This window comes from Pseudanabaena sp. PCC 9330, assembly GCF_055795045.1.
This window is the reverse complement of sequence record NZ_JAYFES010000092.1, coordinates 1-57671: the sequence shown is the minus strand read 5'-3', so window position 1 is coordinate 57671 and position 57671 is coordinate 1. Positions and strand designations below refer to the sequence as shown.

The window sequence follows — 57671 nt, the reverse complement described above, 5'->3', positions numbered from 1 at the left end:
AAGGCGAGAGCATCTACGTGTACCGGGCCGACGATGAGACCGCCGAGGCCGACTTTGTGGTCAGCCAGATTCGCAATTTAGAGACCCAGCACCCAGAGCTAAACTGGGGCGCGTTTGCCATTCTCTACCGCACCAACGCCCAGTCTCGCGCCTTTGAGGAAGTGCTGACTCGCTACAGCATTCCCTACCAGGTGGTGGGGGGGCTGCGGTTTTACGATCGCCGCGAGATCAAAGATGTGCTGGCGTACCTGCGGGCGATCGCCAACCCCTTTGACACCGTCAGCCTCAAGCGGGTGATCAACGTGCCCAAGCGGGGCGTGGGCAAGGGCACCATCGATAAGCTAGAGCAGGCCACCCAAACCCTGGGCGGCATTCCCCTGTGGGAGATTCTCGCTGACGACACCTCGGTGAAAACCCTGGCGGGCCGCTCTGCCAAGGGCGTGCTGGAGTTTGCCGAGATCATCAAAAAGCACCGCCAGGGTATCGACGATCAAAAGGGTTCTGAAATCATTCAGGGCGTGCTGGAGGACAGCGGCTACCTGGCGGCGTTGAAGACTGAGGGTACTGACGAGGCCGATGAGCGCTTTGGCAACGTGCAGGAACTCTACAACGCTGTGCTGCAATTTGAGGAAGAAAACGTCGATGATCCGTCGCTGCTGGCCTTTTTGTCTAACGCCTCCCTCGCCTCTGACCGGGACGACAACAAAGAGGGCAAAAACGCCGTCTCGCTGATGACTCTGCACTCTTCCAAGGGCTTAGAGTTTCCGGTGGTGTTTTTGGTGGGTCTAGAGGAAGGGTTATTCCCTAACTTTCGATCGATGGAAGACCCCGCCGCCCTAGAAGAAGAGCGCCGCCTCTGCTACGTGGGCATCACCCGAGCGCGGGAGCGATTGTTTATTTCCCACGCTCGGGAGCGCCGCCTCTACGGCAATCGTGAACCGGCTAGCCCCTCGCTGTTTTTGGCCGAGCTGCCCACCGACTTGGTCACCGGCAACAGCGGCACCAGTCTGCCCCAAAAGTGGAGCACCCCCATGCGCGAGGCTCGCAACAAGCGCGAGACCGCCGCCAGACCCGGCAGCGGTGCCCACGAAACCGACTGGACTGTGGGCGATGTGGTGGTACACAAGGCCTACGGCGCAGGAGAAGTGACCCACATTTTTGGGGCGGGCAACAAAATCTGTCTGGCCATTCACTTTCAGGGCCAGGGGCGCAAAATTATTGACCCCAAAATTACGGCATTGCAGCGGGCCGAGTGAGGTCACCCTAGCTCTGGTCTCGACTGGGTTGCTACTGCCGCAAAGAAATTATCCTGTTAGCGATCGCGTTAGCCCGTGCCCTTCAACCCAATTGACTGACATGACCACCCCCCCATCAGTTGATGCCATTAACCCCTTACAGCCCACCGATCCCTACAGTCGAGAGCATCAGATCTTTCCGGTGCTGCTGGCCGATCAAGTAGAGCGAGCTGCGGCCCTAGGTACGGTAGAAACGTTGCCCCAGAGCACGGTGCTCTTTGAGCGCGGACAGCGCACCGTCGACTTTTTTATTGTGCTAGAAGGGTCGATTGAAATCTATGAAACCCAACCCAACCGTAAAAACATCATTACCACTCACCGCAAGCACGAGTTTACCGGTGAGATCGATCTGTTCAACAATCGCCAAATTTTAGTCAGTGGCCAAATGGGGGAAGACGGCCAGGTCATTCGCATTGGCCGCGCTGCCTTTCGCAAGCTGATTACCGCTGAGCCCGATATCGGCGAAATCATTATGCGGGCGTTTATGCTGCGCCGGGGGGCCTTGATTGTTCATGGTCAGGGCGGGGTGACCCTGGTGAAGGGGCAGCAGAGTGCTGACAGTGTGCGAATTGAGCGTTTTTTGCGGCGCAACGGCTACCCGATTGAGCTGCGAGACTACATTACCCAAGACTGTACGGAGGTGCTGAGCCGCTACAACCTGACCGAGGCCCAGCTGCCAGCCGTGATCATTCGCCTGGGCGATGTAGTGCTGAGCAACCCTAGCAATTATGAGCTGGCCTCGGCCCTGGGGCTGGTCGAAGAGATTGACTATGTTGAGCCCTACGATGTCGCCATTGTCGGGGGTGGCCCCTCGGGGCTATCGGCGGCAGTCTATGCGGCGTCTGAAGGGCTAAAAACGCTCTTGCTAGAGAGTGAAGCGCCGGGCGGGCAGGCCAGCACCAGCTCTAAGATTGAAAACTATTTAGGCTTCCCCACAGGGATTTCGGGACAGGCTTTGGCGGGGCGGGCCCAAGCCCAGGCGATGAAGTTTGGGGCTACCATTGCGCTGCCCCGCCAGGTGATGACCCTAGACTGTAGTCAGCACCCGTTTCAGCTCAGTCTGTGTGATAAAGACGACGCTACTAAAACGGTCAAAGCCCGCTCAGTTGTGATCGCTAGCGGCGCGACCTACCGCACCCTGCCGGTAGAAAACAGCCGCGCCTTTGACAATGCCGGGGTCTATTATGCGGCCACGGCGATGGAAGGTGGCCTCTGCAAAAATGAGGCGGCGATCGTCGTGGGTGGCGGCAACTCTGCCGGGCAGGCCGCCGTGTTTTTGGCATCCCAGGCTAGCCATGTGCATCTGCTAATTCGACGCGACAGTCTCAAAGACACCATGTCTGACTATTTGATCGGGCGTATTCTTTCCTCCGATCGCATCACTCTGCACACCTACACCGCCATTGTGGCGCTTGAGGGCGATCGCCATCTAGCGCAGATCACCTGGCAACACCTAAAAACGGGAGAACTCGAAACCCACCCCATTCGTCACGTGTTTTTGATGATTGGCGCACAACCTAACACCGACTGGCTCAACGGCTGCTTGGCCACCGACGACAAAGGCTTTATCAAAACTGGTTTAGGTGTAGTTGACGAAGCCAGCGGCCAACGGCAGCCGATGATGTTAGAAACCAGCGTGCCCGGTGTGTTTGCGGTGGGTGACGTGCGATCGGGGTCGATCAAGCGGGTTGCCTCTGCCGTGGGCGAAGGGTCGATGTCGGTTAGCCATGTCCATGCTTTTTTAGCAAGCCTGGCAGCCCCCACGGCTTAATGGGCGGCCAGGCTAGGAAGGCCCTAGTGGTCTGTCAACTCTAAAATTGTCGGTTGGGTGGTGCGCTAGCAGAACCCAACCGACCAGTGCCCCTATGGGCCTAGAAGCCGTTATTCTGAGAGGCAGGCGTTGCAGCGGGAGTTACACCATGGGCCTGTTTGAAGACCTGAGCAAATTTCTTGAAACCCGGCTCGACGAATTTCTCAAAGCCAATCCTCACCTGGAGTTGATGGGACTAGAGGATCAGCTACGGGGCCAAGAGCAAGATGCCATTCGCCTACTGGGCGACCTCAAGCGTCGTGAGCAGCAGCTGCAAGACAGCATTCTCGCCACGGCCCAAGACATTCAGCGCTGGCACGAGCGGGTGAAAAATGCCCAGGCGGCCAATCGCGTTGACCTGGCCAAAGCCGCCGAAGAGCGCGAGGCCGCCCTACTGCGCCAGGGCAACCAGTACTGGGGCCAAATGCAGGGGGTCAAAGAGCAGATCGATCAAACCCGCACCCTGCAACGCGAGATTCACGATCGCCGCCGCGAGCTCAAGGCCAAAATTGCTGAGTCCCAGGCCCAGCGCACTGCTCAGCGCACCAGCTGGGATGCAGGCTGGGCCAAGACCCCCTTTGACAGCTTCGGCAAAGACCCTACGGATCCACTTGAACAGTCATTTCAGCGGTGGGAGATGGAGCAAGAGCTAGAAGATCTGAAGCGAGGGATGGGGCGTTAGATATGAAATTTGTGCTCTACAGCAAGCCCGGTTGCCACCTGTGCGAAGGGCTCGAAGAAAAACTCGTCGCCGCCAACCATCTGGCCTTTGAGCTAGAGGTGCGCGACATCACCACCCGCGACGACTGGTTTCAGCGCTACCAGTACGAGATTCCGGTGCTGTGCCAGGTCATCTACGGAGAATCTGGTGCCCAAGAAATCCCTTTGCCGCGCCTGTCGCCCCGCACCCCCCAGGCTAGGGTGGAGCAATTGATACAGACTTATATGGGCCAGAGTAAGGCAGAATAGGTCAACTTCAATGATGTGAGGAGTTGCTGACATGAAGCTGCGCCAACTGCTTGAGGATCTGCCCCCAGGGCTAATTGAGCCTGGGTTTACCCTGGCTGATGGAAGAGATGCCGATATTAAAGGCTTGTGTACCAACTCCCACGCTTGCCAGCCGGGGGATGTGTTTTTGGGTATGCCGGGCACGCGGGTCGACGGTGGCGAGTTTTGGCCCAGCGCGGTGGAGTTGGGGGCAGCGGCGGCGCTGATTTCTGCCTCGGCCCTGGGGGCTAGGCCCGTCGAGGGCGATGCCTGGGTAGTGCCCATGACCGATATGTCGGTGGCCTGCGCCGAAGTGGCGGCGCGGTTTTACAACTATCCGGCTCGACAGATGGGCCTAGTGGGGGTGACCGGCACCAACGGCAAAACCACGACCACCCACCTAGTCGAGCATTTGCTCAATGCGTCGGCGCAGCCCACAGCCCTGCTGGGAACGCTCTACACCCGCTGGCCGGGGCATCAGCAAACCGCCCTCTACACGACGCCCTTTGCCGTTGAGCTACAGGCAGAGCTAGCCAAGGCTAGGGATGCGGGCTGTCGCTACGCCGTGCTCGAAGTCAGCTCCCACGCCCTGGCCCAAAAACGGGTATGGGGCTGCCCCTTTGAGGTGGCGGTATTTACCAACCTCACCCAAGACCACCTCGACTATCACCAAGGCATGGAAGACTACTTCCAGGCTAAGGCGCTGCTGTTTAGCGAGGCCTACCTGGCGGGTCGGGCGGTGGTGAATGTAGACACGCCCTACGGCGATCGCCTGATCGCCCAACTTCCCCCCGACCGGGTATGGGCCTACAGCACCCAAAACCCTGAGGCTGACCTGTACACGGGCGACCTGATGTACCAGGCCAACGGTGTGACCGGTATGCTCAAGACCCCAGCAGGTACAGTGCCCTTTAGCTCGCCGCTGGTAGGGCAGTTTAATCTAGAGAATTTGCTGGCGGCGGTGGGGGCGGCGCTGCACCTGGGCGTTTCCCTCGACACTATTGCGGCGGCGCTGCCGGGCTTTGGCGGGGTGCCGGGGCGCATGGAGCAGGTGAAAATCTCTGAGAGCCAAGACATCAGCGTGATTGTCGACTACGCCCACACCCCCGACAGCCTGAAGAATTCTCTAATGGCGGCGCGGCCCTTTGTGCCGGGGCGGCTGATCTGCGTGTTTGGCTGTGGCGGCGATCGCGATCGCACCAAGCGCCCCCAGATGGGCCGCATCGCCTACGAACTGGCCGATGTGGTGGTGGTCACCTCCGACAACCCCCGCACCGAAGACCCCGAGCAGATTTTGCAGGATGTGGTGGCGGGCATACCGGCTACGCTAAGGGCCGATCAGGTGGTGGGCGATCGCGCCACCGCAATTCAGTCGGCCATTGCCATTGCCCAGCCTGGGGACGGTATCTTGATTGCGGGCAAGGGCCACGAAGACTACCAAATTCTCGGTACCGAGAAAATTCACTTCGACGATCGCGAACAGGCCCGCATTTTTCTGGCAAAACGGTATTCTGTATAACACTCGGCCCCTAGCCATGGCGGTGTTATGTGAAAACACGCAACATTGATGCCGCCATTCTGGGTGGTTAAAGATACGCTATGGGTACTGTGCCGTTCGCCTGTGCGGCTGGCCCTGGCCCGCTGGCGCACCCTCCCGATGGAGCACCATGAAGTCTGACCAAGAGCAAGAGGTGTCGCTGCACCGACTTCTACAGCTCAGCGCCACGACCCCAGACTATGTCCAGGTCAAGCCCAAGGGCTTTAGGTCGATTCTGCAATCGACAGTGGAGTTTCTCGAAGCCTACAACATTCAAGCCCATCTGCTGGTTAAGCTGCCCGCCGGTGATGCCTGGAATGTCGATGTATCGCGCTACAGCCAGGGGTTGACGCCGCCCCATCGGATCTTGCGGTTTCTGCGGGGCAACGCTGGTTTACCCCTGCCGGCTGCCGATGAGGCTGAGGTGGTGCTGCCCCTGGGCGGGGGCACCTGGCGGGGCGATTATTTTTTGGTGATCTTGGCCGAGGGGTTTGCAGCTATGGTGGTGGCCCACCGGTTGCAACCCCTTTCGGCGACGTCCAGCGATGGCCATCGGTTAATCCAGGAGCGCGATCGCACCCCTGACGACGACGACGATGACCTGGCCACGCCTCTGGGAGCGTTGCTGGGAGATGGGGTGGGGGCGCGATCGTCCTACCTGTCGGTGTGCTGCTCAGTTAACCCCAATCTCGTGGCCACCCTGGTGCGGGCGGTGTGCCACCCCATTGAGCGAGGAACGGCGGCGGGCCAGCTCGATCCGGCTCTGGCCGAGCTGACGCATCAGTGGTCAGAGCCCAGCAACGGAGAGACATCTACCAACCTGGCTCTAATCGATCGCTGGCTCAACTGGCAGCTGCGCCGCCAAGAGCACCTGCGCCAGTCAGCCTCATCCTACCGCCGCCAAGCCCTGGGCATGACCAACCTGTCCTCTCAAAACGAGGCGCTGCTCAACACCCTGCGGCTCAAAGATGACTTTCTCAATACCGTCGGCCAAGAGCTGCGCACCCCCCTGACGACGATCAAAACTGCCCTCACCCTGCTCGACTCATCGCACCTAAAGCCGCCCCAGCGCCAGCGCTATATGGAGATGATCAGCCACGAGTGCGATCGCCAGAGCGCCCTGATCAGCGGTGTGCTCAACTTGCTCCAGGTCGAGACCAGCATCGACCAAACCCAGCCTGTCCCCCTCAGCCTAGAAGAAACTGTGCCCCCGGTGGTGAGCACCTACCAGCCTCTGGCCGAAGAAAAAGGGGTCATGCTGGCCTACACTGTTCCTTCGCAGCTGCCCAGGGTGAGCTGCCCCGACAGCTGGCTGCGGCAGATTATCATTCATTTGCTCAACAACAGCTTGAAATATACCCTCAGCGGCGGGCAGGTGTGGGTGACGGCCCGCAGCACCAAAGACCACGTCGAGATCGAGGTGCGTGACACCGGTATCGGCATTGCTGCCAGCGACCTGCCCCATATTTTTGACCACTTCTACCGGGGGCGCAACCTACCCCCCGATGAAACCGAGGGTGCTGGGCTAGGGCTGTCGATCGTGCAGCAGCTGCTGGTGTACTGCGGCGGCTCGATCACCGCTCACAGCCAGCCCAATGAGGGCACCCGGATGCTGGTAAAGCTGCCCCTTTACCGCGAACAGCTGTGACCCCTGAGAGTATTCCACATCACTAAACCTCTAACTTGAGAGGCGAACTTGACCTATTGGGCCAGTCGCGGTGCACCTCTGGTCTAAACCTGATTTTTCTATCGATGCGGTCGATAGATCAGGTTACCTAGGTCGATAGCCCTCACCGCCGCCGACCGCTAAAATCTCTCTCAATTGATGAATTGATCTACACGGCAGCCCTTGACTTGACCCCACCTACCTCTGTCACCTCAAACCAGCCCAGCGAGGCCAACCTCGGCTCGATCTACGCGCTGTTGGCCTATGGCACCTGGGGCCTGCTGCCCCTGTACTGGAAACTATTTGGCTCGACCCCTGCGGTAGAGGTGCTCAGCCATCGGATGATTTGGTCATTGGCGTTTTTGCTGGGTATTTTGCTGGCGCAGCGGCGGCTAGGCGATCTGCAAAGGATGCTGCAATGGGCCAAGACCACTCCTGGTCAGGCGTCGCCCCGCCAGGTGCTGGTGCTGCTGCTTACCGCCAGCCTGCTGAGCTTAAACTGGGGACTCTATATCTACGGGGTCAACAGCGATCGCGTAGTAGAAGCCAGCCTGGGCTACTACATCAACCCCCTGGTCACCGTGCTGCTGGGGTTTGTGTTTCTCAAAGAGCGGCTGCACCGGGGGCAGCAGGTGGCGGTGGCCCTGGCGGTGGTAGGGGTGGGCTACTTTATCTGGCAGCTGGGCACTGTCCCTTGGATCGCCCTGACTCTGGCCATTTCCTTTGCGTTCTATGGGCTCTTGCGCAAAGTGGTAGCGGTGGCTCCCCTGGTGGGGTTGGCCGTAGAGACTCTGCTGATCACGCCGCTGGCACTGTTGTTTGTCGGCTGGCTAGCCGTGCGAGGAGAAGGCCACTTTGGCACGGACTGGCCCACTACGCTGCTGTTTATTGGCGCGGGCGTGACCACCTCCATGCCGCTGCTGTGGTTTAACAACGCGGCCAAGCGGCTCAAGCTAGCTACCCTGGGCTTTTTTCAGTACCTGGCACCGTCGCTGTCACTGCTGCTGGGGGTATTTGTCTACGGCGAGCCCTTTACTGCCGTTCATTTGGTCACCTTTGGCTGCATCTGGGCCGCGCTGCTGCTCTATTCGGTGACGGCACTACGGGCTAAAGGGTTGTAGTTTCGAGGGGCAAAAACACCGTCAACACCTCCCCCGCCTGGGGCCGCTGGCGCACAATCAGCTTGCCGCCCAGGGCCTGAAATAGGTTTTTGGTGGCGTTGAGGTTGAGGCTGAGCCCCCCGGTTTCGGGCTGAAACATGAGCAGCTGCCCCAGTGCCTTAAATGGCGACACCAAGGGGTCGGCTGCCGACCCCGCGTGGGTATCGCTACCCTCCGGCGGCTGCGACTGAAACTGAAGCTTGAGCTGGTGCCCAGCCAGGGTCACCGCCAGTTCGATCTGACTGTAGGGAGGCAGGCTGTGGGTAAAGCGATCGATCAGCCCGGTGAGTACCTGGGTGAGCATAGCCGGGTCGGTGTTGACCATGGGCAGGCAGGGGGGCACATTCACCGTCAGGCTGAGATTGCGGCGACTGGCCTGCTGCTGCCAGCGAGGAATGGCGTCGTCAAATAGCTGGGTGAGAGAAATGGCTGACATGGCCGATCGCGGTCGGGTCGTGCGATCGGTCTCTAGCTCCACCGCCTTAAAGATCAGGCTAAAGCGATCGATCTGCTGGGTGCACTCGCGATCGATCAGCCGCAGCCGCTTGGCCACTTCATCGCCGATGTCTTTGCGCTTGAGCAGCGATCGGGTCAATGTGCGAATGGTGGTCAGGGGCGTGCGAATTTCGTGGGCCATGGCCTTCAACAGCTCGGTGTCGGCGCTGTCTGGAGTAGGTGGCAGGGGGTCTACCGGGGGGTGGGCGGCCTCCAGGTCTGGGTTGAGATCGGGTGAAAAGGCTCTCAGGCTAGAGCAAGCGGGTAGAGCCATGGGAGAGCCCGTCTCCTGATTGCCGAGGTCAACGGCGGCGTAGGCCAAATGCTCGGGTCGCTGCCGCAGCTGAGCCAGGATCAGGTGGCTATAGCGGGTGACCAACCGATAGTCAGGAGCCACTGGCGGAAACTGGTCGATCAGGCGATCGAGCGACTGCACTAGGGGGGGACGGTTGGAGGCGATGCGATCGCGCAGCTGCCCCCAGCCCTGCTCCACCACCGCCGGATCAAAGGAAAACTGAAACTGGGGCAAGCCCCCCTGGTCATGCCCCAAGACCAGCAGCAGACTAAACTGCCGCGTCAGCAGTAGGCAAAACCGCTCTCCCACCAGAGGGTCATTGGTCGCCAGGGGCACAACCTGCAAGTCACAGGCGGGGGCAGCGACCGACCCCTTGCCCTGGCTCGGCAGCAGGGGCCGAGTCACCGACAAAATCTGCTCTAGCGGCTCAGGCACCAGCAGCCAGTGAGAAAGGCGCTGATCGCGCAGGCGATCGGGCAGCACCGGAAACGGCCCCGACAGCGCTCCCCCCATCAGCGGCAGCAGGCCATGGGCGGCGCTGTCTACCGGGTCTGCGGGCAGCTCTAGCAGCAGCTTAATCAATGCTGTCAGCCCCTCTAGCCATTCTTGCTCGGCCCGCAGGTAGGCGCTAGAGCTAGCGCCGGGCCACCCTAGTGCCGACCCAGCACCAACCTGGCCAAAGCCATGCTGGGGGCTGGCATGCTGCTCGCTAAGCAGAGGGCTGAGGGGTAAAAACGGTTGCACCAAAGGAATCACCTGTCTCGGCAATAGTCTAGCTGGGCCACAGCTAGCAGGTTGCCTGCATTCGACAACCCAACGTCTATTACGAGACTACGCCCTCTGCCCCAAATGGGGTATGGGTAGAACCGAACGTCAACCCGGCGATCGCCGTGCTTAGAGAAACCCAGATTAGGTTTTGCCTCGCAGTCTTGCGGATAGGGCGAGTTGGCTACCTTGAGCGCCTAGCCAAACCAGCTAGATGGCACAGCCTCAGCCTCAGCCTCAACCCGGCCGGTGCGAGGGCTAGAGCGCCAGATCTCGGGTCGCCCCAGCAGAGCGTCAATGCCCTGGTGAATGAGGCGGTTGATCTGATCATGCTGATCAGAGGAGTAGCATTGGCGGCTCGATTCAAGGCTACTGTCAGTGCTACTGTCCATAGCGACGTAGACTACCGGCAGGCGGGCCAGTACGTAGGCGGTTAGTTTTTGCCGCAGTTCTGGAACGGCAAAAACCTGACGATATTCGTAGAGAGGGTAGGCGGCTAAAATATCGTCGATCTTATCCGTTACGATTGGCAAAGTTAGGTTGACAATGGTTTGCGTCATTGAAGTTTCTCTCCTGAGAGGGTTGGGTGGTGCAGACAGGGCTCGGGCTGACTGTTGGAGCCAGGGATCAGGCTAAAAAGCGAAAAACATCTTTGCTATAGAACCCAGAAGCGATATATCAAACTCTTAAAGGCGCTCCATTAGCTGAGCAATGGCCGGAGAAATGCCGTGATGGCCGGGGCATTTAACAAAGCTTCAACCGTTAGTGTCATGTCCCTCCCAATAACCTTTAGCTGTTCCCTAAATAAACGCGACAATGACGATGTCGCCATCTATGTTTTAGGAAAAAAACATTTTTCCTTCTTGAAAGATTGTGAAAACTACGCAAAGTGCAGTGTTTCTCAATCCTTGTTATTCTTGGCAGCAGTGGCGTTCTCTTGACCATTACATTGCGTAATTTATTGGGAGAATCTCAGCACTAGCGCCAGTTTTGTGTATCGACGGATAGCTGACCTTGCCCCAGACTGTGCTACTGATATGCGGCGGTATGCACCCGCCCAGCTCTACGGGGCAGATTGTGGCGACCCTGGCTGGCGATCGCGTTCTCAGCCAGCTAACTCGAGTGGTAGTGGCTCCTCAGCAGGGTTTGGCCGTGCTCTCTGCCTCTGCCCTGCGCCAGACCCTAGAGTCTGTGGTCAATGCTGGGGACATGGCCGGTAATGTTTCTAGGGCTGTCTCTGGAACATCGACCCAAGGGCTGATGATCTGGGCCTTTAGCGCTGGCGGTGTGGGCGCGGTAGCCCTGGCCAACTACTGGCAGCGATGGCGTGGCCCAGTGCAGGCAATTTTTTTGGTCGATGGCTGGGGAGTGCCTTGCCCGCCGACGGTGCCCACCTATCGGTTGAGCCACGATCGCTTTACCCACGACACCTCTGCTCTACTCGGGGCAGGGGAGGTCAGTTTTTATGCCGAACCAGCAGTGCCCCACCGGGATCTCTGGCAGCACCCCCAAGCCGTCACCGGGTGGTCTGTGGGGCCGGGGCAAGCAGCGGAAAAGCTCACCGCTGCCGATTTTTTGTGCAGGCGATCGCGCTCTATGCTCACCAACACTGACACCACCACCATGGGCTGAATATCAACGCCCCATAACCAGCGGCCCGAAGCTCGGTGTGGTCGGCATCAAGCCCCCGCCACTGCTGCTAAGATAGGGGGAAATGTTGCCCACTTAACAGCACTCAGTTACACCATTCCTGTAGAGCCACGGCGGTGCCTTAACTCACCGTCTGCCAGGCTTAGGGGAGAGAGTGATTTTAACAAGTGGCCTATCTCAATGGCTTTTAACGCAATGCACCCTAGCCCAACCCAAGCACCCGCCGCCATGACAACTCCCGTTGCTGCTCCAAACAGCGTTCTTGTGCGCCGCGCCTCCGGTGCCTTTGCTCTCATTGACAGCCTCAGACGTCACGGGGTTGAGCATATTTTTGGCTATCCGGGCGGCGCTATTTTGCCCATCTATGACGAGCTCTATCGGGCTGAGGCGGCGGGGGGCATTAGCCACATTTTGGTGCGCCACGAGCAGGGCGGTGCCCATGCCGCCGACGGCTACGCCCGCGCTACGGGCAAGGTGGGGGTCTGCTTTGGCACCTCTGGCCCCGGAGCTACCAACCTGGTCACCGGTATCGCCACCGCCCAGATGGACTCGGTGCCCATGGTGGTGATCACCGGCCAGGTGCCCAGCCATGCGATCGGCAGCGACGCCTTTCAAGAGACCGATATTTTTGGCATTACCCTACCCCTGGTCAAGCATTCCTACGTGGCCCGCACCCCAGACCAGATTCCCCGCATGGTGGCAGAGGCCTTCTACATTGCCCAGACCGGTCGCCCTGGCCCGGTGCTGATCGACATTCCCAAAGATGTTGGGCTGATGGAGTTTGACTATGTGCCCGTCGAGCCGGGCCAGGTCAACCTGCCCGGCTATAAGCCCACCACTAAGGGCAACCCCCGTCAGATCAACCACGCCCTGCGGCTGCTGCGCCAGAGCGAGCGGCCTCTGCTGTACGTGGGGGGCGGGGCAATCACTGCCGGTGCCCACGCCGAGATTTTGCGTCTGGCAGAGTACTTTCAAATCCCGGTGACCACAACGCTGATGGGCAAGGGCTCCTTTGACGAGCATCATCCCCTGGGGTTGGGGATGCTGGGCATGCACGGCACCGCCTACGCCAACTTTGCCGTCAGCGAGTGTGACCTGCTGATCGCCGTGGGCGCTCGCTTTGACGATCGCGTCACCGGTAAGCTAGACGAGTTTGCTTCCCGGGCCCAGGTGATTCACATCGATATCGACCCGGCAGAGGTCGGCAAAAATCGATCGCCCCAGGTGCCCATTGTCGGCGATGTGAAGCTAGTGTTGACCACCCTGCTAGCCCGCATTGACGAAGAAAAGCAACTGCCGCCCCCCAACCAGACCCAGGCCTGGCGCGATCGCATCGATCGCTGGCGGCGTGACTACCCCCTGGTGGTGCCCACCTACCCCGACGTGCTGTCGCCCCAGGAGGTGATTTTTGAGCTGGCCAAGCAGGCACCCCACGCCTACTACACCACCGACGTGGGCCAGCATCAGATGTGGTCGGCCCAGTTTCTTAAAAATGGGCCGCGTCAGTGGGTGTCGAGCGCTGGCCTAGGCACCATGGGCTTTGGTATGCCTGCCGCTATGGGGGTCCAGGTAGCCCTCCCCAACGAAACCGTCATCTGCATCAGCGGCGACGCCAGCTTCCAGATGAACCTGCAAGAGCTGGGCACCCTAGCTCAGTACGGCATTCCGGTCAAAACGGTGATCGTCAACAACGGCTGGCAAGGTATGGTGCGCCAGTGGCAGCAGGCCTTTCACGGTGAGCGCTACTCCTCTTCTAATATGGAGGTGGGTATGCCCGACTTTGAGCTGCTGGCCCGCGCCTACGGCATTAAGGGCATGGTGGTGAGCGATCGCAACGACCTCAGCCCCGCCGTAGCCGCCATGCTCGCCCACGACGGCCCCGTATTGATGGATGTGCGGGTGCGCCGCGACGAAAACTGCTACCCGATGGTGGCTCCGGGCAAGGGTAACCACCAGATGCTGGGGCTGCCCGAGGTGCACGGCACCGGCAGCGATAGCGGATTGGCTACCTGTGTTAGCTGTGGCCATCACAACACTGCCGCCAGCAATTTCTGCTCAGAGTGCGGCACCAAACTGTGATCAACTGAAGCAGATGGGGAGCTGAGTTTCCTGGTCTGCTTCAGCAGGCTTTTGGTCTGTGCCAGAAGGCTTACTCTCTGGTGGTCTTTTTTAGCAGTTTCTATTTTTGATCCCTGAGCCGCCTTTTCTGTGGGCTAATGGCTCAAATTTTTCAGAATGCAGTATCCTAACCTCAGTTTCCTTACTGGTGTGGGTCGTCTATGTCCGCTGCGCTGAAATCCTACGTGCCCCGTCCTTTACCGTCTCAACAGCGTACAGCGACAGCCCGTGCTACCCTTCGCTCAAGCGCTGCGGCGCTACCCGTAGATGAGCAGCCTAGGGTTTCGCCACTGGTAGCGTTGCCTGTGCCATCGCGGCTAGAGTCTCCTAGCCCCGGTGTGCGGGTGCTATCTCACCTCAACCTAGCGGCTTCTGCCCTATCGCTGTCTCTCGTGACCCTCACCCTGATCAGCTACGGCACCTCGGTTTACATCAACCGTCAGCTCAATCAGGCCAATCAGCACCTCAACCGGCTGCAGCGCAGCGAGCAGCAGCTGACCACCGCCAACGAGGTGCTCAAAAACCATCTAGCTCAACAGGTAGGGATTGCCACTTTGGGGTTTCAGCCGCCGCAGCCGGGTGGCGTTATCTTTTTGAAGCCGGCCCATCGCACTGCCCCCGCGACGGCAGATCGCCCGTCAGAGACCGTTCTGCCTCAAGGGATAGCTGACCGATTGACTCTGCCTAGGGTAGATGTACCGCTAGGGTACTAGGCCTCGATCGATCAATGTCTAGTCGATGTTCTAAACGCCAGGGTTGCCGCTTGACCCACAGGACTACTTTTGGCCCTGAGATCTAAGCCTGATCTATGACTCGCTCCACCGTTTAACTGCTCTACTCACCATGGCTAGCTCTGCTTACAATGCTCGCCGCCGCCGCCGCAGTCGCAGTCGCAGTCGCGCCCCGGTGGCTGTGGCCTATACCCCTACCAGCAGCCAAGTGCGCATTCTGCTGGTGTGGGCGCTGTTGGTGCTGTCTCTGGTGGCGGTGGCCGGTCGTTTAGCCTGGCTACAGCTAGCCCAGGGAGAGACCCTGCACCAGCGGGCAGAGCAGCAGCGACTGTCGGTGCCGGTGCAGCGGCAGGTGCGACGGTCGATTGTCGATCGCCAGGGTAATGTGATCGCAGTTGACCAGGTTGTCTATACTCTCTACGCTCACCCCAGGCTGTTTAGTCGCCCCATGCAGGAGGTAGCTGCCGCCCTCGCTCCTCTCTTAGAGACGACCCCAGAGGGGTTGATCGGTCAGCTAGGACGCCAGCCCACCGGCATTCGGGTGGTCGATGGCCTGTCTGAAGCCACCGTCGACCGCATTCGTGCCCTCCGACTCGATGGCCTAGAGCTTTACCCCCAGCAGCAACGCTTTTACCCTCAGCAGCAACTGTTTGCCCCCATTATTGGCTTCGTCAACTTAGACGGTGCCCCCCAGGCCGGGCTGGAAATGGTTTACCAAGACCAGTTGACCTTGACTCGGCCCCCAGAACCAGAGCTAAACCTAGAGCCTGCCGTTGATCCATCGGCGGTCTATGGCCCGCCCCTAGAGCCTTTAGCCGCTCCGGTCTATGGCCCAGAACCTGCCTTTGATGCGGTTTTAGAATCTGAGCCAACCGCCGCTGAGGCTGAGACGCCCCTTTGGCAGCAAGACAATCTCACCCTACAGCTGACCCTCGACAGTCGCCTGCAGCGCACCGCTCAGCAAGAACTTCAGGCAGTACTCGAAACCCACCGGGCCAAGGGGGGCACGGTCATGGTGATGGATGCCCACAGTGGTGAAATGCTGGCCCTGGCCAGCCTGCCCACCTATGACTCTAACCAGTACTTCAATGCTGACCCTGACCACTTACGCACCTGGGCCATTAGCGATCTCTACGAGCCGGGGTCGACCTTTAAGTCGATCAACATTGCGATCGCCCTAGAGGCCGGTATTATTGGCCCCGACGAAATTGTCGACGACAGTGGGCAAATGCAGTTTGGCGAATGGAAGATTCGCAACCACGACTACGCCACTGCTGGCGGGCGGGGGCCGATCTCGGTCACTGACGTGCTGAAGTACTCGAGCAACGTGGGCATGGTGCGGATCATGCAAAAAATGCCTGCCGCCGACTACTTTAACTGGCTCCAGCGCCTCAGCCTTGATCGCCCCACCGGGATCGATCTCCCCGCCGAGGCCGCTGGACAAATGAAAGACCGCGATCAATTTGTGCGTAGTCGAGTCGAGTTGGCTACCACCTCTTTTGGTCAGGGATTTTCAATGACGCCAATCAAGATGCTGCAACTCCAGGCCACCCTGGCCAACGGCGGCAAATTGGTTACCCCTCACGTGGTCAGTGGCATGACTGCCGAAGATGGCCGCACCGTCTGGACACCCGACTTCCCTGACCCTGAGGTAGTTTTCTCACCCCAGACAACCCAGCAGGTGCTCACCATGATGGAGGCAGTCGTGGCCTCGGGCAGTGGCGAACCGGCCCAGCTGCCCGGCTACCGCATCGGCGGTAAGACTGGCACCGCTCAAAAGGCCGCTGCAGGCATCTATGGCCGGGGCCGAATCACCAGCTTTGTGGGCATCTTACCCATTGATGCTCCCCGCTACGTGGTGCTAGCGGTGATCGACGAGCCCCAGGGCGACAACGCCTACGGGTCAACCGTTGCCGCTCCCCTGGTAAAAAGAATTATCGAAGCTCTGGTGGTGCTAGAAGGGCTGCCGCCATCACAAACGCCCTAATACTCTAGAGATGCTGGCGATCGCTGTTCATACCACCTGAGGGCAAGATCAGGCGGGGGCCATCGCCGGGTGGGCACTGCCCACCACTGGGGCAACTTTTTCTCAACTTTTTTCTCAGCAGTCGCCTTAGAAGGGTGGCTCTGCAACGCTGCCGCCCAGATTTTCAACAATGGTGCGGGTGTTGGTCGTCATCAGTTTGAGATAGCTGTCGCCATTGCTGCCGGGAGCGCCCAGAGAGTCAGAATAGAGTGCTTGCTCGGCTAGGGCCACCCCTGCCTCAGCGGCAACGGTGCCAATGAGCTGCGGGTTGATAGTGGTCTCAGCAAAGATGGTGGGCACCCCCAGGGTGCGAATGGACTGCACCAGCTGTTGCACTGTGCGGGCGCTGGGCTGCTCTTCGGTGCTGAGGCCAATCAGGGTGCCCACCACGCTGAGCCCGTAGGCGGTGGCATAGTACTGAAAGGCATCGTGGGTCGTGACCAGCTGCCGCTGATCGGGGGGAATGGTAGCGGTTTGGGTCTCGACCCAGCCGTGGAGTTGGTTGAGATCGGCGATGTAGGCCTCGGCATTGGCAGTAAATAGGGCCGCCTGGTCGGGGGCCAGATCGATCAGCTGATCGCGGATGGCTTCGACCATGGGTACTGCATTGCTGACATTGCCCCAGACGTGGGGGTCAGGCACGGTGCGGCCACTGTAGTCGAGATCGAGGGGCGGCACCACCTCCCCCACCGCCACTCTCTGGGCGCTGACCCCGGCAGCATTGATCAGGCGAATCAGGTTGGGCTCTAGGTTATAGCCGTTGTAGAGAATCAGATCGGCCTGCTCTAGGGCAATGCTGTCAGCGGGCACGGGCTCGTAAACGTGGGGGTCGGCACCGGGCTGCAAAATGCTGGTCAGCTCAATCTGGTCGCCACCCACCTGGGCGGCCCAGTCGGCGATGAGCGTACTCGTAGCGACTACGGTGAGGCGATCGTCGTTAGCGGCGGGGGCCGATGTATCTCTTTGGGCTGAGTCGCAGCTGGCCAATCCCAACCCTACGACCAATACTGCCATGGGTAGACTGCCATACCGTATCAATAGATTCACCTGAGGCATAGGCCGCATTTCATATTCCTTTCATTTTCAAGATACAATATATTTCATATTCCTTTCATTTTTGAGTCTTTAGCTCCTCCTGAAGAGAGGCTTGGGGTGAGGGAAGGGCCAGAGGTTTGCTGAACCCCAAAAGTCCAGAAGAATACGCTTTGTTGGAGACTTTATCGATGGCTACCACACCTAAAATTACCGTGGATCACCTCAGCGTGAACTACCGCGACGTGCAGGCCCTGAGGAACATCAACCTCACTCTGCGGCCCGGCAAAGTGGTGGGCATTTTTGGCCCCAATGGCGCGGGCAAGAGTACCCTGATCAAGGCCATGCTGGGGTTGATGCCCGTGGTCACAGGCCGCGTCACCTATGGCGACGACACCCTGGCCCACCGGCTCGATCGCGTGGCCTACCTACCCCAGCGATCGCAGATCGACTGGACCTTCCCTGCCACCGTTTGGGATGTAGTGATGATGGGCCGGGTGAAGCAAACCGGCTGGTTGAGCCGCTTTTCGGCTGCCAGTCGGCAGATTGCCGAGCAATCCCTAGATCGGGTGGGCATGGCTGAATTTCGCGATCGCCCCATTGGTTCCCTCTCGGGCGGGCAGCAGCAGCGGGTGTTTTTGGCTCGCGCCCTGGCCCAAGAGGCAGACATCTTTTGTTTTGACGAGCCCTTTGTGGGGGTTGACCAAAAGACTGAAACGATTATCTTTGACATTTTTCGTGAGCTGGCTGATGCGGGTAAAATCGTGCTGGTGGTCAACCATGATCTAGGCGAGTCGATCGCCAACTTTGATCAGATCATTCTTCTCAACAAAGAGCTGATCGCCGCCGGGCCGCGAGACTGGGTGCTCACTCGCGAGAATATGACCCGCGCCTATGGCGGTCACGTAGGCTTCTTTGGCCATGTTGCTTAATCTGGTGCTCCCCTTGGCGGTCATAGACTGGCTGGTAGAGCCTTTGCAGTTTGCTTTTATGCAGCGATCGCTGGCGGTGGCGATCTTAGTGGGCGTTATTTGCTCGGTGGTGGGCAGCTACCTGATGGTGCAACGGCTGGCGCTGTTGGGCGATGCCATCAGCCACTCGGTGCTGCCGGGTCTGGCGATCGCCTTTTGGCTGGGCCTCAACATTTTTGTCGGTGCCTTTGTCACTGGGGTGATCAGCACGGTGCTGATCGGTTGGATTCACACGCGATCGCCGATCAAAGAAGACGCCGCCATGGGGATTGTCTTTTCGGCCTTCTTTGCCCTGGGCATCACCCTGATCACCACGATTCAAAAAGACAACAAAATTGACCTCAACCACTTTTTGTTTGGCAACATTCTCGGTGTCACCGCCGGGGATGTGCGCGACACGGCCATCATCGCGGCTCTGGTACTGGCGGCGGTGGTGCTGCTCTACAAAGAGCTGCTGTTCTACAGTTTTGACCCCCTGGGGGCCCAGGCCAGCGGTCTACCGACCACCTGGCTCAACGCCGGACTGATGGTGATGATCGCCCTCACCGTAGTGGCCAGCATGAAGGTGGTCGGTGTGATTTTGGTGCTGTCACTGCTGATTGCGCCGGGGGCGACGGCCTACCTGCTGGTGCCCCGCCTGCACCAGGTCATGATGCTGGGGGCCGCCGTTGGCGTTTTTGCTAGCGTCAGCGGCATGTACCTCAGCTACTACGTCAACCTGCCTTCAGGCCCAGCGATCGTACTGGTGGTATCGGCGATCTTTACCCTGGCGTTTTTGGCTAGCCCCCGCCACGGTCTGCTGACTCGGCCAGGCCTATGGCGGCGGCGGCGTTCCTGAACTTGAGGTTGAGGGCGGCTAGTCTATGGTCAGCACAAATCGCCCGCGCTGATCTCTCTGGTAGCTGTTGACAATCACCCGGTAGAGGCCATCGCGGGGCAGGGTAGCCACAATCTCAGAGTCGGTGATGCCCGGTCTGACGTCGTCGTTAATCGCTAGGCGGTTGCCTGCCTCGTCGGTCAAAATCAAGAAGGTGTCAAAATCTGGGCTAGCCAGCTGAATCACCACCCGCTGATTGGCTCGGCCCCGAAAGGTGAAGGGTTGAAAGTAAGACCCATCCTGCAACACCTGATCGCCCTGGCCCAGAACACCGCTCTGGCGCAAAATGCCACCACCGCTGGGCTGCGGCTGCGGCGGTTGAGCACTGCCGCTGCTCAGGCGTAGCTGGTAGCTGCCCAACTCACCCTGGGATAGGCTATTGGCCAAAATTAGATACGACCCGGTGTAGGGCAGCCGCACCGAGATGCTCGCGCTCTGCCTACCGCTGCGATCGCCCTCTTGAATGGAAAAGTCATCGCGATCGGGAGCCATCAAAATCAGGTAGGGAGCTACATCCTGACTGGTCATGGCAATGGTGACGGTCTGCCCAGCCTGGCCCTCAAACACGTAGGGATTGTAGAAACTGCCGTCGGGCAGAACGTTGCTGGTGTTGTCGAGCCGCCCCTGCACCACGCTGTCTAGGGTAATGGGGGCGGGCTCGCGTCGGCTGCGATCGTCGGGGGCAGTGGCAGTGGCGGTGCCCGATCGCACCGAAGCCAAAAAGGTTTGCACCACATCGGTGGGGATGGCAAACCCAATGCCCACGCTGCCACCGCTGCTGCTGGTGGTAAAGATAGACGTATTCACCCCGATCAATTGCCCGCTGCTGTTGAGCAATGGCCCCCCAGAGTTGCCGGGGTTGATGGCGGCGTCGGTTTGAATCAGGTTGCGATCGCGATCGATGCGGCTGACGATGCCCACCGTAAAGGTGCCCTGGAGGCCAAAGGGGCTGCCAATGGCAAAAGCACTCTGGCCCACCCGCACCGCATCTGCTGGAGCAATAGGGACCGTGGGCAGACCGGTGGGGTTGCCCCGCAGCCGCACCGCCGCCAGATCTAGCCGGTTTTGGCCATAGCCCACCACATCGCCCTCAAAGCTGCGGCCATCGGCCAGGCGCACCGTCACCACCCGCGCCCGCCCCACCACGTGGGCATTGGTCAGAATCAGGCCGCTGGCATCGACAATGCTGCCGCTGCCGCTGCCGTTACCCGCTGTAATAGCCACTACCGCTGGGCTCACCTGCTCGTACACCCGCACGGTGGTGGCCTCATCTGCCACCTGGGCTTGGGCCACAGGCAGCAACCTCAAGGGTATGGCCCCCTGGGGAGCTATCCCCACCCCCGCCAGCAGCGCCCCTGCTAGCAGCGACCCTGTCAGCCACTGCCTCACTAGTCCCCGCTCCTGTGCCGCCTGCGCTCCGGATCTATTCATCGATCTTTCCACTGTCCCTTTCAAACGCACTATTTCTAAACCGCACTACAGCAGGGTCTACCCAGGATGCCCAGCCTGCTCTACTGCCAACCAAAGCCGCTTAAGTCATAGTTCTGGCAGGCCTTCCTTTAATCAGGATATATCTGTAAACTGCGCGGCTATCTGAATAGATAGCCACTTTTGTCGCAGGCACTCTTGTGGCGATGGCCATAGCGCTGAGCAGTGCTTCCCCTTGCTCCGGTGGGTGAAGCTAGCCCAGGCCATCAAGAGACCTCAGGTTGACGATTACCCGACTGCACCCGCCAGAGGCTGGCGTAGAGTCCGTCTAGCTCCAGCAGTTCTTCATGGCGACCCCGCTCGACGATTTCGCCCTGGGCCATGACATAGATGCAGTGGCAGTGGCGAATGGTAGAAAGGCGGTGGGCGATCGCCAGCGTTGTCCGGCCCTGGGTGATCACCGCTAGCGATCGCTGGATGGCAGCCTCGGTCTCGTTATCCACCGCTGACGTCGCCTCATCGAGCACCAAGATGGGTGGGTTTTTGAGAATGGCACGGGCGATCGCCAGCCGCTGCCGCTGCCCCCCCGAGAGCTTTTGCCCCCGCTCGCCCACAATGGTGTCGTAGCCCTGGGGCAGCTGGTCAATAAACTCGTGGGCCTCCGCCAGCTTAGCGGCGTGGAAGATTTCGTCGAAGGTGGCGTCAAAGCTGCCGTAGGCGATATTTTCAGCCACGGTGCCCGAAAACAAAAACACATCTTGACTGACCAGGCCAATGCAGCGCCGCAGATCCTGAGGCAGCAGGTCTTGAATCTCCTGCCCATCAATGAAAATGTTCCCCTGCTGGGGTTGATAGAAGCGCAGCAGCAGCTTCACCAGGGTGCTCTTGCCCGACCCGGTCGCCCCCACCACGCCAATGCTCTGCCCAGCAGGAATGTGCAGCGAGAGATTTTTCAACACCGGCTGACGGTTGGCATAGGCAAAGCTGACGTTCTCATAGCGTACGTCGCCCTGCACCTGCGCTACCGGTAGCGGTTTGCGCCCTGGCACCAGCTCAATCGGCTCATCCAAGATCCCCATGACGCGGCGCACCGACGCCATCGCCCGCTGATACTCATCCATGATTTCGCTCAGCTGGGTAAAGGGCCACAGCAGCCGCTGCACGATAAACACCATAAAGCCGTAGGTGCCCGCCGTCAGGGTGCCGTTGGCCACCGCCAGACCACCCAAAAACAACATGGCGGTAAAGCCCACCAAAATCACAATCCGAATCAGCGGAATAAAGGCGGCACTGAGGGCGATCGCCCGACGGTTGCTCTGACGGTAGGCATCGCTGTCTTGGGTGACGCGATCGCGCTCATAGCCCTCCGCCGTAAAGCTCTTGATCGTGGCAATACCCGACAGATTATTGGCCAAGCGCCCGCTGATCAGCCCCGCCTTGTCGCGCACCTCGGCGTAGCGGGGGGCCAGTCGTCGCTGAAAGGCGATCGACCCCCACAGCACAAAGGGAATCGGCAGCATCGCAAACCACGACACCTCTGGGGCCAAGATTAAGAACGTGGCCCCCACCCAAATCACCGTGGTAAAAAACCGCAGCAGGTTGTGCACCCCCGTGTTCAAAAACCGCTCTAGCTGGTTAATGTCGTCGTTGAGAATGGCCAGCAGGCTGCCTGTACTGCGGTCTTCAAAGTAGCTGAGATCTTGAGCTTGCAGGTGGCTATAGGTGTCAATACGCAGGTCGTGCTGGAGGTTTTGAGCCAGATTGCGCCACAGCCAAGCGTAGATGTACTGGGTCAGCGACTCCAGGCTCCAGATCAAAAACGTCAGCGCCGACAGCACCCCCAACTGCCCGGTAATGCTGGTAATGCCCACCCGCGCAATCAGCGAGTTTTCGTTGTTGGTCACCACGTCGATGGCGATGCCGATCAGGTAGGGCGGAGCCAGGTCAAAGATGGTGTTGAGAATGGAGTTAATCGCCGCCCCCCAAATTTGCGGGCGATAGTTGCGCCCGTAGTGCAGTAACCGCTGGAGAGGATGCCGCGCCGATTGAAAACTGGCCATAGATGCCCTAACTACAAAAGCTAAAGTGTAGCCAACCCCCTATTGGTTTTGGGCTTTGCTTGCTTCAGCAGATTGCTCAGCAAGCAGATACCAGCGTTTATCTAGTAGATACATGACCCCAACAGTGGCAAAAGCCACAGCCTGAGGTGGGAGCACGTCTACTGGGCTAGGGCTAAAAAAACAGGGTCCTGGAGGAACCCTGGGATTTGGTTACACCAATCGACACTTACGCGCCGCTGGCTGAGGGCCGCTGCCGCTGCTGCTGAATCAGCAGATAGCCCGCCCCCAGCCAAAAGATCAGCAGCCCGCCAGTAATCGCCAGCACTGGCAGCAGCCCCAGGGTGTTGATCAACGCTGGAGCCGCTGCCGTAAACAGGCCGCCGCCGACGATGGGCTCAAAGAATAGCTGCTTGTAGGCAAAGCCCTCAAACGCGCCAGTGCTGTTGTCAGGGTCGACCATGCGCAGCAGCAAAATGCCCGTGGCGGTAACGCCCATCGACTGACCCATGTCGCCAATGCCCTTCTCAAACCAGTAGCTGGGGAAGATGCGCGGTGCCCACCAGAGAAAGATCAGCACATTCCACAGAATGCCGGCGATGCTGAGAGTGAGAAAGACGCCCAGATTGCCGCCAAGCACCTGCAGAGAGATAGTGGCGATCGCCGCCGTGACCACCACATCCAGCGCTACCCCGGCGATGTTTTGCACCATCGAGCGAATCACCAGCGCACCCAGGCCCAGCCGATTGAGAATCGACTGGGTGATAATGCCGCCAATCAGCGCCAGGGGAAACAGCGGCACAAACCGAAACACCGCAAAACCGCCATCAGCAGCCCATGTGTTGACCTCGATCCACTTCAGCGCTTCGAGAATGATCCAGCCGATGGCGATCGACATACCGACAATGGCAAAGTTGATCGACAGGGGGTCAATCAGCAGGTTGCGCAGCAGCCGCGCCCGCTGCTGGCGAATCTCAGGCGTTTCGGCCATCACGTTCAGGTCAGGAATCTCTTCTGGCTCTATCACTCGACGGCTGACAATATCGACATGGCCCTTGCGGCGGCCCCAGTCACACAGCGCCGTCCCGAGAATAATGCCCGACACAATGCCCACCGTCGCTAGGCCCACCGCCAGGTCGGCCCCCTCGGCAAAGCCCAGCTCGTTAAAGGTTTCGGCCATGCCCCCGGCGGTGCCGTGGCCCCCCTCAAAGCCAATTTCAATCAGCGTAGCGGCCATGGGGTTAACGCCAAACACCGGCCCTAAAAAGAGTAGCGTGGCCAAAATGCCCACCACGTACTGTCCCCAGGCCAGGGTTTGGCCAAACACCACCTGGGGCGCGGCCTTGCGCCAAATTTCGCGCGGTGCTGGAATGGTCTCACCTAAAAACAGGGCCGCAAACACAATGTTGATAAACACCCCCGGTGACTGAGCCCACACCGCCCGAATGTCTTCGGCAAACAGGCCCCCCGCCAGCAGCGAGTCTGGCCCGGCAATGGCAGTGGCGATCGCCCCCAAGACCTCTGGCCCCAGCAGCAGCGCCAGCGCCCCCGCCACGATCGATGACGGCAGGTACAGCCGCTGAATCCACGGCAACTGATGCTTGACGTAGCGCCCTAGCAGCAGCAGCAGCGCCAGGATTACAAAGGCAAATAAAACAGTGCGTAGGTTAAACACGGAGCCTCCAAGGGTAGATGCTTGGGCGGTTGCCGATGTTTGATCGGCGATTATGGAGTAGTGATTTCAGGTTAGGGTAACCCTTAACGCTGGTCGCACAAATCCTCAAGCAATAATTTGTAGCTAGAGTAGACGACTCAGGCCACTGCTATAGAGCCATCGATTCTGGAGAATTACAGTAACTCTGGACACATGCACTAAATTATCTATAGGGAGAAAATTCTGGAATACCTATTTCTAGATCTGGCGGCTGGGGATTTAAAGCCCTGGCATAGCTGGGGTTTCTCTATCGTCCCCTTCCTTCGAGGTATCACCATGGCCGACAAAAACCAGATCAAGCAGCACATTGCCCTGACCAGCAAAATCAACTTTGAGGGTGTCACCCCCGCCAAGAGCGAAGACCCCCGCAAGGCCAAGATCATGCAGCATCTGAAAAAGAGCCTCGGGTAGAAAGCTTTAGGTTTCAAGGTCGTACCTTGAAACCTAAAACCCCTACAGATAGCTGGCCGGGTTCACCGGGTTGCCGTTTTGCCGCACCTCAAAATGCAGGTGGGGGCCGGTAGAGAGACCGGTAGAGCCGACAGCGGCAATGGTCTGGCCCTGCCGGACTGCCTGCCCTTCGCTGACCAGTAGCCGACTAGCGTGGGCGTACAGGGTGCTGATGCCGCCGCCGTGGTCGATGATCACTGTTTGACCGTAGCCGCCGTACCAGCCTGAGAAAATCACCTGCCCCGAGTCGGCGGCGTAGATGGGAGTACCCTGGCTGGCGGCAAAATCGATACCGGCATGAAACCGGCTGTAGCCCAAAATCGGGTGCCGTCGGTTACCAAAGCCGCTAGAAATGCCGCCGTTGGCCGGAAACACAAACCGTCCTGTGCCGCGCACCACTCCCGTGCTGGCGGCAATTTTTTGGCGAATCAGCCCGCCGAGCTGCTCCGACTCGCGGGCTAGCTGGGCCTCGGCGGCTTCTAGCGCCCCGCGCCGATCTTTTAGGCGAGTGATGAGCTGCTTTTCTTCGCTGGCTTCGGCTTCGTACTGCTGCTTTTGGGAGAGCAATTGCTGGCGCAGCAGGGCCACCTGATTGCGCTTCTCCTCCACCGCAGCCTTTTGCTTTTGGATTGCTTCGGCGCGGGCTTTGAGGTCTGCTAAAACGGCGCGATCGGCAGCGTAGACTCGTTTGAGCTGGTACTGGCGATCGAGAAACTCGTTGAAATTTTGGCTTTGCAGCAGCACCGCCCAGCCCTCGCTGCCCTGCTGCCGCTGCAAATATTGCAGGCGGGCAACGGTGCCGGTTCTGACGTCTTCATAGTCGGCTTCGGCCTTTTGCAGCTGGGTCTCAAAGTCTTTTAGCTCTTGCTCGGCCTGGCTGAGGCGATACTCGGTTTCAGAAATTTGGTTGGCAGTGTAGACGATGTTGTTTTCGAGGCTGCGCAGGGTCGATTCGGAGGTGGCCTGGCGGTTTTGCAGTTCGTCTTGCTGCTGCTGTAGCTGGTTGCGCTGCTGTTCGAGGGTTTTTTGCTTGTTTTGTAGGTCTTGAATCGACTGGGCCACAAGCTGGGGCTGGGCCGCGGGGGTAGCTGAAGAGAAGCCCAACCAGAGAACCAGGGCGATCGCCCCCACAATTGCCAAACTCCGCGCGGCGATCGCCCACCGACTGCCCCAGAGACGCAGCGATAGATTGAGAACAGCAGAGCGAGGTTGGGTAATCACAGGCCAGTCCTAAGATAAGGCGTTTGCGAGACAGCGATCGAGGGGCTCTCCCTAGCTCAAATTCTCCAATCTCTTCTCTCTACAGAGAAGACAAACCGGTTGCAGAACCCCGCTCACCTCGGGAGCGGGGTGAGGGCTGTTAGACGCGGCTCCACGACAAGCTCTTCTCAGAGTGTCCCCCGCAGGGCCAGGGCCACCGCCACTACCCCAAAGGCAAAGATAGCCGACCCGGCCAGCCGATTTAACCACTTCAGCCGAGGTGGTGTCAGCCTTTGGCTAAAAAGCGTTACACCCCAGCTCAGGCAGAGCCACCACAGCGCTGAGCCTAAGAATACACCCACAATCAGCGCCAGGGCAGCGGCCCATGACTGGCTGCTGCCCACCAGGCCCAGCCCAGCAAAAATCGCAATGAACGACAGAATAGTCGCCGGGTTAGTCAGCGTCAAGACCAGAGTTGATGCGTAGGCTCCCCACAGACTGCGGCCCGACGCCTGAGCCGCCTCCCGAGCCGGGTCAGCCCGCAGGGTTGAAAATCCTAAATAACAGAGAAACAGCCCGCCCACAAGCTGCAAGATCTGGGCATAGTTCACCAGCACATCGGCTACAGCGGTCAGCCCCAAGGCCGCAATGCTGCCGTAAATACCGTCGGCGGTGGCGGCCCCCAGCCCTGTGACCAGCCCCATGCGTTGGCCTTGGGTGAGCGATCGCCGAATACAGAGCAGCCCAATCGGGCCGACCGGAACCGCGATCGCCAGCCCCAGCCCCATACCCTTCAGCAGTACCCACCCGACCATTGGCCGCCTCCTTTACTAGGGTTTCATAACATATAGCCATCGCCAGAATCGTTAGGACATAACCACTACCCCCGAAGCGATGGCTATACGCCATTGCACCGCCCCAGTTCTCAGCCGAAGCTGAGGCGTATGTCCTAAGCGCAATGGCCATCGCTATAGCTCTGGGTTGCGAGTTGTGCGCGTGGTTAGTGTCGACCTCCTTTCGGTCGAGAAAATATGGCACCTTAGGAATGGCGCTTTTCACTGCTCTGTTGGGAGATAACCATGGTTTCTACGATTCGCGGCTACTTGCAGCCCATAGCCGACTTTTTTGCCGGGTTTGGCACCCCCGAACCGATCGTCCACTGGGGCCACCCGGCAATGATGGGCATTGTCATTTTTGTCATGGGCAGCTTCACGGCCTACATGGGCTGGAAGGGCCGTGTAGGCGACGACGACCCCCAGAAAAAAGCCGAAAACCGCCACACCCACAAGCGTCTTGCCCTGTGGATGTTTACCTTCATTAGCCTGGGCTATACCGGCGGAGTGCTGTCGCTGGTCATGCAGGAGAAAGAAATCTTTCAAAGCCCCCACTTTTGGACTGGGGGGCTGGTGATTGGCCTGCTGGCTATCAACGGGGCGATCTCATTCACCAAGTTTGGCGGCGGCAAAGACTCCCTGCGCACCGCCCATGCCTACCTGGGCAGCTTTGCCCTGGCGGTGATGTTTATCCACGCCTTTTTGGGTCTGCGGCTGGGGCTGTCGATTTAAGGCGATTGCTTGACAAGAACATCCCTGCATCGGGCAAACAGCCGTTTGCCCGTACGTATAGAACGGTTTGTTAATCGGGGATTTTTTTTGGTAGACACGACCTCTGTGGTTTAAACCGATGCGATCGCAGCCCACCCTACCCATGCCCCCCGTCGCCCACCGCTGGCGGGGGTTGGTTTTGACAGGGTTGACCCTGCTCGCCGCTCTCTGGCTCGGCTGGGGAGCGCCAGTGGCTCTGGCCCAGGTACCCGCCAACCTCGAAGACTCGCGGCCCCTGACCCAGGTGCCGGTCACGCTGGGCGATGAGACCTTGTTCACCCTTCAGGCCAAGCAGATTGCGAGTTCGGTGGCGGTGCGCGCCCAGCGCATGTCAGAGCGGATTGAGGCGATCGCCCGCGATCAGAGCATTTCTGTCGAGGCGATTGTCGTGGCAGAGACCGAGTTTGGCCCCACTCTGTTTGTCGAAGACATTCTGATCATGACCGTCACGGCGGCGGATGTAGTCGGCACTGGCCTCACCCCCCCAACCCTAGCCGCCCGCAATCTAGCGATCATCCAAGACCAAATTACCGCCTACCGGGCCGATCGCAGCGCCGAATACCTGGCCCAGGCCGGAGGACTTGCCCTGATCAGCACCCTAGGGCTGGTGCTGGCAATTTTGGTGCTGGCCAATGTCATGCCCCAGTTTTACCGCTGGCTCGACCGCCAGCAAGACCGCTGGATTCCTAACGTGCGGCTGCAAAATTTTGAGCTGCTGACCGCCGCCCAGCTCACCACCCTGGTGCAGATTCTGACCAAGATTCTGCATTTTGTCCTGGTCACAATGCTGGTGCTGTTTTATCTGTCCTACGTGCTGAGTCTGTTTCCCCAGACGAGGAGCCTGGGGCAGAGCGTCTGGGGAAATGTTCTGGGCGCATTTCAGCTGGTGTGGAATGCCTTCATTGGCTACCTGCCCAACCTGGTCAGCATCGTCATCATTGTGGTGGTCACCTCTAGCCTGCTGCGCTTCGCCCGCTGGATCTTTGCCAATATTCGCCGGGGGCGGCTGAGCATTGGCGGCTTTTACCCCGAGTGGGCCATGCCCACCTATCGGCTGGTGCAGTTTATGCTGGTGGCGATCGCCTTTGCCCTGATCTTTCCCTACCTGCCGGGGGCCGAGTCGCCCGCCTTTCAGGGGGTGTCGATTTTCTTTGGCCTGCTGGTGTCGCTGGGGGCCGGGGGGGTAGTGCTGAGCATTGTGGCCGGGTTTATTTTGGTCTATACACGGGCCTTTCGAGAGGGCGATCGCATCAGTTTTGGCGACATCGCCGGGTTCGTCACCGAAAAATCGCTCTTTGTCACCCGCATTCGCACCCTGGAGAATGTGCTGGTCAGCGTGCCCAACGCCGCCCTGCTGACCGGCAACATCGTCAACTACACCGCCCTGGTGCGCGAGCAAAAAACCCCCATCGTGATCAAAACCACCCTCACCCTGGGCTACGACGTTCCCTGGAAGCTGGTCTACGAAACCCTGATCGCCGCCGCCGAAGCTACCGCCGATATTTTGCCAGAGCCACGCCCCCACGTGTGGCAGACGTCGCTAGACGATTTCTACGTCAGCTATCAGCTGCGGGCCTACACCACCCACCCCGAACAGCTAGAGGTCATCTACTCAAATCTGCACCAAAACCTGCAAGACCATTGCAACCAGGCAGGCATCGAGATCATGTCGCCCCACTATGGGGCCATGCGCGACGGCAACCAGAGCACCATCCCCGCCGATTATCTACCGGCCCACTACCAAGCGCCACCGTGGAACATGCCCCCGGCCCCACCACTCGACACCAAGACACCCTCCTCTCCAAAAGATGATGTAGCTCAATGACATAGCTAACTTGATTGAGCAACTGCTGGTCTTTGAGGTGCTTTAGATCTTGCTTAAAGCTGCCTCTAAACCTGACCTTTATGCTTCGCCTTTGAGGAGAGCTTGAATCTCAGCTTCATCAACAAAATCGGTTGCTTCGCCTTCAAGAATGGCATTCGCCATGCCCACTTCTTCTAATGCATCGAGTATGAGTTTGTAGAACACCTCGCGCTTTTGTTGTAGCAGCTCGACCAAAACTTCGGTAAGCAGGGCTTTGGTTTTGTCGTCATCAAGGGTGAGTTGCAGGGCAGATGATTGAGAATAAATTGTGTTGAAAGCACTGCCAAACTGCTCTCCGCTTGGCGGGTGAATTATTTCGCCGGGTACACCGGTTCTTTGTCGATTACCACCGGCTCCTGGTAGAGCAGAGTGGTAAAGGTCACCGTTGAGCCCAGCCCTTCGCCCATGCTGATAAACTGCACCACGCCGCCCATAGCCTCCACCAATCGCTGGGAAATGGCCAGACCCAGACCGGTGCCACCGTACTGCCGGGTGCGATCGCCGTCTACCTGACTAAAGCTCTGAAACAGCCGATCCTGCTTTTCTAGCGACACGCCGATACCCGTGTCAGCCACGCTAATTTTCACCAGGCCGGGCCAGAGTTTGCCCTGGTGTTCAACCTTTTGGGGCTTGACCTCGGCGCTGATGGTGACCCCGCCCTCGTGGGTGAACTTGATGGCGTTGCCCACCAGGTTGATCAGCACCTGGAGCAAGCGTTGGTAGTTGCCGTTGACGGTAATGTCGTCGCGGGTCGCGGGCAGCAAAAGCTCCAGGTATAGGTTCTTTTGGTTAGAGAGCGGGCGCATAAAGTTTTCGAGGTCGGCCAGCAGCTCTTTGACGCTGATAGGCCCCATCTCGATCTGCATTTTGCCCGCTTCGATCTTGGCGATGTCGAGCACATCGTTGATCAGTTGCAGCAGGTGAATGGCTGATTTGTGGGCCTCTTCGATAAACTCCTCTTGCTCAGCTGGGTCGTCGGCCATGCCGTCGAGCACCAGCTTGAGAAAGCCAATCATGCCGTTGAGGGGGGTGCGCAGCTCGTGGGAGGTATTGGCCAAAAATTCGCTTTTCAGGCGCGAGGCTTCTTCGGCCTGCTGGCGGGCTTCCTCGGCTTGGCGGCGGGCTTCTTGAAACTCGCGCTGCTTTTCCATCAGGCTGGCGTTAGCCTGCTGGAGCTTGATCGCCAGGGCGTGGCTTTCGCTAAACAGGGTGGCGTGGGCGATCGCAGTGCCCACCTGATCGGCCAAGTCGGTGAGCAGATTGATCTCGACCTCAGACCACACCCGGGTAGGGCGATCGCAGAGCACAATAAATCCGTTGATGGTGTTTTGGTAGCGGGTAGCTACCGCTACCACCAGCGGGTCAACCGGTTGCCGAGGCCGCACCACCACCGCCCCCGCGGCCTGGGCAGCAGCGCTGAGGCTGGGGGTTTCGGCCAGTAGCCAGGTCTGCCCCTGCCACAGAGGCAGGGTGTCGGCCCGCAAAAACTCGGCGGCCACGGTAGCGGCTTCGGGGGGCATGCTGGGGGCCGCGTCGCAGCTGCACACCAAACAGCGATCGACTCCAAATAGGTCACCCAACCCCTCCACCGTCTGCTGCCGAATAATCTCTAGATCTAGGGTCCACCGCACATTGCGGGTGATCTGGTTGAGTCGGGGCGAGTAGGTTTGCAGCTGGTCACAGGCGGTGGCCCGCTGGCTCAGGGGAGCCACCGCAGCCCGCAGCAAAGAGCTTTCGGCCAGACCATGCAGGTTGGCCAGGTAGCCCGTGGCGGCGATGCGAAACAGAGATCCATGAGGCCCAAGCAACGGCTGAAGCACCCACTGCACATCAATGCTGTGAGACCCCAGGGGAAAGCGGCCAACTAGCTGTACAGGGGCCAAGCTGCTGGTCAGGGTCTTGAGCGCCTTAGCCAGGGCGTTGGCGTCAGCAAAGGCCACAATCTCGCCCAGCGATCGCCCAATCCAGCTGTTCGCCAAAACCCCCGGCAGCACCCTAGCCCCGGCGGTCTGCACCGACTCCACCATGCCGTCAGGGCTGAGCACCATGATCCAAGCCGAGGCCGATGCATCGGGGGCAGCCCGGCCAGAGTTAGTCAGACTAGATAATGAACGTCGCGATCGCATGGGCAGGGAGGGCTGGAGTGTTCCCATGGTATCCAACCGACCTCGGCAATGGCTCTAGTACAGAGAGAATTGGTTGGCTATGGCGGGGGCTAGTCGTTCCACTCGCCCTTGGGGGGCACCGTGGGGTTGCGGGGCAAATGGCGCACTAGGTCGTCTTCATAGCGGCGATCGCCCCGCAGCCACTGGCGCAGCGCCACATCGATCACCTTGCTGGGGTCGGCACTCAGGTGAGTCACCTGGTCGAGCAGGTCTTTATCAATTTGCACAGAGAGATCGACTTTGTCAGCCGACCGTTCGCCGGCAGGGGGGGCAGAGTTTTGCATAGTGGTTGGCCTAACTGCCAGGTGGGTGATGGTGTACGTACCTCTAGTCTACGTCCTGGGGTGGGCTGGCTTGGTGTGGTCACCCCTACCCCCTAGAGACTAAATCCGAAGATGTTGACATAACAAGTTTATCGCCCCCAGTTCTCTAAAGGCGATTTCTCAGCCCCATTCATTCAGCTCTGACCCTCATCCGCTACATGTCGACCCATCCACTCATTCACCCCCTATCCCCCCGAGCAATCGCCCATAGGAGGGATTACAATATTAAAGTCTGTAAACCCTTGCCGCTGGTTCGCCTGATATGACAGAGGTTCCCGTCTCTCAGATTCGCAATTTTTCGATTATTGCCCACATTGACCACGGCAAATCGACCTTGGCCGATCGCCTGTTGCAGCGCACGGGCACGGTGAGCGATCGCGAGATGAAGGCGCAGTTCCTCGACAGCATGGACCTAGAGCGGGAGCGGGGCATCACCATCAAGCTCCAGGCCGCCCGCATGAACTACAAGGCCAAAGACGGCAAAGACTACGTGCTAAACCTGATCGACACCCCTGGCCACGTCGATTTTTCCTACGAAGTGTCGCGGTCTTTAATTGCCTGCGAAGGGGCACTGCTGGTGGTCGATGCCTCCCAGGGGGTCGAGGCCCAAACCCTAGCCAACGTCTACCTAGCCCTTGAGAACGACCTCGAAATTATCCCCGTTCTCAACAAAATTGACCTGCCCGGTGCCGACCCCGAGCGCATTCGGCAAGAGATCGAAGACATTATTGGGTTAGATTGCAGCGGTGCCATTCTTGCCTCGGCCAAAGAAGGCGTGGGCATCGATGAAATTTTAGAGTCTATCGTCTACCTGGTGCCGCCCCCCGCCGATACCGTCGATCGACCTCTACGGGCGCTGATCTTTGACAGCTACTACGACCCCTACCGAGGCGTAATCGTCTACTTTCGGGTGATGGATGGCACTATTAGCCGCAAGGACAAAGTGCGGCTGATGGCCTCGGGCAAAGAGTATGAAGTGGACGAGCTGGGCATATTGGCCCCTACCCAAATTCAAGTCGATGAGCTGCACGCCGGAGAGGTAGGCTATTTTGCTGCCTCGATCAAAGCGGTAGAAGATGCCCGCGTGGGCGACACCATCACCCTGGTGCAAAACCCCGCCCAAGAGGCCCTGCCCGGCTACGCCGAGGCCAAACCCATGGTCTTCTGCGGCCTTTTCCCCACCGCCTCTGACCAGTTTGAAGAACTGCGCGAAGCCCTAGAAAAACTGCGCCTCAGCGACGCTGCTCTGCAATACGAGCCGGAGACCTCCAGCGCCATGGGCTTTGGCTTTCGCTGCGGCTTTTTAGGTCTGCTGCACATGGAAATTGTGCAGGAGCGCCTAGAGCGCGAGTACAACCTTGACCTGATTACCACTGCCCCTTCGGTCATCTACCGAGTTACCACCATTCAGGGAGCAGTGCTCGAAATCGACAACCCCAGCACCCTACCCGACCCCCAGGCCCGCGAAAAAATCGAAGAGCCCTACGTACAGCTCGACATGATCACCCCCGAAGAGTATGTCGGCACACTGATGGAGCTTTGCCAGGGTCGCCGGGGAGAATTTAAGGACATGAAATATCTGGCTCAGGGCCGCACCACTCTGATCTATGAGCTGCCCCTAGCCGAGGTGGTCACAGACTTTTTTGACCAGATGAAGTCGCGCAGCAAGGGCTACGCCAGTATGGAGTATCACCTGATTGGCTACCGTGAAAATCATCTGTCGCGCCTCGACATTTTGATCAATGGCGACCCAGTCGACTCGCTGGCCTCCATCGTCCACCGCGACAAGGCCTACTATGTGGGCAAGGCTCTGGTCGAAAAGCTCAAGGAACTGATTCCTCGCCATCAGTTTAAGATTCCCATTCAGGCCGCGATCGGCAGCCGGGTGGTGGCCAGCGAGAGCATTCCGGCCCTGCGGAAGGATGTGCTAGCCAAGTGCTATGGCGGCGATATCTCTCGCAAGAAAAAGCTGCTGCAAAAGCAGGCTAAGGGTAAAAAACGCCTGAAGGCGATCGGTACAGTAGATGTGCCCCAGGAAGCCTTTATGGCAGTGCTGAAGCTGTCGTAGCGATCGCCGATCGCTACCCAGAGTCAATCGTTGATGGTTTCGCGATCGCCCATTTTGACCTCAGATCTACCGCCGAGCCTTCGGCGGTGATGACAAACACGGCCTTTGACAATCTTTCTTATTTTTTGCCGTCGTTGCTGGGTGTTCTCGGAGACCGGTAGGCCCATTAGCACCGCAATGTCCTACGCTACATTTTTCTAGGACTCGTTGGCCCTCACCAACAAACAACACGACCCTAGGTACAGACCCCACTGGGGTCAGGCGTTGAGATCTATCCACCACCCTTACTGCTCGCTCATGCTCAATTGGCTAATGATGCTGGTGACACTTCGCTGGTGGCCTCGCGTTGTGCAGCGGCTTGTGCAAATAGACAGATGACCAAGTTTTGGTCACGCATGCTCTAGTCAGGGGCTATACATCGCGTTCTCTATCCCCTCTAGGGTCCTCACCTCCTCAAGATCGGTCTCGTCGTATAGCGATGAGGCTAACTCCTGAGCTCTGGCGGGCCTGCCTAGATCAAGCCATAGGCCTAGCTGGTGGGTTATGAGGTGCCCCAGGCTTAAGTCATGAAGCTTTCATGAAGCTAGTTCTACCTGGGTTAATTGGCGGTTAACTAAGAGTTAATCTAACAGGTATAGCGCTTAACCTTCCATTAACTATGGGGTTAGCTCTACAGATTGTTGATCCGCTTTATGCATTTGCCCTTTGAGTTCGATGTTGGTGTGGAGATGTCAATTTAATAGAAAGTCTTGATGAGAAAGGGCGCTTAGAATCTTATTCGTCGAGTATGCAGACTGTGCTCAATAAAGATCCTGCTCCTAAGCCCTAAGTTATCGCAAGTTAATGTTTTATCGCCCTGGTTTAGGGTCGGCAAAACAACTAGTTTTTCTTAATAAAAAAGCATAGAGCCCCATGGCAATTGCTTGACTAATTCGAGAGTCAGGCAACACTTTTTGTCGTATTTTCAAAAGGTATTTTCCCATGCAGCGAGTGAGTCAGCAAAGTGATGTCTCTGTAACTAATGAGCAGTTGCAAAATGCTCTCGTTCAGCCAGTTTCTAAGGTTTTGGGAAATGACGCTGTCGAGAGTATTTCTTTGCTCTGCGCTAAAAAACCTGTTGCAGATGATTTGACAAAGTTAGTTGTCAAAAATCATAGAGGCGAGCCAACTGCCGTCATTTTGTGTTCTCCTCCTGACTTTCCAGATCTTACAACTCGCTACATGCGAAAGTCATTTGCTTCTCAAGATGCGCTGGCCCCAGAGCTAGCACATGTGGTATTGACTCCGCTGTCAGAAGGGTATGTGAATGGATTGAGTTATACCCTTTTGCCCTATCACCAGCCTCTCAGCGATCGAAAGCTGCAATGGTACTTTCAACGGCTTCGTCTGTCGTCTAATTTATTTAAGCTGTTGCACCGAATGACAGAGCTAAGTTGTGTGCCAGCGACTTCGACGCAGATAGAGCTAAATTTCTTAAAGCCGTTAACCTATCTTGTAGAACTAAACTCCTTGCCTGGCAATATTCATGCTGTCGCAAATCAAGCTCTCTTGCGGTTGAAGAATGGGGCATGGCAACCTTGTCATGTCTTGATGCATGGCGATTTATGGAAGGGGAATATTCTTCTCAATCAACATGTTGCTAATGGTGAGAAGGAATGGTGGAACCAGTTTGTGATCATTGACTGGTCTGGTTCAGTTTTGCAAGGCTATGGGATATATGACTTAATTCGACTTTCTCAGTCGATGAAGTTAACGCCGAGCAAGCTACGGACTCAACTCATTGCTCATTGTCACATCTTGGGTTGTGAATTGGTAGACACTAAAGCTCATTTGATTGCCGCTCTTGGCCATTTGGCAATGAACCTCGAAAACTTTCCCTTTGAGCGGTTTGTTGCCATGTCCGAGGACTGTTTGATGACGCTTGAACAAGCATGTCAATCAGGTAAAAACGATGAGGTGGAGAGCATATCGTCGAAAAAACTACTGCACTTAGGGGTTGCCAACTCTACTGCATCGTATCTCAAGTAACGACACAGCTTTAGATACGATGCGGTAGGTACCTGAACATCAATGGGGTTTACTATATAGCGGTTCCCAATCGCATGAAGTAGAGCAAGAGCCTTGCTGGATGAAGCTTGCAGGCTTCTGTGTATACCTCATGCCAACGAGAACCGCTATAAAGCAAGCCATAGAGGGGTGGAAAAACACTTTTTTGTGAAGCCAGCGCCCATTGCCTATCACTTCTGGCGATCGCTATAGGCTCCTCCACTCGCCCCTTATCAACTGCATGAGGAGGGCAATATTTAATGTGTCGACCTGCGGGATTGTGGGTGCAACGGTAGGATGGGCTTGAAAAAAGGGGGTGTTGAGCAGTCCTCTGTAGTGCGTGACCGTAGCAACAGTCTTGAAAGGGCACATGGATGTCGTTGGTCGAGCTCAACAACCCGTTGAGTTATTCTTTGCGTAGGTGTTTGGGTTGCCAGCCTTCATGATTTTTTTGGGGCGCGCGGGAGACCACCAGGCAGTTGTCGGGAGCGTCTTTGCGCACCACAGACCCAGCGGCGATGGTGACGTCACTGCCGATGGTGACGGGGGCAACGAGAACGCTGTTGCTGCCAGTTTTGGTGCGATCGCCAATCACGGTCTGATGTTTCTGAAACCCATCATAGTTGGCGGTAATCGTCCCCGCGCCCACGTTGACCTTCGTACCCAGGGTGGCATCGCCTAAGTATGACAAGTGGGCCACGTTAGTGCCTGCCCCTAGGGTGGCTTTTTTGATTTCGACAAAGTTGCCAATGCGGCAGTTGTCGCCCACCACGGCTTCACCCCGCAGGTGGGCATAGGGGCCAACCCGCGCGCCGCTGCCAACAGAGCTGTCGGTGACTACTGAAAAAGCCACGGTGGCATTGGTACCAATCTGGCTGTTCTCAATCAGGCTGCCGGGGCCAATACGGCTACCGGTGCCAATAGTGGTTTTGCCCCGCAGATGGGTCTGGGGCTCGATCACCACGTCGGGGTCTATGTGGACGGTGGTGTCGATGGTGGTGCTGTCGGGGTCGATCAGGGTGACGCCTGCTGCCATCCAGTGGTCTTTGATGCGGTCTTGCAAAAGGCTATAGGCCTCGGCCAGCTGTTTGCGGCTGTTGATGCCAAAGATTTCTTTGCTGTCGGCGACATCTACTGCCATGGCTGGGCTGAGGTCTTTGACCACGTCAGTGAGGTAGTACTCCTGCTGGTCGTTGTCGGCGCTGAGGTGGGGGAGCACCGTCATCAATTTAGACCAGTTGAAGCAGTAGACCCCGGCATTGATACGAGGGTTTTGGCGCTGAGCGGGGCTGCAATCGCGGTGCTCGACGATTTCGGTAATTAGACTCTGCTCGGTGCAAAAGACACGCCCGTAGCCAGTGGGGTCGGTAAACTGGGCCGTGAGTAGGGTGGCGGCGTTGCCGTTGGCCTGATGGGTATTCACCAAATTTTGAATGGTTTCGGCTCGCAGTAGGGGCACATCGCCGTTGAGCACTAGCAGGTCGCCGTCAAAGCCCTCCAGGTGGGGAATCACCTGCTGTACGGCATGGCCGGTGCCCAGCTGCTCGGTCTGCTCCACAAAGGTGAGGTTGGGGATGTGGGCCAGGGCCGTTTTGACTTGGTCTTGGCCAAAGCCCACCACGATCAGGGTATGGCTGGCTTTGAGGTCGGCGATGCTGTCGAGCACTCGTTCTACCATCGACTTGCCCCCCACCAAATGCAGCACCTTGGGCAGGCTCGATTTCATGCGGGTGCCGCGCCCGGCGGCAAGAATGGCGACAGCAACCATTGGTGGGAAGTCCTCATTTAATGACCCGAGGGGAGTATATCGCGGTTCGGGACGGGGTGGATGGGTGGTGGGGAGGGATAGGCCAGTGATGGCCTGAATGTAGTTAAGTTTGCCTTGGGGCGATCGCCTCAGATTATGGGGTTAACCCACACTACGGTGTGTGGCTAGGAGTAGCCGAGGATGTTGGGGTGATGGGGTTAAGGCTACGAAAGTAGCTGTTGCCAACGATCGCCAAAAAGCTCAGGTATGCAACTAGCTGTACTAGATAAAAATGATCGCGGTAGCCGAGCAAGAGCTTGAGCACTACGCCAGGGAACTGGCGATCGCTCAGCACGCCACTGGCATCCCACAGCTGGGGACCAAGAATGCAGGAGGTTTGGGCAAAACAGAGGTCGGCGGCGGGGTTGATTTGGCTGAGGTTGGCCAAAAAGACGTCGAGATTCTTAAACACTGAGATCACTAGACTGCCAACGATCAGCAGCAGCAGCACCCCCATAACCTGAAAGAAGAGCTTAAGGTTGATGCGAATGCCCCAGCCAAACAGGGCTAGGCCAATGAGCACTGCGCCCAGCAGCCCGGCGATCGCCCCTAACCCAGCTACCAAGCTGGTCTCCACATTGGTAAACACAAAAAGTACGGTCTCAAAGCCTTCGCGCAGTACGGCGATACACACCAGACTAAAGATGCTCCAGCCAGCGGTTTGGTGGTCGTCGAGGGCCGATCGCACCGTGCCTTCGATCTCGCCTTTGAGGCTGCGGGCCTGGCGGGTCATCCACAGCAGCATCCAGCTCAGCATAACGATGGCGATCGCGCCAAACAGCACATTCAGCAGCGGCTTCACCACCAGTTGCAGCCCCGGCAACCCCTGCTGGAGCTGTTGCAGGCCCATACCCAGGGCCAAACCCAGCAGCACGCTGCCCGCTAGCCCAGCGGCTACCCCGCCGTAGACCCAGGGGTTGAGGGCCTGGCGGTTGGCCTTGGCCAGGCAGGCGAGTACAATGCCGACCACCAGGGCCGCCTCGACCCCTTCGCGCAGGGTGATAAAAAATGTGGGCAGAGCAGCGGTAATGTCCATGCGGGGCGTATATGGAGAGAGGGGCAGAGGGCTACTGGTATTGTGTCAAACAACCTGGCCCTTTGCAGCGCGAGAGGCCAGACCCAGTAAACTTTTGAGCTGTCCCATCTCAGAGCGGCTGAACCTCAAAATCACCGACGACCCTACCCTAGTGCTCTGCCGCTATGATTCTTGGCTTGCGGGCAGCTAGGGCCGAAGCCAGAACCTCTAAGATCTGCCCTAGAGGTAGCCCTTATGCCTACAGGACGGTACAGAAGACCCACAACTACACAGAACTATAAAACTGACAGAACTATAAAACTGCTAGGCCGCTTCATCTTCGGCTAACACCCACTCGCTCACTTGGGCTGCTGCACTGTGTAGCTGGTCTTGATCTATGGCAATGCGATCGCGATCGGATGCGCCTGCTGAGGGCCAAAACGCTGCTCTAGAGCATTAACCTCGACGGTATCGCCTGATTGAAAGGGCAAGCCGCTGAGTATGAAGGGCCATTTTGGGCAGCCACAGCCTCAGATTGGTTGACCAGTTCAGAGATGTGGCGAACCAGTGCCACGGCGACAGCTCAACCGGCAACAGCGCAAAAAAAACGCTGAGTTAGCTCAGCGGTAGCCAGCATCAGTAAATCTCAGGCTCGGGCATGGGAATGGCAAAGTTGGACGGATCGTTGAGATAGCGAATGGCGTCTTCTTCGAGGCGGTGAACCCAGTAGGGCTCTAGGGCGTCGGAGTGACGGAGGGAGGCGAGGTAACCTTCGAGGTAGAGGCGCAACTCACTGGTGCGATACCCTCGGTTCCACTGGTCGACGAAGGCGTCAGTGATTCGCTGATAGTACCGAACGGCTTTGGCATCCTGAAGCATGGGAGGTTGACCTATAACTCGGCGTTGGCTAGGGGTAGATCGCTCTCTGTACTTTAAATTTTCCACCAAAGGGTGAAAGCTATAGCGGTTTTCTTAACGTACCGTTATACGTATTTTTATACACCGTTTTCCCATGGGCGTGGGGTGTGGATTATGACACTATGCCCCATGGCAGGGGGCTGGATGGCAGAGACACTCTACCGAAGGGATGCAGCTTATCTCTAGGTTACCCATATCGGGCTCTGACACGCTCTCAGGCATTCAGAAACTCGGCTATCAGAGCGTTGACCTGATGGGGCTGCTCTTGCTGCACCCAGTGGCTGCACTGGGGAATGTAGCGCAGGCGCAGGTCGCTGATGTAGGCCCCGGTGCCGAGGGTGAGTTCTTTGCCGAGAGCAGTGTCGTCTTCGCCCCAGATCATCAGGGTGGGCAGGTTGAGCACACCCCAAGGGCTTGGGCTGGCCAAACTGGAGGCGATCGCCCGGTAGTAGTTGACCATGGCCGTGAGGGCACCGGGTTTGGCAGCGGCGGCTTTGTACTCCCGAAGGTCGGCATCGCTAAAGGCAGCCTTGTCGATCGCCATACCCCGAAAAATCTGCTCAATCAGCCAGAAATCCCCTGCCTGTAGCAGTAGCTCGGGCAGCAGCGGTAGCTGAAAGACCCCGATATACCAGCTTTTGAGCATCTGCTGGGGGGTGCGCAGGCCCTCGGCAAACTTGGCTGGGTGGGGCATATTCATCACAATGAGTCGTTCGAGCAGGTCGGGATGGGCGTAGGCAAAGGCCCAGGCGATCGCGCCGCCCCAGTCGTGGCCCACCAGCGTCACCGGCCCATCTCCCAGCGATTGAATTACCCCCCGCACATCTTCCACCAGCTGGGCCATGCGGTAGGCGTCTACGCCCTGGGGCTTGTCGCTGTCGTTGTAGCCGCGCAGGTCGAGGGCTACGCAGGTGTAATGGGCGGCAAAGTGGTCGAGCTGGTGCCGCCAGGAGTACCAAAATTCTGGGAAGCCGTGGAGAAACAGCATCAGCGGCCCCTGGCCCTGGCGCACGTAGTGCAGGTTTACCCCGTTAGTTTTGAGAAATCCGTGCTGCCGGTCTGCTGTGGTCATGCCATCCCTCGGTCGCCCATCCTCCTCACTATACCGATCTGCCCTTGCCGGGTAGGGCGATCGCCCCATCACGCCTGTGCTTCTCACGGCATAAATAAATCTGGCCAAGAAATAACCGGGTGAGGGGTCTGACCCCCCGTAGAGGTTAGAGAGCAGGGCTAGAGATCTCATCGCTGCCCTGGGCTTCAATTTATGGTCCTGAAATGACCGCACTGGATGATTTGACCTTAATGCAGTGGTTTGTCTCTGGAGATGCCATCCTAGAGGCCAATCAATCGCTGCGGGTACAGCCGACCAACCGCGCCCGCCAGCTCTTTGGGCGTAAGGGCAACCTGTTAGCCACTGCTTTTGACGAAACCATACCGCCCCGTACCGAGATACGCAAAGACACCGAATACACCGAGGTGCTGCACCAGATTCTGATCGATCACCACTTTGTCCCAGTTGGGCAGGGGTTAGATAGCCAAGTCCTGTGCTACACCCTGCACCCTATACCCGATGGCTACCATCTGGTCTATGCCCAGGCTCGCCAGCTGTGGAAGCAGTGGTGGACTCACCCCAGTCGCCTCACCAATCGCCATCTCCAGCTCGATCTGTTTGTGCTGGCTGACTACCAGTGGTATCCGGTGCGCGATATTGCCATCAACAGTGGCACCCTCTACGTCGATACCTTGCGCGGCGAGACCGTACACCACGGCGATGACCTCATGGTGTGGCTCGAAAAAGACGCCTGTGACGAGGGCGATCGCACTTGTCTTTGGGCTCCACCCGCGGTCAAAAACATGCCCGCCGCATCGACTCGTCCCATCCCCTCGACTGCGATCAAACCCGTTGTGGGGGCCGCGCCTGCCCAAACCCCGACCCCAGCCGCGCGCCAGGTCACTGTAGACCCGGCCCTAGCCCCGGTGGTCTATGCCCTTGACGGCAAAGTCTATATACACACGGCTGTGGGGCTGATAGTGGTGGAAGGAGAACACCTCAATGCCTACTGCCCTGAGGCTGGGAGGGTGGCAATCAGCACCCGACAGGTTTCCTAGAGTCATCTATCAAGGTAAACAGCCGGGGCTAGGTAAACAGCCGGGGTGGCAGCAGCCACAGCAAAGTGCCTCGGCCATACTCCACCTGAGACCAGCTGGCAATCTCAAACTCTAGGCAGACCATGGCGGCGGTGGGCATTTTGGCGCGTCCGCCCCCGGTCAAAAAGGAAATGGCGTCTGACCAGGTCGGTTCGTGGCCCACCAGCATGAGCGCCTCGTAGCCCTCGGGGGTGCGGTGAATGACGTCGAGCACCTGATCGATGTTGGCTTCGTAGAGATCGTCAGTGATCTCCGTAGGACAGTTCCAATGGCCTGCCGCCATGGCCAGCTCTAGGGTGGTGCGGGCGCGCACCGCCGAGGAGGTGACGGCCAGGTCGGGCACTTTTTTAGCGGTGGCTAGCAGCTTGCCCATGGTTTTGGCGGCGATAATGCCCCGTTCGGCCAGGGGGCGATCGCGATCGCTCAGGGGGCTGGCATCCCAGTCAGACTTGCCGTGGCGAAAGAGAATAAGGGTTTTGGTCATGGTCTTGGGGTGGTGGCTCCAGGGTGGTGTGCCCTTGCCCACCTTAGAAGATCGCTGGGGGGGAATCAACGTTCTCCATTGATTTTTATCTAGGGCTAAAACTGGGGGCTAAGCCTTTGCCCGCATCGACAGGCCAATGCGCTTGAGCTTGGGGTCTACTTCCATCACCCGCACCTGCACCACCTGGCCCACTTTGACAATCTCGTTGGGGTCGCTGACAAAGCGATCGGCCATTTGCGAAATATGCACCAGCCCATCTTGATGGACGCCCACATCTACAAATGCGCCAAAGTTGGTGACGTTGGTGACCACTCCCTCCAGGGTCATGCCCGGCTTTAGGTCAGTGATTTCGCTAACGCCCTCTTGAAAGCGGGCGTAGGTAAACTGCTCGCGGGGGTCGCGCCCCGGCTTCTCTAGCTCGGTGAGAATGTCGCGCAGGGTGAGTGCGCCAGCGGTGGCGGTGGTGAATTGCTTCAGGTCAAGACGTTTCAGGCGATCGCTGGCCTTGGAAATGTCGTTCAGGGGAAGGCTGAGGTGAGCGGCGATCGCATCCACAATGCCGTAGCTCTCCGGGTGTACCGCCGTGTTGTCTAGCGGGTTTTTGCCGTTGCGAATGCGCAGAAACCCCGCCGCCTGCTCAAAGGCCTTGGGCCCCAGCTTTTTCACCTTCAGCAGCTCCCGCCGCGACTGAAACGCGCCGTTGGCATCGCGAAATTCGACAATGTTGTTGGCCACCGCCGGGCTCAGCCCCGACACGTGGGTGAGCAGCTCCCGCGAGGCCATGTTCAGATCCACGCCCACGTAGTTGACGCAGCTCTCGATGGTTTCATCCAGCTTTTGCTTCAGCCGCTTTTGATCGACATCGTGCTGGTACTGGCCGACGCCAATGGATTTGGGGTCGATCTTCACCAGCTCCGCCAGGGGGTCTTGCAGCCGGCGGGCAATGCTAATCGCCCCCCGCACCGTCACATCCAGGTCGGGAAATTCCGCCGCCGCCACCTCGCTGGCGGAGTAGATCGACGCGCCAGATTCGTTGACCAGAACTTTCACCGGCGGGTTCGCCAGGTTTTTCAGGACTTCGCCCACAAAGGCATCGGTCTCGCGGCTGGCGGTGCCATTGCCGATCGCAATCAGCTCGATCTGGTGTTTGCGAATCATCCCTGCCAGGGTATCTGCCGCCTGCCGCCGCTGGTTTTGGGACTGGTGGGGAAAGACCGCCTGGTATTCCAAAAACTTGCCGGTCGCATCCACCGCCGCCACCTTGCAGCCGGTGCGAAAGCCGGGGTCCACCCCCAGGGTGGGCTTCATGCCCGCCGGGGGCGACAGCAGCAGGTTCTTCAAATTCGCCTCAAAGGTCTGGATCGACACCTCGTCGGCCCAGGCTTTTTTCTCGGCCATCACCTCGTTGGTCAACGAGGGCTTCATCAGGCGGCTGTAGGCGTCCTCGATCAGCTCTCGGTAAAAGCGGCGCACCTCGGCAGCGGTGGTTTTGACCACGCGCTTTTCCAGGGTTTGGAGGATGCCGTCGGCATCGACCTCCAGGCCGACCTTGAGAATGCCTTCGCGATCGCCCCGCAAAATGGCCAGCAGATTGTGGGAAGCAATGGAGCGCACCGGACTCTGGTAAGCCCGATACATCTCATACTTGGTGCTGCCCTCGGGGTGGCCCTTTTTGACGCTGGCCGTGAACTGGCCCTGCTTCAGTAGTTGATCACGCACATACCGCCGCAGATCGGCCCGCTCTGCCACCTGCTCTGCCAAAATATCTGCCGCCCCCTGGAGGGCGTCCTCTACCGACTCCACCCCCAATTTAGGATTCACAAAGGGCTGGGCTTCCTGGCTGAGAACAGCCTTCTTCCCCGATAGGTTCAGCGCCTCGATCTGCTGGGCCAGGGGTTCTAGCCCCTTTTCTTTGGCCATGGTGGCGCGGGTGCGACGCTTGGGGCGGTAGGGCAGATAGAGATCTTCTAGCTCGGTCTTGTGCTGGCAAGCGAGAATGGCGGCCTTTAGCGGTTCAGTGAGCTTGCCCTGGGACTCGATCTCGCTCAGCACGGTTTTTCTACGGTCTTCCAGCTCCGTCAGATACTGATGGCGCTCGGCGATCTGCCTAAGCTGCACTTCGTCTAAATCGCCGGTGCGCTCTTTGCGGTAGCGGGCCACAAAGGGCACCGTCGCCCCTTCGGCAAACAGGTCTAGGGTGGCGTCTACCTGGGCAGGGCGAATGTCTATCTCGGCGGCAATTAGGGCGGCAAAGGTGGCCATGGCGCTACTTCTCCTCGACCCAGGCGATAGTCTGGTCGCCCAGGCGCAGGTTGTCGAGGCGATCGATCTCGCGAATGCCGGTGGGGCTGGTGACGTTGATCTCGGTGAGGTAGCCGCCGATGATGTCAATGCCGACAAAATAGAGGCCGTCGCGTCGCAGAGTGGGGGCGAGCTGGCGGCAAATGTCGCGATCGCGATCGGTAATCTCGACCTGGGCCACCCGACCGCCCACCGCCATGTTGCCGCGAAACTCGCTGCCGGTGGGAATGCGGTTGACCGCGCCGATGGGGTCGCCATCGAGCAAAATAATGCGCTTGTCGCCGTCCTTAGCGGCGGGCAGGTAGGTCTGCACCATCACCGGCTCTTTGCCCTGCTGGGTGCTGATCTCGACCATGGAGTTGAGGTTGCGATCGCCCGCCTGCAAAAACAAAATCCCCTCCCCGGCTTTGCCCCCCAGGGGCTTGAGCACCGCCTGACCCCAGCGCTCTATGGTTTCGCGAATCACTGCTTTGCTCTGGGTGACGATGGTTTCAGGAATGGCTTCGGTAAACTGAAGCGCATACATTTTTTCATTTGCTGCCCGCAGCCCGCTGGGAGCGTTGACCACGCGGGTTTTGGCCGGGTCAACGTAGTCGAGAATGTAGGTGGCGTAGAGGTAGGGCACGGTGACCGGCGGGTCGGTACGCATAAACACCGCATCCATGTCTTCTAGGGGGCGCTGCACCGCGTCACCTAGCTCAAACCAGGGGTTGGCGGCGACCCACAACCCGTCAACCAACGTCACCGGAGTGAGCTTTACCGGCTGCATTAACGCCAGTGCCTGACCTGCCACCACACTTAGAGCATTGGCGGACGTAATCCACACCTCGTGGCCGCGCTGCTGGGCCGCCTCCATCAGGGCGACGCTGGTGTCGTGGCCGGGGTCGAGGCGGTGGATGGGGTCGATGATAAAAGCAAATTTCACAGGCGGTGCTCATGACTCTGACTAGAGTTTTAGCATCCCACGGATGGGTTTAGCCTGAGGGAGCGAGGCGGAAGCGATGAACCGATGACGATCAGAAGGAATTTTACTTCCAGGCCAGGGCGAACAGAGCCCAACGCATCCTACGAAGGATTCCGCCGACCAACTTAACTGAGAATCTGAAACCGAGATCTTTTAGCTCTGCGTAGGTTGGGTGAAACGAAGTGAAACCCAACGGCAGTAAGCTTTGTTGGGTTCCGCTAGCGCTTCACTCAACCTACAAGTGAAGGCTTAACAGAACATTAGTCAGCTAAACCGGCCCGAGTGAGCAGATTGCCCTCGCTATCGATAAAGCCCCAGCGATCGCCAATCTGCACCCGAGCCCGTCCCTCAGAAAACCGGCCCGCATTGGCGTATTGAGGAACGATCGCCCAGCCGCCCTGGGCATTGATGTAGCCAAACTGGCCGTCTTGCTGAACCACCGCTAGCCCCTCAGAAAAGTCGGCAGCATAGGCAAACTGGGGCGCAATGGCAACGCTGCCGGTGCGATCGAGGTAGCCCCACTGACCGTCGATCAGCACTGCCGCTAGTCCCTCAGAAAAGTCAGAGGCAAAGGCCAGGGTGGGGGCGATCGCCACCTTGCCCTCGGTGTCGATAAAGCCAAAGGTGCGGCCCTGGCGCACCCGCGCCAGCCCCTCTGAGAAGCTAAAAGCCCCGTCATAAGCAGGAGCGATCGCCATGGTGCCAGCGGGGTCAATGTAGCCATAGAGCTGGTCTACCCTGGCCACCGCTAACGACTCGGCAAAGCTCCAGGCGTCTTTGAAGGTGGGCGGTACGACGGTGCGCCCCTCGGTATCGACATAGCCGTAGGCGTCACCCAGCTTGATCAAAGCGCGATCGCCCACAAAGGGCTCGGCCAAGTCAAACTGCGGCTCGATCACCCATTCTCCCTCGGTGTTGATATAGCCGTACTTGGTGCCCCCTTGCACCGCTGCCAGCCCGCCCGAGAAGGTTTTGGCCTGACGAAACTGTACCGGGATGGTCCACTCGCCCTGGCGATCGAGATAGCCCACATAGGCACCAGCCTGGGCGATCGCCAACCCCTCGGCATAGTCGGCGGCGACAGTGACACTGCTGTCAGCCACCTGAATAGATAAATTGCCGCTGCGATCGATGTAGCCCAGGGTCGACTTGGTGCGCACCATCGCCACCCCCTCGGCAAAGTCTGAAACCGCATCAAACAGCAGAGGGCTGGTCATAGTACTGGCCTGGGCAACGGGCTGAGGATTTATGAACTCTAGCATTGCCGTCGCCCCCTGCGGCACGCGCCTCTCTACCATAGAACCTGCCGCCCAGGCCGTCAGCACCGACAGCCCTAGCCCCAGCCCGATGAACCGACCATAGCGTTGAATCTTGGTGTGCGATCGCCCCATTTTCTATCCCTCGCCCCCTCTTGTTGCCTGGGTGCCAGTCGACAAATCTTGTGGCCAGGTCACCCTTGCCCTCACACACACCATGACTGATCTAGAGCCAAACGGCGAGAAATTTCTGAAAAAGTTCAGGCTAGGCAAACACCCTTTGCCCCAACGCAATCCGCCTATTTGGGCAATCCGTAGGGGCGCACCGCTGTGCGCCCGGCTGAATCGGGGGTAGCCAAGCAGGATTCGATATGAGGGGTCAATCTCCGAGGTTGAGCGACAGCTGATCGCTATGCAGATCGCGGTAAAGCGCCTCTAGGGCGCCCCGGCGATACATATGGCGATTGCCCCGGCGGGAGGTACGTCGATCGCAGCCCCGACCATCGAGCATCTGCTGTAGTTCTAGGCGCGTGTGGCCAAAGGCTTTGGCGGCTTCTCTAATAGGCACCCACTGCTGCTCAAACTGCTGCCTGAGATCGTCGTCGGAGGTGTCGGCCAGGCGCTCTAGCAGCAGATTGGCCAGCAGCCAGCAGGCTTTGGTGTCGGCCAGGGCGCGGTGCGATCGCCCCACGTCAAAGCCAAAGTGGCGCACCAGCTGGGGCAGACTGCGCGACGGCAGGTCGGCCAGCAGCAGCCGCGACAAAATCACCGTACAAAACTGCTGGGTATCGGGGCGGCTAAACGGGTGCCCCAGGCGCCCAAACTCTGACTTTATAAAGCTGTAGTCAAAGGCCAGGTTGTGGCCGGTGAGCACCCCCTGGCTGAGCGGCTGAGCTAGGCTTTGCCAGACGGTGTCAGCGGCGGTGCCCTGCTCTACCATGGCAGTGGTAATGCCGGTCAGACGAGTAATGTTGTGGGGTACCCGCACATTGGCGTTGACTAAAAACGTCGCCTCGTGGGTAATACCCTCTGCCAAAGAGCCCTGCACCAGAGCAATCTCAATCACCCGCGCCTCGTGGGGCCGCGACCCGGTGGTCTCGACATCGACCACGGTGAGTTGAGCCTGGGGCAGCTGGCGATAGTAGGCCAGCAGATGGTCTGTCAACAGGGCAGACTGGGCGATGCCGCCCACCGATACAGGAACCATAGGGCTACAACTGCGGAAGTCTTTTAGCGGGAGTCCTCTAAAGGTGCCACACTTTGCCGGTTGCGATCGCATCACAGCCCAGAGAATCTAAGGACTAGAGATCTCGCCGCCGCTATAGCATCAGTCAAAAATCAGCAAACATGGCAAAAAAATGAGCCCAGGGCCAGCCCGTTTGGGGTCCCCCTTTAGCCAGAGGACGGCTGGAGGAAAAAACGCTAGGCTAAAACCAACAGAAATTGTAAAGAAAATTGAAGGAGACCCTATGGGACTGGGCCTACTGGTAAACGGTCAATGGCAAAAAGATCGCAGCCAAGAAGACAACCAGGGTCGGTTTATCCGCCCTGAGACCGACTTTCACCATTGGACCAAGGCAGATGGCTCCAGCCCATTCAGACCCGAAGTCGATCGCTATCACTTATACGTCTCGCTGGCCTGCCCCTGGGCGCACCGCACTCTGATCATGCGTGAGCTCAAGGGCCTGACAAATGCTATCTCGGTGTCGGTGGTAGATCCTTACATGGGTGACGAGGGCTGGGCTTTTAGCGATTACCCCGGCGCAATTCCCGATACGGTGAATGGAGCGCAGTATCTGCGGGAGATCTACGTCAAAGCCAAGCCCGATATTTCAGGCCGGGTGACCGTGCCCATTTTGTGGGACAAGCAAACCCAAACCATCGTCAACAACGAGTCGCGCGAGATCATTCGCATGCTCGACACCGAGTGGAATGAGGTGGCCACCAACTCGGTAAATCTCTGCCCCGCCGATCTGACGAACCAGGTAGATGCGGCCATAGACGCCATTTACCAACCCATCAACAATGGCGTCTATCGGGCCGGGTTTGCCACCCAGCAGGGTGCCTACGACGAGGCGGTAACTGAGCTGTTCGCCGCCCTCGACCATTGGGAAGCTGTGTTAGAGAAGCAGCGCTACCTGTGCGGCGATCGCCTCACCGAAGCCGATATTTGCCTGTTTACCACCCTCTACCGCTTTGATGCGGTCTACTACGTGCACTTCAAATGCAACCTGCGGCGCATAGTTGACTATCCCAACCTGTGGGGCTATTTGCGCGACCTGTACCAGCAGCCCGCCTTCAAAAACACCTGCAACCTCGATCACATCAAACGCCATTACTACATGAGCCACCCGGGCGTAAACCCCCATCAGATCGTGCCCAAGGGGCCAGTGATCGACTTTGACGCCCCCTGCGATCGCCCCCAGCGATTTGATCTGGCTGCTGCCAGCAGTCGGTCGATATAGCCCTAGCCGAGACCGCTAGAGACGCTAATTCAATGCAGGGGTGTGACTTAGACTCGGTAGCCAAATCGCCAGTACCGTTGGAGGCACTGGCGTAGGGAACCATGGAGAAGGGCAGCCAGCCAATCTGGCAGGTCAGAATGCTCCAGCCTGCGAATGTTCTGACCTCCTCGCCTTCTAAATCTGCCAACGAGCTACAGCCCCAAACCCCCAAAACCCCTCAAAACTTTCCTCTCCCCAAAAAAACCGCTCCACCCCCCATTCCAGGAGGTATCCTTTAGCAGATCCTCTAGTGACTCTGGGTATCGCTATGCATCCGCGTCGTAAGCCGTCTTTGGCCATGCTGGTAGTGATCAGCGCCCTGACCGCGCTGCCGATGAGCTTGCTGCGCTCTGAGATGAGGCTACTGGCCCAGGTGACCGCAGAACCCACGCCCAGTTTCACTCAGCCAGACAGTGTTGCCGCCGATACCACCCTGAGTATTGACGGCGCACCGTCGATGGCGGGCATCAACCAGAGCCTGAAGGAAAGCTTTGAGCAGCGCTACCCTGGGGCGCGGGTGACTCTGTCTGTCAGTAGCGACGAGCAGGCGCTGACAGCCCTGAGCAATGGCACCATTGATTTGGCTGCCCTAGGGCGAGCGCTGCGGGAAGCCGAAGCCGATCCCAGTCTTACCTCGATTCCGGTGACGCGGGAAAAGATTGCCATTATCGTGGGCCGCGACAACCCCTTTCGCGGCGATCTCACCTCTGGCGATTTTGCCGCTATATTTCGTGGCGAAATTACTAACTGGTCGCAGATCGGTGGGCCAGACGTGCGCATTCGCTTTGTCGATCGTCCCGCCACTAGCGACACCCGGCTAGCCCTGGCCGACTATGACCTTTTTAAGGGCAAACCCTTTGAAGCTGGCCCTGAGGCCGAGCTGGTAGAGGTTGACGACACCGCTGCTGTGGTGCGCGCTCTGGGCAGCGACGGCATTAGCTATGCGATCGCCTCCGAGGTGGTCAACCAAGATGCGGTGCGGCCCCTAAGCATGCACAATACCCTGATCGACGACCCCCGCTACCCCTACTCTCAGCCGCGCAACTACATCTATCGAGGCGAGCCCAGCCTACCCATTGAGGCCTTTTTGGGCTTTGCTACCAATGCCGAGGGCCAGGCGGCGATCGCCGAGGCCAAACAGACCGCCAGCGCCAACGTCACCGTGGGGGCCAACCGTTTACCCGGCGGCATCGCCCTGGCCCCCGATGGGCGCTTTATGGTGCGCGGCACCGAAGACGGGCAGCTCGAGTGGCTCGACGCCGAGGGCAGCCCCACGGGTACCACCATTGCCGATGCCCACCGGGGGGCTGTGTCGGCAGTGGCAATCAGCCCCGACAGCCAGACCGTAATCAGCAGCGGGGCCGACGGCACCATCCACCGATGGGATCGCAATGGTGCCCCCCTGGGGACACCGCTGACGGGCCAGGGTGGGCCAATCTTGGCGCTGGCCCTCAAGCCCGACGGCACCATGCTGACGAGTGGTCATGCCGATGGCACCGTAGAGCGCTGGGCGGTGGCCAGCGGCGAGCCGATGGGTGGTGAACCGATCGCAGCTCACAGCGGGCCGGTACAGGCAATTCACTTTCCGGCGGGGGCGCAGGTCTTTCTCACCGGCAGTAGCGACGGCAGTCTGCGAGTTTGGAATGCCGACGGCACCCCCGCCGAACAGGTTGACAACGCCCACCAAAATGGCGTTACCGCCATCACCAGTACCCCCGATGGCCAGGTGATCACCACCACTGGCGGCGACGGCACCCTGCGACAGTGGGATCGATCCACTCTCCAGCCCCGGGGCGAGGCCATTCAGGCCCACGAGAATGCGGTCAGTGCCGTGGCCTACACCCCCGACGGCAGCACCCTGGCCAGCGCCGGGGTCGACAGCACCCTGCAACTCTGGGGAGTCGATGGCACCCCACAGCTACCAGAGCCTGTGCAGCTCGATGCCCCCGCCGCATCTCTGGGCTTTACCCCTGAGGGCCAGATGGTGGTGGGCAGCAGCGATCGCACCGTTCAACTGCGCGATCGCCAGGGCAGTCTGGTCACCGCTACGGCCACGGAGCCCGCCGAGCCCGCTACCGACCTGGGCAATCTAGGCGATCGCATTCGCAACTTGCCCCCTGCCGCCTGGTGGGCTCTGGGGGCGATTCCTCTGTTGTTATTTGTGGCGGGCCTGCTGGGGTCAATACTGGGGGCCAAGGGCGAAGACAAGGAGCCAGACGATGAGGCGCTGGAGACCAATTCTGGTCTTGGCCCCGGCCTCGGGATTGACTTCTCTGGGGTCGGCAATCCTTCTCCCGGGGGCGACCCGCTGCCCCCTAGCGGGGAAGCTTGGCCCCCTGAGGCCGGGCTAGTACCCGCTGACGACTACACCCCCAGCACCTCCCCCAGCAAGCTGGAGCAGGCCCGGATCAATCTCGCGGAGGGGCGGCGGCTGATGCGAGAGGGCCGCTACGACACCGCGCTGATCTACTTTAACCAGGCCATAGAAGCTACCGAAATCGAGCGCAGCAAGGCCGAAGTCACGGGAGTGCCGGCCCAGGGTACCAATGCGATCGCCGCCCAGGCCCAGGCCCAACGGGGCAATGCCCTAGCTCTGCTGGGCCAAGCCAACGACGCCATGGACAGCTACAACGCCGCCCTGCAGCTCGACTCCAGCGTCACCGAGGCCTGGGTGGGCAAAGGGCGCTTGCTCAGCACCATGGGCCGCTACGACGAAGCCATTTTTTGCTTTGACAGCGCCCTAGAGATCGATCAGTCAGCAGGAGAAGCCTGGCTGGGCAAAGGCCAGGCTCTGACGCAGCTCGGTCGCCACAGTGAGGCCCAGACGGCCCTGGCGCGGGCAAGCTCACTGGGCATCGCTGGATCTGGCCTAGCAGGTGCGAACCTGCCCCTCGGCTACCCCGAGGGATCGGGCATTACCCCTGGGCCTGGGGGCGATCAACCGATCACCCCATTGCCAGTCCCAGGAGTGGTGGTGCCAGAGTATGCTCCTTTTTCTGGCTACGACCCCGATGTGCCCCTAGAGCTTCAGCAGATGGTGCAGGGGTTGCCCTCCGCCGATGTAGAAATCACTAGCAACAACCCTGGGAGCTACGACGTTCCCCCGGCTCTGGCGGCGGAAGCGGCGCAGCTGCCCGACTACGCTGAGAATAGCGCCTCAGTCGGCGGAACTGGCTCCGCAAGTGGAGCCAGGGTGATTACCCCAGGCCCGATACCGCCAGATCTCAGTTCAACGGCTCCGTTTTCTGCTGCGCCAATCTCGCCTGGGCCAATACCCGCTGCGGCGGTCGCGCCAGAGCCGCCAGCGCCACCAGAGCCAATCATTACTCCTAGCCCCCTAGAAGAAGAACTTCTCAGCCAGGTGCACCTGACAGCAGCCACAGATCTCGACACCATCCGCCAAGATCTGCCCGTAGAAGCCAGTGAGGGCGGTACCCCGGCACTACCCCTGCGCCCGGCACCAATGCCCGTGCCGCCGCCAGTGCCCCTAGAGCCCGGCGACTACATTCCCCCGCCGCCCGAGGCGACGGCGTCTGAAGCACCCACCGGGTTAGAGGGGTTGCCCCCCGAGGTGGTAGCGGCGCTGGCCAGCATTCCCCCGAGTTCGCCCGATAGCTTTGGGCCGGTGGTTGTCAGTGCTGACCCGGTGCCAACCGAGACACCGCCCGCCCAAACCAGCTGGGTGAAGCTCTCGGTCGACCACGACGGCGATCGCTTTTATGCGGTGTGGCAGGTTGACGACGGCGATCGCACCCAGGCCAAAGACCAGGGCGGCGAAACTCTTGCCCTGCGCCTGTACGATGTCACTGGCCACCCCACTGCGGCCCCACTGCCCGCCGCTGTGGCCGAGCAGCGCTGTCGCGACGACTTTGCCCAAGACTGGTATCTACCCATTCCCCAGTGGGACCGGATCTACGTGGTGGAGGTGGGCTACCTGAGCGCGGCAGGAGACTGGGGTGCGATCGCCCAATCTAGCGAAGTGGCCGCCATCTCGCCCCAAGCGTAGGCAGGGTATGAAAAAAGCCCTGGGCATTGCCCAGGGCCATAGTCAGGAGTGGCTGTTTACGTAGTGACGATTTCAGAAAAGCGTTAGCTGCCCTAGACCTTCAGCACCCACTGGTCTCGGGTATCGGCACTGACAAAGGGGGCCGCCACGATGGGCAGCTCGACCCCCAGGGCAAAAAATGCGGCGCGAATCAGGGTGGCGTGGGAGGCCTCAGCAGCGGCGATGCTGGCCCCAGCAGTAATCAGGGCCGGGGTCTGGAGACGGGCAACCTCGCTGGCGTAGGCGATCGCGGCATCGGTCTCTAGCGCCAGGGCCAGCTTGGCAATGTTCACGTCCGAATCGAGACCGCCGTCGCCCCGCTCCAGGTAGGCCGATAGGTCGTAGCTGTCTTTGGCCATTATCGGTATGTCGCCCAGGTCCGTAATCACCTGGCTGAGGGTGTCGCGGTGCACCATGTGGTCAGCCTGGTTGGCCAGGGCAATTTTCAGCACTTTTTGGCCCACGTCGGTATCGCTCAGCCCGCCCGCAGCGGCGCTGTAGGCCCAGATCGCCTGGTGCTCGTAATACAGCGCCCCGTTGAGAATCTCGACATCGTTGGCAGCCGCACTGCCGTGGGTGCTAGCCTGGGCCGCCCGCTTGGTAAAGGCTGAGAAACCCAGGGTGCCCGCGAGGCCTGCGATCGCCCCACCGACCACCACCCGCCGCCGCGAAACCCCAGTCAGGGGGCTCAATTCAGCAGACTTCATATCGTGATTCATAGCTATGTCCTTTGCGCTAACGTCGTAGACGAGTCTCTTTAGAACTCAACCCAATTACGATTAGGTGTGGCGGTTGGATGGCAGAAAAGTTTTGCATGACTTGAGTTTTGGATTGTTGCATCCCACCCCTACCCATCCACTCTGAGCCCCTGAGCCGTATTACCGGCAGACCCTCAATGCCCTCCTTTTCACAGCCCCCTAAAGCTCAGCCTCCTGGCCCACAGGCCCCCGACCCAGTCAGCGATCGCGGCCTAGTCAACCAGCTCTGGGCGGGCGATACCCAGGCTCTAGCCACCCTCTACGATCGCTACTCTGCAATGGTCTACACCCTGGCTCTAAAGATGCTGGGCAACCCCGCCGAAGCTGAAGACCTCACCCAGGAAGTTTTTGTCAGCTTTTGGCAGGGGCAAAAATATAACCCCGATCGCGGCAGTGTGGGCAGCTACCTGACCACCTATACCCGCTCCCGGGCAATCGATCGCCTGCGGGTCAGCAGCGGGCGGGCCACCATCCTCCAGCGCTTTCAACGCATCACCGCCGCCGCCAGCAGATCCCCCAGCCCCCTCGACCACGCCACCCTAGTCGAACAGCGCCAGCATCTGCGCACCGCCCTCGACCAGCTGCCCCCTGCCGAACGCGAAGTGCTCGAAATCGCCTACTTCCAGGGCCTCAGTCAGTCTGAAATCGCCGCCCGGCTGGGCATTCCCCTCGGTACCGTCAAATCTCGCTGCCGCCAGGGCCTACTTCGCCTCCGCAGCCTCCTCCAAACCCACCGAGAATCGCCCTAATTCCGGCATTCCCAACGATTGGGACAGTTCTATAGGTCTGACTCTACCTCTACCCTATCCACCCTCTCCTCCATGACTCCCACGCTTCCTGAAAACTGGCAACAACTCCTCGCCGGGTACGTGCTCGACGACCTAGACGCTGCCGATACTACCCTAGTCGAGCAATGGCTGAACGACTACCCCGAGGTTGCTGCTGAGCTAGCCACCCTACAAACCACCTGGGACGCTCTGCCCATGATGCTACCCGAGGTACAGCCGCCGCCAGGGCTGCGCGATCGCATTCTCGCCACCGCCGCCACACCCACAGCAGCAGCGATCACCCCACCACCCATCTCCTCCACAGCTCCTCGCTCCCTTCCCTGGGGCAGGCTACTCCTTGGTCTAGGCTGGCTCGGCACGGCGATCGCCCTCACATTCGCCCTGCAAGAAAACCAGCGCCTGCGCCTGTCCCTGCTGCAACAGGAGGCCGTTGTGGCCAGCTTTAGCCAACCTGCCAACTACCTCTATACCCTGACCGGCACCAACGCCGAACCTCAAGCCAACGCTCGATTATTGGTCAACCCAACCGACCAAACCGCCCTGATCGTCACCACCGACCTGCCCACCCTGGCAGAAGACGAAATCTACCGCCTCTGGGCCTTAGCTGATAGCGACCCCGTTTTCTGCGGCGAGTTCAACCCCGATGCGCTACAGGATACAAACCAGTGGTCTCTGCCCAATACAACCTGTACAGACATTCCTGTGCAGATGCTGATCACCACCGAAAATGCCGCCGATCCACCCATTCCAGCCGGGGATTTGGTGATGCAGAGTCAGTCATAGACAAGTTCCACAAACAAAAACCTCCGGTCTCAGGACCGGAGGTTTTTAAATCAACCCTCTCGAGCTATGTAAGACCTAGTCGAGGTCGCCCATAGCGAGTACGGGTTCAGTTTCGCGATCGATGCCTTTCTCGAAACCTGCCTCAGCCGCGCGAGCGCGACCAGCATGCCAGAGGTGGCCAATCAGGAAGAAGAAGCCCAGTACAAAGTGAGAGGTCGACAGCCACTGGCGGGGGTTAACGAAGTTCACCGAGTTGATTTCGGTGATTACACCACCCACCGAGTTGATGGAGGCGTTGGGCGCGTGAGTCATGTACTCAGCAGCGCGGCGCACCTGCCAGTCTTGGATGTCGTTGGTCAGCTTGTCGAGGTCAAGACCGTTGGGGCCACGCAGGGGCTCCAACCAGGGGCCTTGGAAGTCCCAGAAGCGCATGGTTTCACCACCAAAGATGATCTCACCCGTGGGAGAGCGCATCAGGTACTTACCCAGACCGGTGGGGCCTTGGGCCGCACCGATGTTGGCACCCAGACGCATGTCGCGCACCAGGAAGGTCATTGCCTGAGCCTGAGAGGACTCGGCGTTGGTGGGGCCGTAGAACTCAGAAGGGTAGGCAGTGTTGTTGAACCACACGTAGCAGGAGGCGATGAAGCCCATCAGCGACAGAGCGCCGAGGCTGTAGGACAGGTAGGCTTCACCTGACCAGATCAGAGCGCGACGCGCCCAGCCAAAAGGCTTGGTCAAAATGTGCCAGATGCCGCCGCCGATGCAGATCAGGCCGACCCAGATGTGGCCGCCAATGATGTCTTCCATGTTGTTGACGCCGACAATCCAGCCGTCGCCACCAAAGGGAGAGCCCAGCAGGTAGCCAAAGATGACCGCAGGGTTGAGGGTGGGGTTGGTGATGACGCGTACGTCGCCACCGCCCGGGGCCCAGGTGTCGTAGACACCGCCAAAGACGCAGGCTTTCAGCACCAGCAGCAGCGCACCACAACCCAACAGGATGAGGTGGTAGCCGATGATGTTGGTCATCTGGTTCTTATCTTTCCAGTCATAGCCGAAGAAAGAAGAGTACTCTTCTAGGACTTCGGGGCCGCGCAGGGCGTGGTAAACACCACCCAGACCGAGCACAGCAGAGGAGATGAGGTGCAGCACACCGACCACAAAATAGGGGTAGGTGTTGATCACTTCACCGCCGGGGCCAACACCCCAACCTAGGGTGGCGAGGTGAGGTAGGAGAATGAAGCCCTGCTCATAAAGGGGCTTGTCGGGCACAAAGTGGGCCACTTCAAACAGGGTCATTGCCCCTGTCCAAAACACAATCAGACCAGCGTGGGCCACGTGGGCACCCAGCAGCTTGCCGGATAGGTTGATCAATCGAGCGTTACCAGACCACCAGGCAAAGCCGGTAGATTCTTGGTCGCGCCCAGCAATAAACGAGTTGCTAGAGAGCGTTACCACGGGGGAGTACCTCTTCGGGGAATACAAACTTCTCATGGGGCTGGTCAGTGGGTGCCATCCAGGCCCGGATGCCTTCGTTCAGCAAGATGTTCTTGGTGTAGAAGGTTT

At 59.0% G+C, this 57671-nt stretch carries 45 protein-coding genes and 1 pseudogene (1 of these 46 running past the window's edge); 23 read left to right on the top strand and 23 right to left on the bottom strand.

Going from position 1 to position 57671, the window contains the following annotated elements; genetic code table 11:
• The 7 genes from pcrA to rarD all read left to right on the top strand — a co-directional run.
• Positions 1-1256, top strand: partial view of a DNA helicase PcrA gene (gene pcrA / locus AC0QKW_RS09515; RefSeq protein WP_473150828.1) — the 3' portion only. It extends 1099 nt beyond the left edge of the window; 1256 of the gene's 2355 nt are visible here — the last part of the coding sequence; the start codon falls outside the window, past its left edge; the stop codon is at positions 1254-1256.
• Between the two features lie 100 nt (positions 1257-1356).
• The gene (locus AC0QKW_RS09510; protein ID WP_473150827.1) at positions 1357-3066 is read left to right on the top strand and encodes an FAD-dependent oxidoreductase; all 1710 of its coding nucleotides are present in this window, start codon (positions 1357-1359) and stop codon (positions 3064-3066) included.
• Between the two features lie 148 nt (positions 3067-3214).
• Entirely contained in the window at positions 3215-3787 is a 573-nt protein-coding gene (locus tag AC0QKW_RS09505; RefSeq protein WP_473150826.1) for a TIGR04376 family protein, read from the top strand.
• 2 nt (positions 3788-3789) lie between these two features.
• Positions 3790-4074, top strand: a complete 285-nt coding sequence (locus AC0QKW_RS09500) for a glutaredoxin family protein (protein ID WP_473150825.1) — start codon at positions 3790-3792, stop codon at positions 4072-4074.
• Positions 4075-4105: 31 nt separating this feature from the next.
• On the top strand, positions 4106-5611 hold the full coding sequence (locus AC0QKW_RS09495; RefSeq protein WP_473150824.1) for a UDP-N-acetylmuramoyl-L-alanyl-D-glutamate--2,6-diaminopimelate ligase: 1506 nt from the start codon (positions 4106-4108) through the stop codon (positions 5609-5611).
• Positions 5612-5759: 148 nt separating this feature from the next.
• The gene (locus AC0QKW_RS09490; protein WP_473150823.1) at positions 5760-7277 is read left to right on the top strand and encodes a sensor histidine kinase; all 1518 of its coding nucleotides are present in this window, start codon (positions 5760-5762) and stop codon (positions 7275-7277) included.
• Positions 7278-7483: 206 nt separating this feature from the next.
• A complete protein-coding gene (gene rarD, locus AC0QKW_RS09485) occupies positions 7484-8416 on the top strand; it encodes an EamA family transporter RarD (protein WP_473150822.1) in 933 nt (310 codons plus the stop codon).
• Here the strand turns inward: rarD and AC0QKW_RS09480 are convergent.
• Together AC0QKW_RS09480 and AC0QKW_RS09475 are read right to left on the bottom strand one after the other, a co-directional pair.
• The gene (locus tag AC0QKW_RS09480; RefSeq protein ID WP_473150821.1) at positions 8403-9989 is read right to left on the bottom strand and encodes a sensor histidine kinase; all 1587 of its coding nucleotides are present in this window, start codon (positions 9987-9989) and stop codon (positions 8403-8405) included. The genes rarD and AC0QKW_RS09480 overlap by 14 nt on opposite strands.
• Before the next feature lie 218 nt (positions 9990-10207).
• Positions 10208-10570: a hypothetical protein gene (locus AC0QKW_RS09475; protein ID WP_473150820.1), complete on the bottom strand. Its 363-nt coding sequence runs from the start codon at positions 10568-10570 to the stop codon at positions 10208-10210.
• A 487-nt stretch (positions 10571-11057) separates the two neighbouring features.
• Here AC0QKW_RS09475 and AC0QKW_RS09470 point away from each other — a divergent pair, with 487 nt between their 5' ends.
• The 4 genes from AC0QKW_RS09470 to AC0QKW_RS09455 all read left to right on the top strand — a co-directional run bounded on the left by AC0QKW_RS09470 (position 11058) and on the right by AC0QKW_RS09455 (position 16496).
• Positions 11058-11642, top strand: coding sequence for a hypothetical protein (locus AC0QKW_RS09470; RefSeq protein WP_473150819.1), 585 nt, complete (start codon positions 11058-11060; stop codon positions 11640-11642).
• Positions 11643-11888: 246 nt separating this feature from the next.
• Entirely contained in the window at positions 11889-13739 is a 1851-nt protein-coding gene (gene ilvB, locus AC0QKW_RS09465; protein WP_473150818.1) for a biosynthetic-type acetolactate synthase large subunit, read from the top strand.
• A 200-nt stretch (positions 13740-13939) separates the two neighbouring features.
• Positions 13940-14491 carry a hypothetical protein gene (locus tag AC0QKW_RS09460; protein WP_473150817.1) on the top strand — a complete coding sequence of 184 codons (552 nt, stop codon included), beginning with the start codon at positions 13940-13942 and terminating at the stop codon, positions 14489-14491.
• Between the two features lie 130 nt (positions 14492-14621).
• Positions 14622-16496 carry a peptidoglycan D,D-transpeptidase FtsI family protein gene (locus tag AC0QKW_RS09455; protein ID WP_473150816.1) on the top strand — a complete coding sequence of 625 codons (1875 nt, stop codon included), beginning with the start codon at positions 14622-14624 and terminating at the stop codon, positions 16494-16496.
• 126 nt (positions 16497-16622) lie between these two features.
• On the opposite strand, the gene AC0QKW_RS09450 is transcribed toward AC0QKW_RS09455, so the two are convergent.
• The gene (locus AC0QKW_RS09450) at positions 16623-17549 is read right to left on the bottom strand and encodes a metal ABC transporter solute-binding protein, Zn/Mn family (RefSeq protein ID WP_473150815.1); all 927 of its coding nucleotides are present in this window, start codon (positions 17547-17549) and stop codon (positions 16623-16625) included.
• Positions 17550-17758: 209 nt separating this feature from the next.
• Here AC0QKW_RS09450 and AC0QKW_RS09445 point away from each other — a divergent pair, with 209 nt between their 5' ends.
• Together AC0QKW_RS09445 and AC0QKW_RS09440 are read left to right on the top strand one after the other, a co-directional pair.
• Positions 17759-18499 carry a metal ABC transporter ATP-binding protein gene (locus tag AC0QKW_RS09445; protein ID WP_473150814.1) on the top strand — a complete coding sequence of 247 codons (741 nt, stop codon included), beginning with the start codon at positions 17759-17761 and terminating at the stop codon, positions 18497-18499.
• The gene (locus AC0QKW_RS09440) at positions 18489-19376 is read left to right on the top strand and encodes a metal ABC transporter permease (protein ID WP_473150813.1); all 888 of its coding nucleotides are present in this window, start codon (positions 18489-18491) and stop codon (positions 19374-19376) included. Before AC0QKW_RS09445 ends, AC0QKW_RS09440 begins: the two co-directional genes overlap by 11 nt.
• Positions 19377-19394: 18 nt before the next feature.
• Here AC0QKW_RS09440 and AC0QKW_RS09435 read toward each other — a convergent pair whose 3' ends face one another.
• The 3 genes from AC0QKW_RS09435 to AC0QKW_RS09425 all read right to left on the bottom strand — a co-directional run bounded on the left by AC0QKW_RS09435 (position 19395) and on the right by AC0QKW_RS09425 (position 24575).
• Positions 19395-20846 (bottom strand): S1C family serine protease, encoded by a 1452-nt coding sequence (locus AC0QKW_RS09435; RefSeq protein ID WP_473150812.1) that lies wholly within the window; start codon positions 20844-20846, stop codon positions 19395-19397.
• A 263-nt stretch (positions 20847-21109) separates the two neighbouring features.
• The gene (locus AC0QKW_RS09430) at positions 21110-22903 is read right to left on the bottom strand and encodes an ABC transporter ATP-binding protein (protein WP_473150811.1); all 1794 of its coding nucleotides are present in this window, start codon (positions 22901-22903) and stop codon (positions 21110-21112) included.
• Positions 22904-23129: 226 nt separating this feature from the next.
• Positions 23130-24575 carry a sodium/glutamate symporter gene (locus AC0QKW_RS09425; RefSeq protein WP_473150810.1) on the bottom strand — a complete coding sequence of 482 codons (1446 nt, stop codon included), beginning with the start codon at positions 24573-24575 and terminating at the stop codon, positions 23130-23132.
• 315 nt (positions 24576-24890) lie between these two features.
• Here AC0QKW_RS09425 and AC0QKW_RS09420 point away from each other — a divergent pair, with 315 nt between their 5' ends.
• Entirely contained in the window at positions 24891-25025 is a 135-nt protein-coding gene (locus AC0QKW_RS09420; RefSeq protein WP_473150809.1) for a hypothetical protein, read from the top strand.
• A gap of 42 nt (positions 25026-25067) precedes the next feature.
• Here AC0QKW_RS09420 and AC0QKW_RS09415 read toward each other — a convergent pair whose 3' ends face one another.
• Both AC0QKW_RS09415 and AC0QKW_RS09410 read right to left on the bottom strand, forming a co-directional pair.
• Positions 25068-26285 (bottom strand): murein hydrolase activator EnvC family protein, encoded by a 1218-nt coding sequence (locus AC0QKW_RS09415; RefSeq protein ID WP_473150808.1) that lies wholly within the window; start codon positions 26283-26285, stop codon positions 25068-25070.
• A 167-nt stretch (positions 26286-26452) separates the two neighbouring features.
• Positions 26453-27079: a LysE/ArgO family amino acid transporter gene (locus tag AC0QKW_RS09410; protein WP_473150807.1), complete on the bottom strand. Its 627-nt coding sequence runs from the start codon at positions 27077-27079 to the stop codon at positions 26453-26455.
• Positions 27080-27343: 264 nt separating this feature from the next.
• Here AC0QKW_RS09410 and AC0QKW_RS09405 point away from each other — a divergent pair, with 264 nt between their 5' ends.
• Together AC0QKW_RS09405 and AC0QKW_RS09400 are read left to right on the top strand one after the other, a co-directional pair.
• Positions 27344-27829: a DUF4079 domain-containing protein gene (locus tag AC0QKW_RS09405; RefSeq protein WP_473150806.1), complete on the top strand. Its 486-nt coding sequence runs from the start codon at positions 27344-27346 to the stop codon at positions 27827-27829.
• 118 nt (positions 27830-27947) lie between these two features.
• Positions 27948-29693 carry a mechanosensitive ion channel family protein gene (locus tag AC0QKW_RS09400; RefSeq protein WP_473150805.1) on the top strand — a complete coding sequence of 582 codons (1746 nt, stop codon included), beginning with the start codon at positions 27948-27950 and terminating at the stop codon, positions 29691-29693.
• Positions 29694-29771: 78 nt separating this feature from the next.
• Here the strand turns inward: AC0QKW_RS09400 and AC0QKW_RS09395 are convergent, their stop codons facing one another.
• From AC0QKW_RS09395 to AC0QKW_RS09385, 3 genes are all read right to left on the bottom strand, one after another.
• Positions 29772-29978, bottom strand: coding sequence for a hypothetical protein (locus AC0QKW_RS09395; RefSeq protein ID WP_473150866.1), 207 nt, complete (start codon positions 29976-29978; stop codon positions 29772-29774).
• Positions 29979-30043: 65 nt separating this feature from the next.
• Positions 30044-31885 carry an ATP-binding protein gene (locus tag AC0QKW_RS09390; RefSeq protein WP_473150804.1) on the bottom strand — a complete coding sequence of 614 codons (1842 nt, stop codon included), beginning with the start codon at positions 31883-31885 and terminating at the stop codon, positions 30044-30046.
• Positions 31886-31947: 62 nt separating this feature from the next.
• The gene (locus AC0QKW_RS09385; protein WP_473150803.1) at positions 31948-32181 is read right to left on the bottom strand and encodes a hypothetical protein; all 234 of its coding nucleotides are present in this window, start codon (positions 32179-32181) and stop codon (positions 31948-31950) included.
• A 301-nt stretch (positions 32182-32482) separates the two neighbouring features.
• Between AC0QKW_RS09385 and lepA the strand changes: the two genes are divergently transcribed.
• Both lepA and AC0QKW_RS09375 read left to right on the top strand, forming a co-directional pair.
• Positions 32483-34288 (top strand): translation elongation factor 4, encoded by a 1806-nt coding sequence (gene lepA / locus AC0QKW_RS09380; protein WP_473150802.1) that lies wholly within the window; start codon positions 32483-32485, stop codon positions 34286-34288.
• A 981-nt stretch (positions 34289-35269) separates the two neighbouring features.
• Complete coding sequence (locus AC0QKW_RS09375; protein WP_473150801.1) at positions 35270-36316, top strand: aminoglycoside phosphotransferase family protein; 1047 nt, start codon at positions 35270-35272, stop codon at positions 36314-36316.
• A gap of 424 nt (positions 36317-36740) precedes the next feature.
• On the opposite strand, the gene glmU is transcribed toward AC0QKW_RS09375, so the two are convergent.
• The 4 genes from glmU to AC0QKW_RS09355 form a co-directional block, all read right to left on the bottom strand.
• Positions 36741-38102, bottom strand: a complete 1362-nt coding sequence (glmU, locus tag AC0QKW_RS09370; protein WP_473150800.1) for a bifunctional UDP-N-acetylglucosamine diphosphorylase/glucosamine-1-phosphate N-acetyltransferase GlmU — start codon at positions 38100-38102, stop codon at positions 36741-36743.
• A 151-nt stretch (positions 38103-38253) separates the two neighbouring features.
• On the bottom strand, positions 38254-39177 hold the full coding sequence (locus AC0QKW_RS09365) for an FTR1 family iron permease (protein WP_473150799.1): 924 nt from the start codon (positions 39175-39177) through the stop codon (positions 38254-38256).
• Between the two features lie 615 nt (positions 39178-39792).
• Positions 39793-40035, bottom strand: coding sequence for a DUF6761 family protein (locus tag AC0QKW_RS09360; RefSeq protein WP_473150798.1), 243 nt, complete (start codon positions 40033-40035; stop codon positions 39793-39795).
• A 253-nt stretch (positions 40036-40288) separates the two neighbouring features.
• A complete protein-coding gene (locus tag AC0QKW_RS09355; RefSeq protein ID WP_473150865.1) occupies positions 40289-41146 on the bottom strand; it encodes an alpha/beta fold hydrolase in 858 nt (285 codons plus the stop codon).
• A 203-nt stretch (positions 41147-41349) separates the two neighbouring features.
• On the opposite strand from AC0QKW_RS09355, the gene AC0QKW_RS09350 reads away from it, so the two are divergent.
• A complete protein-coding gene (locus AC0QKW_RS09350; RefSeq protein WP_473150797.1) occupies positions 41350-42183 on the top strand; it encodes a hypothetical protein in 834 nt (277 codons plus the stop codon).
• 28 nt (positions 42184-42211) lie between these two features.
• On the opposite strand, the gene AC0QKW_RS09345 is transcribed toward AC0QKW_RS09350, so the two are convergent.
• From AC0QKW_RS09345 to AC0QKW_RS09325, 5 genes are all read right to left on the bottom strand, one after another.
• On the bottom strand, positions 42212-42706 hold the full coding sequence (locus AC0QKW_RS09345) for a SixA phosphatase family protein (RefSeq protein ID WP_473150796.1): 495 nt from the start codon (positions 42704-42706) through the stop codon (positions 42212-42214).
• Positions 42707-42814: 108 nt separating this feature from the next.
• Positions 42815-44968, bottom strand: a complete 2154-nt coding sequence (locus tag AC0QKW_RS09340; protein WP_473150795.1) for a Tex family protein — start codon at positions 44966-44968, stop codon at positions 42815-42817.
• A 4-nt stretch (positions 44969-44972) separates the two neighbouring features.
• Positions 44973-45932, bottom strand: coding sequence for a glutathione synthase (gene gshB, locus AC0QKW_RS09335; protein WP_473150794.1), 960 nt, complete (start codon positions 45930-45932; stop codon positions 44973-44975).
• A gap of 299 nt (positions 45933-46231) precedes the next feature.
• Positions 46232-47362, bottom strand: a complete 1131-nt coding sequence (locus tag AC0QKW_RS09330) for a WG repeat-containing protein (protein WP_473150793.1) — start codon at positions 47360-47362, stop codon at positions 46232-46234.
• 244 nt (positions 47363-47606) lie between these two features.
• Positions 47607-48434 carry a 3'-5' exonuclease gene (locus AC0QKW_RS09325; protein WP_473150792.1) on the bottom strand — a complete coding sequence of 276 codons (828 nt, stop codon included), beginning with the start codon at positions 48432-48434 and terminating at the stop codon, positions 47607-47609.
• A gap of 262 nt (positions 48435-48696) precedes the next feature.
• Between AC0QKW_RS09325 and AC0QKW_RS09320 the strand changes: the two genes are divergently transcribed.
• Positions 48697-49692: a glutathione S-transferase family protein gene (locus AC0QKW_RS09320; protein ID WP_473150791.1), complete on the top strand. Its 996-nt coding sequence runs from the start codon at positions 48697-48699 to the stop codon at positions 49690-49692.
• Between the two features lie 307 nt (positions 49693-49999).
• Entirely contained in the window at positions 50000-53737 is a 3738-nt protein-coding gene (locus AC0QKW_RS09315) for a substrate-binding domain-containing protein (RefSeq protein WP_473150790.1), read from the top strand.
• Between the two features lie 92 nt (positions 53738-53829).
• Here the strand turns inward: AC0QKW_RS09315 and AC0QKW_RS09310 are convergent, their stop codons facing one another.
• The gene (locus tag AC0QKW_RS09310; protein WP_473150789.1) at positions 53830-54495 is read right to left on the bottom strand and encodes a DUF4439 domain-containing protein; all 666 of its coding nucleotides are present in this window, start codon (positions 54493-54495) and stop codon (positions 53830-53832) included.
• Positions 54496-54671: 176 nt separating this feature from the next.
• Between AC0QKW_RS09310 and AC0QKW_RS09305 the strand changes: the two genes are divergently transcribed.
• Both AC0QKW_RS09305 and AC0QKW_RS09300 read left to right on the top strand, forming a co-directional pair.
• Complete coding sequence (locus tag AC0QKW_RS09305; RefSeq protein WP_473150788.1) at positions 54672-55283, top strand: sigma-70 family RNA polymerase sigma factor; 612 nt, start codon at positions 54672-54674, stop codon at positions 55281-55283.
• 72 nt (positions 55284-55355) lie between these two features.
• Positions 55356-56105: an anti-sigma factor gene (locus AC0QKW_RS09300; RefSeq protein WP_473150787.1), complete on the top strand. Its 750-nt coding sequence runs from the start codon at positions 55356-55358 to the stop codon at positions 56103-56105.
• A 75-nt stretch (positions 56106-56180) separates the two neighbouring features.
• Here the strand turns inward: AC0QKW_RS09300 and psbC are convergent, their stop codons facing one another.
• Together psbC and AC0QKW_RS09290 are read right to left on the bottom strand one after the other, a co-directional pair.
• Positions 56181-57563 (bottom strand): photosystem II reaction center protein CP43, encoded by a 1383-nt coding sequence (psbC, locus tag AC0QKW_RS09295; RefSeq protein ID WP_473150786.1) that lies wholly within the window; start codon positions 57561-57563, stop codon positions 56181-56183.
• Positions 57547-57671, bottom strand: a pseudogene (locus AC0QKW_RS09290) (photosystem II D2 protein (photosystem q(a) protein)); the annotation flags it as partial. The pseudogene AC0QKW_RS09290 and the gene psbC, both read right to left, overlap by 17 nt.

What these genes read in the sequence shown, in the direction of transcription:
- AC0QKW_RS09510 (WP_473150827.1), top strand. Translation starts at nt 1,357, where the DNA reads ATGACCACCCCCCCATCAGTTGATGCCATTAACCCCTTACAGCCCACC.
- AC0QKW_RS09505 (WP_473150826.1), top strand. Translation starts at nt 3,215, where the DNA reads ATGGGCCTGTTTGAAGACCTGAGCAAATTTCTTGAAACCCGGCTCGAC.
- AC0QKW_RS09500 (WP_473150825.1), top strand. Translation starts at nt 3,790, where the DNA reads ATGAAATTTGTGCTCTACAGCAAGCCCGGTTGCCACCTGTGCGAAGGG.
- AC0QKW_RS09495 (WP_473150824.1), top strand. Translation starts at nt 4,106, where the DNA reads ATGAAGCTGCGCCAACTGCTTGAGGATCTGCCCCCAGGGCTAATTGAG.
- AC0QKW_RS09490 (WP_473150823.1), top strand. Translation starts at nt 5,760, where the DNA reads ATGAAGTCTGACCAAGAGCAAGAGGTGTCGCTGCACCGACTTCTACAG.
- AC0QKW_RS09475 (WP_473150820.1), bottom strand. Translation starts at nt 10,570, where the DNA reads ATGACGCAAACCATTGTCAACCTAACTTTGCCAATCGTAACGGATAAG.
- AC0QKW_RS09470 (WP_473150819.1), top strand. Translation starts at nt 11,058, where the DNA reads ATGCACCCGCCCAGCTCTACGGGGCAGATTGTGGCGACCCTGGCTGGC.
- ilvB (WP_473150818.1), top strand. Translation starts at nt 11,889, where the DNA reads ATGACAACTCCCGTTGCTGCTCCAAACAGCGTTCTTGTGCGCCGCGCC.
- AC0QKW_RS09460 (WP_473150817.1), top strand. Translation starts at nt 13,940, where the DNA reads ATGTCCGCTGCGCTGAAATCCTACGTGCCCCGTCCTTTACCGTCTCAA.
- AC0QKW_RS09455 (WP_473150816.1), top strand. Translation starts at nt 14,622, where the DNA reads ATGGCTAGCTCTGCTTACAATGCTCGCCGCCGCCGCCGCAGTCGCAGT.
- AC0QKW_RS09450 (WP_473150815.1), bottom strand. Translation starts at nt 17,549, where the DNA reads ATGGCAGTATTGGTCGTAGGGTTGGGATTGGCCAGCTGCGACTCAGCC.
- AC0QKW_RS09445 (WP_473150814.1), top strand. Translation starts at nt 17,759, where the DNA reads ATGGCTACCACACCTAAAATTACCGTGGATCACCTCAGCGTGAACTAC.
- AC0QKW_RS09440 (WP_473150813.1), top strand. Translation starts at nt 18,489, where the DNA reads ATGTTGCTTAATCTGGTGCTCCCCTTGGCGGTCATAGACTGGCTGGTA.
- AC0QKW_RS09435 (WP_473150812.1), bottom strand. Translation starts at nt 20,846, where the DNA reads ATGAATAGATCCGGAGCGCAGGCGGCACAGGAGCGGGGACTAGTGAGG.
- AC0QKW_RS09430 (WP_473150811.1), bottom strand. Translation starts at nt 22,903, where the DNA reads ATGGCCAGTTTTCAATCGGCGCGGCATCCTCTCCAGCGGTTACTGCAC.
- AC0QKW_RS09420 (WP_473150809.1), top strand. Translation starts at nt 24,891, where the DNA reads ATGGCCGACAAAAACCAGATCAAGCAGCACATTGCCCTGACCAGCAAA.
- AC0QKW_RS09410 (WP_473150807.1), bottom strand. Translation starts at nt 27,079, where the DNA reads ATGGTCGGGTGGGTACTGCTGAAGGGTATGGGGCTGGGGCTGGCGATC.
- AC0QKW_RS09405 (WP_473150806.1), top strand. Translation starts at nt 27,344, where the DNA reads ATGGTTTCTACGATTCGCGGCTACTTGCAGCCCATAGCCGACTTTTTT.
- AC0QKW_RS09400 (WP_473150805.1), top strand. Translation starts at nt 27,948, where the DNA reads ATGCGATCGCAGCCCACCCTACCCATGCCCCCCGTCGCCCACCGCTGG.
- AC0QKW_RS09390 (WP_473150804.1), bottom strand. Translation starts at nt 31,885, where the DNA reads ATGGGAACACTCCAGCCCTCCCTGCCCATGCGATCGCGACGTTCATTA.
- AC0QKW_RS09385 (WP_473150803.1), bottom strand. Translation starts at nt 32,181, where the DNA reads ATGCAAAACTCTGCCCCCCCTGCCGGCGAACGGTCGGCTGACAAAGTC.
- lepA (WP_473150802.1), top strand. Translation starts at nt 32,483, where the DNA reads ATGACAGAGGTTCCCGTCTCTCAGATTCGCAATTTTTCGATTATTGCC.
- AC0QKW_RS09375 (WP_473150801.1), top strand. Translation starts at nt 35,270, where the DNA reads ATGCAGCGAGTGAGTCAGCAAAGTGATGTCTCTGTAACTAATGAGCAG.
- glmU (WP_473150800.1), bottom strand. Translation starts at nt 38,102, where the DNA reads ATGGTTGCTGTCGCCATTCTTGCCGCCGGGCGCGGCACCCGCATGAAA.
- AC0QKW_RS09365 (WP_473150799.1), bottom strand. Translation starts at nt 39,177, where the DNA reads ATGGACATTACCGCTGCTCTGCCCACATTTTTTATCACCCTGCGCGAA.
- AC0QKW_RS09360 (WP_473150798.1), bottom strand. Translation starts at nt 40,035, where the DNA reads ATGCTTCAGGATGCCAAAGCCGTTCGGTACTATCAGCGAATCACTGAC.
- AC0QKW_RS09355 (WP_473150865.1), bottom strand. Translation starts at nt 41,146, where the DNA reads ATGACCACAGCAGACCGGCAGCACGGATTTCTCAAAACTAACGGGGTA.
- AC0QKW_RS09350 (WP_473150797.1), top strand. Translation starts at nt 41,350, where the DNA reads ATGACCGCACTGGATGATTTGACCTTAATGCAGTGGTTTGTCTCTGGA.
- AC0QKW_RS09345 (WP_473150796.1), bottom strand. Translation starts at nt 42,706, where the DNA reads ATGACCAAAACCCTTATTCTCTTTCGCCACGGCAAGTCTGACTGGGAT.
- AC0QKW_RS09340 (WP_473150795.1), bottom strand. Translation starts at nt 44,968, where the DNA reads ATGGCCACCTTTGCCGCCCTAATTGCCGCCGAGATAGACATTCGCCCT.
- AC0QKW_RS09330 (WP_473150793.1), bottom strand. Translation starts at nt 47,362, where the DNA reads ATGGGGCGATCGCACACCAAGATTCAACGCTATGGTCGGTTCATCGGG.
- AC0QKW_RS09325 (WP_473150792.1), bottom strand. Translation starts at nt 48,434, where the DNA reads ATGGTTCCTGTATCGGTGGGCGGCATCGCCCAGTCTGCCCTGTTGACA.
- AC0QKW_RS09320 (WP_473150791.1), top strand. Translation starts at nt 48,697, where the DNA reads ATGGGACTGGGCCTACTGGTAAACGGTCAATGGCAAAAAGATCGCAGC.
- AC0QKW_RS09315 (WP_473150790.1), top strand. Translation starts at nt 50,000, where the DNA reads ATGCATCCGCGTCGTAAGCCGTCTTTGGCCATGCTGGTAGTGATCAGC.
- AC0QKW_RS09310 (WP_473150789.1), bottom strand. Translation starts at nt 54,495, where the DNA reads ATGAATCACGATATGAAGTCTGCTGAATTGAGCCCCCTGACTGGGGTT.
- AC0QKW_RS09305 (WP_473150788.1), top strand. Translation starts at nt 54,672, where the DNA reads ATGCCCTCCTTTTCACAGCCCCCTAAAGCTCAGCCTCCTGGCCCACAG.
- AC0QKW_RS09300 (WP_473150787.1), top strand. Translation starts at nt 55,356, where the DNA reads ATGACTCCCACGCTTCCTGAAAACTGGCAACAACTCCTCGCCGGGTAC.